Origin of the sequence: Streptomyces sp. AK02-01A (assembly GCF_033795305.1) — a bacterium.
Lineage (GTDB): Bacteria > Actinomycetota > Actinomycetes > Streptomycetales > Streptomycetaceae > Streptomyces.
Genome location: NZ_JARBAE010000042.1, coordinates 1 through 56,745, shown reverse-complemented (window position 1 = coordinate 56,745; position 56,745 = coordinate 1). Strand labels below are relative to the sequence as shown.

At 70.6% G+C, this 56,745-nt stretch carries 51 protein-coding genes and 2 pseudogenes (1 of these 53 only partly in view); 30 read left to right on the top strand and 23 right to left on the bottom strand.

Annotation, left to right across the window (positions count from 1 at the left end; all coding sequences use genetic code 11):
- Positions 1-207, top strand: partial view of an RNA 2',3'-cyclic phosphodiesterase gene (gene thpR, locus PV679_RS29190; protein ID WP_319683496.1) — the final stretch only. It extends 423 nt beyond the left edge of the window; only the last 207 of its 630 coding nucleotides appear in the window; the start codon falls outside the window, past its left edge; it ends in the stop codon at positions 205-207.
- Positions 208-429: 222 nt separating this feature from the next.
- Positions 430-816: a nuclear transport factor 2 family protein gene (locus tag PV679_RS29185; protein ID WP_319683494.1), complete on the top strand. Its 387-nt coding sequence runs from the start codon at positions 430-432 to the stop codon at positions 814-816.
- 232 nt (positions 817-1,048) lie between these two features.
- Here the strand turns inward: PV679_RS29185 and PV679_RS29180 are convergent, their stop codons facing one another.
- Positions 1,049-2,044: an aldo/keto reductase gene (locus PV679_RS29180; protein ID WP_319683492.1), complete on the bottom strand. Its 996-nt coding sequence runs from the start codon at positions 2,042-2,044 to the stop codon at positions 1,049-1,051.
- A 250-nt stretch (positions 2,045-2,294) separates the two neighbouring features.
- On the opposite strand from PV679_RS29180, the gene PV679_RS29175 reads away from it, so the two are divergent.
- Complete coding sequence (locus tag PV679_RS29175; protein WP_319683490.1) at positions 2,295-2,609, top strand: hypothetical protein; 315 nt, start codon at positions 2,295-2,297, stop codon at positions 2,607-2,609.
- Positions 2,610-2,731: 122 nt separating this feature from the next.
- On the opposite strand, the pseudogene PV679_RS29170 reads toward PV679_RS29175, so the two are convergent.
- Both PV679_RS29170 and PV679_RS29165 read right to left on the bottom strand, forming a co-directional pair.
- Positions 2,732-2,893 (bottom strand): annotated as a pseudogene (locus PV679_RS29170) (prolyl aminopeptidase); the annotation flags it as partial.
- Positions 2,894-2,952: 59 nt separating this feature from the next.
- Complete coding sequence (locus PV679_RS29165) at positions 2,953-3,543, bottom strand: GNAT family N-acetyltransferase (RefSeq protein WP_319683489.1); 591 nt, start codon at positions 3,541-3,543, stop codon at positions 2,953-2,955.
- Between the two features lie 177 nt (positions 3,544-3,720).
- Here PV679_RS29165 and PV679_RS29160 point away from each other — a divergent pair, with 177 nt between their 5' ends.
- Positions 3,721-4,782 carry a WD40 repeat domain-containing protein gene (locus PV679_RS29160; RefSeq protein WP_319683488.1) on the top strand — a complete coding sequence of 354 codons (1,062 nt, stop codon included), beginning with the start codon at positions 3,721-3,723 and terminating at the stop codon, positions 4,780-4,782.
- A gap of 119 nt (positions 4,783-4,901) precedes the next feature.
- Here the strand turns inward: PV679_RS29160 and serC are convergent, their stop codons facing one another.
- From serC to PV679_RS29130, 6 genes are all read right to left on the bottom strand, one after another.
- Complete coding sequence (serC, locus tag PV679_RS29155) at positions 4,902-6,020, bottom strand: phosphoserine transaminase (RefSeq protein WP_319683487.1); 1,119 nt, start codon at positions 6,018-6,020, stop codon at positions 4,902-4,904.
- Between the two features lie 261 nt (positions 6,021-6,281).
- Positions 6,282-7,643: a cytochrome P450 gene (locus tag PV679_RS29150; RefSeq protein WP_319683485.1), complete on the bottom strand. Its 1,362-nt coding sequence runs from the start codon at positions 7,641-7,643 to the stop codon at positions 6,282-6,284.
- Positions 7,640-8,344, bottom strand: coding sequence for a GTP-binding protein (locus PV679_RS29145; protein ID WP_416069828.1), 705 nt, complete (start codon positions 8,342-8,344; stop codon positions 7,640-7,642). Before PV679_RS29145 ends, PV679_RS29150 begins: the two co-directional genes overlap by 4 nt.
- The gene (locus PV679_RS29140) at positions 8,325-8,681 is read right to left on the bottom strand and encodes a DUF742 domain-containing protein (protein ID WP_319683483.1); all 357 of its coding nucleotides are present in this window, start codon (positions 8,679-8,681) and stop codon (positions 8,325-8,327) included. Before PV679_RS29140 ends, PV679_RS29145 begins: the two co-directional genes overlap by 20 nt.
- On the bottom strand, positions 8,678-9,109 hold the full coding sequence (locus PV679_RS29135) for a roadblock/LC7 domain-containing protein (RefSeq protein WP_319683481.1): 432 nt from the start codon (positions 9,107-9,109) through the stop codon (positions 8,678-8,680). Before PV679_RS29135 ends, PV679_RS29140 begins: the two co-directional genes overlap by 4 nt.
- Positions 9,106-10,506: an ATP-binding protein gene (locus PV679_RS29130; RefSeq protein ID WP_319683480.1), complete on the bottom strand. Its 1,401-nt coding sequence runs from the start codon at positions 10,504-10,506 to the stop codon at positions 9,106-9,108. Before PV679_RS29130 ends, PV679_RS29135 begins: the two co-directional genes overlap by 4 nt.
- A 250-nt stretch (positions 10,507-10,756) precedes the next feature.
- On the opposite strand from PV679_RS29130, the gene PV679_RS29125 reads away from it, so the two are divergent.
- From PV679_RS29125 to PV679_RS29105, 5 genes are all read left to right on the top strand, one after another.
- Positions 10,757-13,657: an FAD-binding and (Fe-S)-binding domain-containing protein gene (locus PV679_RS29125; RefSeq protein ID WP_319683479.1), complete on the top strand. Its 2,901-nt coding sequence runs from the start codon at positions 10,757-10,759 to the stop codon at positions 13,655-13,657.
- Positions 13,658-13,922: 265 nt separating this feature from the next.
- Entirely contained in the window at positions 13,923-14,351 is a 429-nt protein-coding gene (locus PV679_RS29120) for a hypothetical protein (RefSeq protein WP_319683478.1), read from the top strand.
- A 311-nt stretch (positions 14,352-14,662) separates the two neighbouring features.
- The gene (locus PV679_RS29115; protein ID WP_319683477.1) at positions 14,663-15,430 is read left to right on the top strand and encodes a hypothetical protein; all 768 of its coding nucleotides are present in this window, start codon (positions 14,663-14,665) and stop codon (positions 15,428-15,430) included.
- 354 nt (positions 15,431-15,784) lie between these two features.
- Positions 15,785-16,636 carry a Scr1 family TA system antitoxin-like transcriptional regulator gene (locus PV679_RS29110; RefSeq protein ID WP_319683476.1) on the top strand — a complete coding sequence of 284 codons (852 nt, stop codon included), beginning with the start codon at positions 15,785-15,787 and terminating at the stop codon, positions 16,634-16,636.
- A 12-nt stretch (positions 16,637-16,648) separates the two neighbouring features.
- A complete protein-coding gene (locus tag PV679_RS29105; protein WP_319683475.1) occupies positions 16,649-16,843 on the top strand; it encodes a DUF397 domain-containing protein in 195 nt (64 codons plus the stop codon).
- Between the two features lie 187 nt (positions 16,844-17,030).
- Here the strand turns inward: PV679_RS29105 and PV679_RS29100 are convergent, their stop codons facing one another.
- The 4 genes from PV679_RS29100 to PV679_RS29085 form a co-directional block, all read right to left on the bottom strand.
- Positions 17,031-18,536, bottom strand: coding sequence for a phosphoesterase (locus PV679_RS29100; RefSeq protein WP_319683473.1), 1,506 nt, complete (start codon positions 18,534-18,536; stop codon positions 17,031-17,033).
- A 285-nt stretch (positions 18,537-18,821) separates the two neighbouring features.
- Positions 18,822-19,028, bottom strand: coding sequence for a hypothetical protein (locus tag PV679_RS29095; RefSeq protein WP_319683471.1), 207 nt, complete (start codon positions 19,026-19,028; stop codon positions 18,822-18,824).
- A 138-nt stretch (positions 19,029-19,166) separates the two neighbouring features.
- Positions 19,167-19,703, bottom strand: a complete 537-nt coding sequence (locus tag PV679_RS29090) for a DUF6879 family protein (protein WP_319683470.1) — start codon at positions 19,701-19,703, stop codon at positions 19,167-19,169.
- Positions 19,704-19,706: 3 nt separating this feature from the next.
- On the bottom strand, positions 19,707-19,832 hold the full coding sequence (locus tag PV679_RS29085) for a hypothetical protein (RefSeq protein WP_319683514.1): 126 nt from the start codon (positions 19,830-19,832) through the stop codon (positions 19,707-19,709).
- Between the two features lie 318 nt (positions 19,833-20,150).
- Between PV679_RS29085 and PV679_RS29080 the strand changes: the two genes are divergently transcribed.
- The 9 genes from PV679_RS29080 (at position 20,151) to PV679_RS29040 (ending at position 31,719) form a co-directional block, all read left to right on the top strand.
- Positions 20,151-21,176 carry an EamA family transporter gene (locus PV679_RS29080; RefSeq protein WP_319683469.1) on the top strand — a complete coding sequence of 342 codons (1,026 nt, stop codon included), beginning with the start codon at positions 20,151-20,153 and terminating at the stop codon, positions 21,174-21,176.
- Positions 21,177-21,256: 80 nt separating this feature from the next.
- Positions 21,257-22,045, top strand: a complete 789-nt coding sequence (locus PV679_RS29075) for a TIGR03084 family metal-binding protein (protein WP_319683468.1) — start codon at positions 21,257-21,259, stop codon at positions 22,043-22,045.
- The gene (locus tag PV679_RS29070; protein WP_319683467.1) at positions 22,045-23,952 is read left to right on the top strand and encodes an acyclic terpene utilization AtuA family protein; all 1,908 of its coding nucleotides are present in this window, start codon (positions 22,045-22,047) and stop codon (positions 23,950-23,952) included. Before PV679_RS29075 ends, PV679_RS29070 begins: the two co-directional genes overlap by 1 nt.
- Positions 23,949-25,556 carry an acyl-CoA carboxylase subunit beta gene (locus PV679_RS29065; RefSeq protein WP_319683466.1) on the top strand — a complete coding sequence of 536 codons (1,608 nt, stop codon included), beginning with the start codon at positions 23,949-23,951 and terminating at the stop codon, positions 25,554-25,556. The genes PV679_RS29070 and PV679_RS29065 overlap by 4 nt, the downstream gene beginning before the upstream one ends.
- Before the next feature lie 18 nt (positions 25,557-25,574).
- Positions 25,575-27,638, top strand: a complete 2,064-nt coding sequence (locus tag PV679_RS29060; RefSeq protein ID WP_319683511.1) for an acetyl/propionyl/methylcrotonyl-CoA carboxylase subunit alpha — start codon at positions 25,575-25,577, stop codon at positions 27,636-27,638.
- Complete coding sequence (locus tag PV679_RS29055) at positions 27,635-28,774, top strand: acyl-CoA dehydrogenase family protein (RefSeq protein ID WP_319683464.1); 1,140 nt, start codon at positions 27,635-27,637, stop codon at positions 28,772-28,774. The genes PV679_RS29060 and PV679_RS29055 overlap by 4 nt, the downstream gene beginning before the upstream one ends.
- 43 nt (positions 28,775-28,817) lie before the next feature.
- Positions 28,818-30,413 (top strand): 4-coumarate--CoA ligase family protein, encoded by a 1,596-nt coding sequence (locus PV679_RS29050; protein WP_319683463.1) that lies wholly within the window; start codon positions 28,818-28,820, stop codon positions 30,411-30,413.
- Positions 30,410-31,144 carry an enoyl-CoA hydratase family protein gene (locus tag PV679_RS29045; protein WP_319683462.1) on the top strand — a complete coding sequence of 245 codons (735 nt, stop codon included), beginning with the start codon at positions 30,410-30,412 and terminating at the stop codon, positions 31,142-31,144. The genes PV679_RS29050 and PV679_RS29045 overlap by 4 nt, the downstream gene beginning before the upstream one ends.
- The gene (locus PV679_RS29040) at positions 31,132-31,719 is read left to right on the top strand and encodes a TetR/AcrR family transcriptional regulator (protein ID WP_319683461.1); all 588 of its coding nucleotides are present in this window, start codon (positions 31,132-31,134) and stop codon (positions 31,717-31,719) included. The genes PV679_RS29045 and PV679_RS29040 overlap by 13 nt, the downstream gene beginning before the upstream one ends.
- Positions 31,720-31,785: 66 nt before the next feature.
- Here the strand turns inward: PV679_RS29040 and PV679_RS29035 are convergent, their stop codons facing one another.
- Positions 31,786-32,898: a citrate synthase 2 gene (locus PV679_RS29035; protein ID WP_319683460.1), complete on the bottom strand. Its 1,113-nt coding sequence runs from the start codon at positions 32,896-32,898 to the stop codon at positions 31,786-31,788.
- Positions 32,899-33,191: 293 nt separating this feature from the next.
- Here PV679_RS29035 and pdxH point away from each other — a divergent pair, with 293 nt between their 5' ends.
- Positions 33,192-33,860, top strand: coding sequence for a pyridoxamine 5'-phosphate oxidase (pdxH, locus tag PV679_RS29030; protein ID WP_319683510.1), 669 nt, complete (start codon positions 33,192-33,194; stop codon positions 33,858-33,860).
- 601 nt (positions 33,861-34,461) lie between these two features.
- Positions 34,462-35,895, top strand: a complete 1,434-nt coding sequence (locus tag PV679_RS29025; RefSeq protein WP_319683458.1) for a PAS domain-containing protein — start codon at positions 34,462-34,464, stop codon at positions 35,893-35,895.
- 93 nt (positions 35,896-35,988) lie between these two features.
- On the opposite strand, the gene PV679_RS29020 is transcribed toward PV679_RS29025, so the two are convergent.
- The 3 genes from PV679_RS29020 to PV679_RS29010 form a co-directional block, all read right to left on the bottom strand.
- On the bottom strand, positions 35,989-37,512 hold the full coding sequence (locus PV679_RS29020; protein WP_319683457.1) for a SulP family inorganic anion transporter: 1,524 nt from the start codon (positions 37,510-37,512) through the stop codon (positions 35,989-35,991).
- Positions 37,513-37,582: 70 nt separating this feature from the next.
- Positions 37,583-38,167 carry a carbonic anhydrase gene (locus tag PV679_RS29015; RefSeq protein WP_319683456.1) on the bottom strand — a complete coding sequence of 195 codons (585 nt, stop codon included), beginning with the start codon at positions 38,165-38,167 and terminating at the stop codon, positions 37,583-37,585.
- Positions 38,168-38,855: 688 nt separating this feature from the next.
- A complete protein-coding gene (locus tag PV679_RS29010; protein WP_319683455.1) occupies positions 38,856-39,611 on the bottom strand; it encodes an SIS domain-containing protein in 756 nt (251 codons plus the stop codon).
- 204 nt (positions 39,612-39,815) lie between these two features.
- Between PV679_RS29010 and PV679_RS29005 the strand changes: the two genes are divergently transcribed.
- Together PV679_RS29005 and PV679_RS29000 are read left to right on the top strand one after the other, a co-directional pair.
- Positions 39,816-40,508 carry a metal-dependent transcriptional regulator gene (locus PV679_RS29005; protein WP_319683453.1) on the top strand — a complete coding sequence of 231 codons (693 nt, stop codon included), beginning with the start codon at positions 39,816-39,818 and terminating at the stop codon, positions 40,506-40,508.
- Between the two features lie 776 nt (positions 40,509-41,284).
- Positions 41,285-42,148, top strand: coding sequence for an alpha/beta hydrolase (locus tag PV679_RS29000; protein ID WP_319683452.1), 864 nt, complete (start codon positions 41,285-41,287; stop codon positions 42,146-42,148).
- A 20-nt stretch (positions 42,149-42,168) separates the two neighbouring features.
- On the opposite strand, the gene PV679_RS28995 is transcribed toward PV679_RS29000, so the two are convergent.
- From PV679_RS28995 to PV679_RS28985, 3 genes are all read right to left on the bottom strand, one after another.
- On the bottom strand, positions 42,169-43,773 hold the full coding sequence (locus tag PV679_RS28995) for a transporter (RefSeq protein ID WP_319683509.1): 1,605 nt from the start codon (positions 43,771-43,773) through the stop codon (positions 42,169-42,171).
- 65 nt (positions 43,774-43,838) lie between these two features.
- Positions 43,839-44,681, bottom strand: a complete 843-nt coding sequence (locus PV679_RS28990; protein ID WP_319683450.1) for an ABC transporter ATP-binding protein — start codon at positions 44,679-44,681, stop codon at positions 43,839-43,841.
- Between the two features lie 110 nt (positions 44,682-44,791).
- On the bottom strand, positions 44,792-45,505 hold the full coding sequence (locus tag PV679_RS28985) for a bifunctional DNA primase/polymerase (protein WP_319683508.1): 714 nt from the start codon (positions 45,503-45,505) through the stop codon (positions 44,792-44,794).
- Between the two features lie 296 nt (positions 45,506-45,801).
- Between PV679_RS28985 and PV679_RS28980 the strand changes: the two genes are divergently transcribed.
- Positions 45,802-47,184 (top strand): transcriptional regulator, encoded by a 1,383-nt coding sequence (locus tag PV679_RS28980; RefSeq protein ID WP_319683449.1) that lies wholly within the window; start codon positions 45,802-45,804, stop codon positions 47,182-47,184.
- Between the two features lie 284 nt (positions 47,185-47,468).
- Positions 47,469-49,028: a hypothetical protein gene (locus tag PV679_RS28975; protein WP_319683448.1), complete on the top strand. Its 1,560-nt coding sequence runs from the start codon at positions 47,469-47,471 to the stop codon at positions 49,026-49,028.
- A gap of 149 nt (positions 49,029-49,177) precedes the next feature.
- Here PV679_RS28975 and PV679_RS28970 read toward each other — a convergent pair whose 3' ends face one another.
- A complete protein-coding gene (locus PV679_RS28970) occupies positions 49,178-50,455 on the bottom strand; it encodes an ABC transporter substrate-binding protein (RefSeq protein WP_319683507.1) in 1,278 nt (425 codons plus the stop codon).
- A 172-nt stretch (positions 50,456-50,627) separates the two neighbouring features.
- On the opposite strand from PV679_RS28970, the gene PV679_RS28965 reads away from it, so the two are divergent.
- Positions 50,628-51,074 carry an SCO4402 family protein gene (locus PV679_RS28965; protein WP_319683506.1) on the top strand — a complete coding sequence of 149 codons (447 nt, stop codon included), beginning with the start codon at positions 50,628-50,630 and terminating at the stop codon, positions 51,072-51,074.
- A 140-nt stretch (positions 51,075-51,214) separates the two neighbouring features.
- Positions 51,215-52,102 carry a formyltetrahydrofolate deformylase gene (gene purU, locus PV679_RS28960; RefSeq protein WP_319683505.1) on the top strand — a complete coding sequence of 296 codons (888 nt, stop codon included), beginning with the start codon at positions 51,215-51,217 and terminating at the stop codon, positions 52,100-52,102.
- Between the two features lie 48 nt (positions 52,103-52,150).
- On the opposite strand, the gene PV679_RS28955 is transcribed toward purU, so the two are convergent.
- Together PV679_RS28955 and PV679_RS28950 are read right to left on the bottom strand one after the other, a co-directional pair.
- Positions 52,151-53,473 (bottom strand): maleylpyruvate isomerase N-terminal domain-containing protein, encoded by a 1,323-nt coding sequence (locus PV679_RS28955; protein ID WP_416069830.1) that lies wholly within the window; start codon positions 53,471-53,473, stop codon positions 52,151-52,153.
- Positions 53,443-54,024, bottom strand: a complete 582-nt coding sequence (locus PV679_RS28950; RefSeq protein WP_319683445.1) for a sigma-70 family RNA polymerase sigma factor — start codon at positions 54,022-54,024, stop codon at positions 53,443-53,445. Before PV679_RS28950 ends, PV679_RS28955 begins: the two co-directional genes overlap by 31 nt.
- Positions 54,025-54,295: 271 nt before the next feature.
- Between PV679_RS28950 and PV679_RS28945 the strand changes: the two genes are divergently transcribed.
- From PV679_RS28945 to PV679_RS28930, 4 genes and pseudogenes are all read left to right on the top strand, one after another.
- Complete coding sequence (locus tag PV679_RS28945) at positions 54,296-54,667, top strand: STAS domain-containing protein (RefSeq protein ID WP_416069829.1); 372 nt, start codon at positions 54,296-54,298, stop codon at positions 54,665-54,667.
- 86 nt (positions 54,668-54,753) lie between these two features.
- Entirely contained in the window at positions 54,754-55,266 is a 513-nt protein-coding gene (locus PV679_RS28940; protein ID WP_319683442.1) for an EF-hand domain-containing protein, read from the top strand.
- A gap of 589 nt (positions 55,267-55,855) precedes the next feature.
- Positions 55,856-56,329 carry an ATP-binding protein gene (locus tag PV679_RS28935; RefSeq protein WP_319683441.1) on the top strand — a complete coding sequence of 158 codons (474 nt, stop codon included), beginning with the start codon at positions 55,856-55,858 and terminating at the stop codon, positions 56,327-56,329.
- Positions 56,330-56,351: 22 nt separating this feature from the next.
- Positions 56,352-56,525 (top strand): annotated as a pseudogene (locus tag PV679_RS28930) (ABC transporter ATP-binding protein); the annotation flags it as partial.
- Between the last annotated feature and the right edge of the window lie 220 nt (positions 56,526-56,745).

The following is a 56,745-nucleotide window of genomic DNA, read 5'->3' as shown; positions in this document are numbered from 1 at the left end:
GCCAAGGCGCTGGACGGCTTCGACGGGACTCGGTGGGAGGTGGCCGAGCTGGTACTCGTACGGAGCCGGCTGCCGGTCGGCGGCGTGTCCGGTGAGCAGCCGCGGTACGAGGCGGTCTCGCGTTGGCCGCTGGGCCCTGTCGGACAGGGCCCAGGGAAGGGCCGCCGGGACGACCCGGCCGACGGGCCGGGCGGCTCCGGCGGTTAACCTCGACGTGTGGACCCGAAAACCCGGAACCGGATCATGGCCGGTGTTCTTGTGCTGATGTTCGTGATCGTCGCGGTCGCGGCCGCGGTCGGCTGACGGCCCGGCGGGCCCGGGCCCCGGCCCGTCCGGCCCTGAAGGACTCGGCCGACGGGCGATACCCGGGAGATACTTTTCGACAGACACGTATCGTTGGGACGCGCTGCCGAAAGGCCGGGCCGGGCTATGGACTCGTACGACGAAAGTTACGCGCTCGGCAGGGCCTTCCACGAGGCGCTGGCGGCGGGCGACTGGGACTTGATCCGGTCCTTGCTGCACGACGAGGCGGTATGGGTCCTGCCGGGCGACAACGCGGTCTCCGGTGAGGCGCGGGGCGCGGACGCGGTGGTCGAACGGGCGCGGACGATCGCCGGTTACGGACTGGATTTCGGGCTGCTGCACATCTTGGTGAGCAGGGACAACATGGCGCTGTCGCTGCACAACACCGCGCGGCGGGAGGATCGCGTGCTGGACGAGTACGTGATCACGGTGTGTGCCGTGCACGAGGGCAAGATCTCGGACATCGAGACCTATCTCTCCGACGTGGCGATGATGGACGCCTTCTTCGTCTGAGCACCGCCTCCGTACGTCCAAGGACGGCCTCCGTACGTCCAAGGACGGCCTCCGTACGTCCAAGGACGGCCTCCGTACGTCCAAGGACGGCCTCCGTACGTCCAAGGACGGCCGGACGAAGACGGATAGGGACGGCCGGACGCGGCCGGAGCCGCGCTCGGACCGTCCTCCTCGTACGTGAGCCGGCCGACCGGCCGGCTCACGCTCGTCTTCAGGCCTGCCAGGCGAAGACCTACCAGGCGAAGGCCTCCGGCGAGGGACCGGGGCCCGGGAAGATCTCGTCCAGCGAGGACAGGACCTCCTCCGACAGCTCCACATCCACCGCCCTGATGGCGGACTCCAACTGCTCGATCGTCCGCGGGCCGACGATCGGGCCGGTCACTCCGGGACGGGTGAGCAGCCAGGCCAGAGCGGCCTCGCCCGGCTCGATGCCGTGCTTGTCGAGCAGATCCTCGTACGACTGGATCTGTGCCCGGATCTTCGTGTTGGCGAGCCCGCTGCCCGAGCGGCCCTCGCTCGTGCGGGCGCCGCCGCCCTCGCGCTCCTTGCGGATCGCGCCGCCCAGCAGACCGCCGCTCAGCGGCGACCAGGGGATGACACCGAGGCCGTACTCCTGCGCGGCCGGGATGACCTCCATCTCGGCGCGGCGCTCGGCGAGGTTGTACAGGCACTGCTCGCTGACCAGGCCGTACGAGCCGAGGCGGCGGGCGGTCTCATTGGTCTGGGCGATCTTCCAGCCCGGGAAGTTGGACGATCCCGCGTAGAGGATCTTGCCCTGCTGGATCAGGGTGTCGATGGCCTGCCAGATCTCCTCGACCGGCGTGACACGGTCGATGTGGTGGAACTGGTAGAGATCGATGTGGTCGGTCTGCAGCCGCTTGAGGCTGGCGTCCACCGCGCGGCGGATGTTGAGGGCGGAGAGCTTGTCGTGGTTGGGCCACGCGTCGCCGTCCGCTGCCATGTTGCCGTAGACCTTGGTGGCGAGGACGACCTTGTCCCGGCGGTCGCCGCCCTTGGCGAACCAGGTGCCGAGGATCTCCTCGGTGCGGCCCTTGTTCTCGCCCCAGCCGTAGACATTGGCGGTGTCGAAGAAATTGACTCCCGCGTCGAGGGCGGAGTCCATGATGGTGTGACTGTCGGCCTCATTGGTGAGAGGCCCGAAGTTCATCGTCCCGAGGACGAGTCGGCTGACCTTGAGTCCGGTGCGTCCGAGCTGCGTGTACTTCATGACTCCACAGCCAACGCGTTCGAGCGCACTCGAAGCAAGTCCGGGTCCGCCCTGTGGGCGTCGGCCGGCGGTGCGAATAGCGTGAAATGCCCGTTCGGCGCAAGAGATCACTACTGGACGCTGAAGTGGTACTTCCTGTGGTTTCCGGCCAAGTTGTCCGGACCGCGCATGATGATGCCGATCTGTGATCATGCAGTTCCTGTGAGTGACTGGACATGTCTTGTGTCCGGCTTCTATCAGGAGGTTCACCATGCGCTCCATACGCACGTTCACCGCTCTCGCCGCGGCGCTCGCCCTCGCGGCGGGTGGTCAGCTCACCGCGGCCGCACCGGCTTCGGCCGCCGCCCCGCTGAGCTGCGACCAGCCAAGTGACGTGACGGACAACGGCGGCCACCGAGGAGTGGCCATCACCTGTCGCGGCGACTCGTTCACGGGCTGGGTCAGATGCCAGAAGGGCGAGCTGACCTACAAGCAGTACGGCAACCGCGCTCTGTCCGGCGGCTTGTCGACCACGTGGTGCGATCAGGACGGCGTCCCGGTCGCCGCGGGTGGCGACCCGGCCTGAGATCCGGAGCGCCGGGCTCCGCTGTCCGCCGGAGGCTGTCTCGCAGCCGACCTGCGGCAGCCACGTCCGTCTGGGGACGGACGTGTCCGGCCGGCGCGGGCGGGCTGACGGCCGGCGGGCCGTCAGCCCGCGAACGCGTCGAGAGCCGCGCGCACTTCGCGTCTCTCGGTGCGACTGCCCTTGTGGCCCGCGTCCTCGACGACGATCAGCCGGGCGTCCGGCCAGGCGCGCGCCAGCTCCCACGCCGTGCCCAGTGTGGAGCCCAGATCGAACCGGGCGGATACAGCGGGTCCTCGTCCATGGCGGCGCTTCCCGGAGTTCGGCTGCGAGTCGTCGGCCGACCCTACCGATCCAACGGCGCGGCGCCGCACGGTTTTTCGAGGACGCGGGCTCGCCGGATGTGCAGATGACCGGCCACGGGGAACGGCGGCCGGGCGGCGAGGGTCTCCGCGTACTCGTAGCCCGTCTTCTCGGCGACTCGGCAGGAGGCGGGGTTGTCGATCTGATGCAGCAGCCGCAGCTCGCCGAGACCGCCGCCCCCGACAGCGTTGAAGGCCCAGACCGAGACCGCCTCCAGGGCGCGCGGAGCAACTCCCCGGCCGCGGGCGGCGGCCGCCGTCCAGTAGCCGACCTCGGCGGTGCGGCCGGCGGGATCGGACGCTTTGACCACGATGTTGGCGACCAGGCTGCCGCCGGCGGCCGGTATCTCCTCGTACACGGCGAAGCTGAGTCGTGTGCCGTCCGCCCAGCCCTCGGACTGGATTCTCAGCCATCTGACGGCGTCCTCGTGGTGGGAGACGGGGATACGTGTCCACCGTTGGATGACGGGGTCGCGGTACACCTCGATCAGCGGCTCGATGTCGCGTTCCTCCCAGGGACGCAGAACCATCGCGGGAGTGGTCGCCGTGGCATCCACACGGAGGAGGACGGTCATATGCGGCTCATATTCCTCTCGGTGCCCGTACGTGTCGCGGCGGAAGGCCATGGAAGCGCCGCCGGACGGAAAACGTGTCCGGTCATCCTCGCCGATCACCGCCGCGACCGTGACGTGAGTCGTGACGTGAGTGGGGACATGGGGATGCGGAGGCGGCCGGGATGGCAGGCTGGGGGCATGCGTTCGCTTCCGTCCCGTCCCGGCCTGCGTCTTTCCGGTGCCGTCGCCGCTGCCGCCGTCGGCGCCGTGCTGCTGATCCCGTCCGCGTCGGCGTACGCGTCCGCCTCCGCCGTGTCGTCCCGCGCCGCCTCGGCGGCCGGTGACGGCTCGCCCGACCAGAGCTTCACCATCGAGGATCCGCGGATCACCGAGTCCAGCGGACTCGCCGCCAGCCGCGCCCATCCCGGTATCTACTGGACCCACAACGACAGCGACGACGGGCCGTACATCTACGCCGTCGACTCCAGGACCGGCGAGACGGTCGCGACGATCACCTTGCGGGGCATCGGCGATCCACGGGACGTGGAGGCCATCTCCATCGGCCCGGACGGAGACGTCTATGTCGGCGACATCGGCGACAACCTGGGCGGTAGCTGGGACCACGTGTGGATCTACCGGTTCCCGGAGCCCAAGCGGCTCAAGGACGCGACGGTGAACGCGACGCAATTCACGGTCAGGTACGCCGACGGGCCGCGCGACGCCGAGGCGATGATGGTCGATCCCACGACCGGGCGGGTCTACATCGCCTCGAAGAACGAGAACGGCGGCGGGCTGTACGAGGGTCCGGCCCGGCTCAGCTCCTCCGGGACGAACACCTTCCGGCGGATCGGCGAGGTGCCCTGGGTGACGGACGGAGCGTTCTCGCCGGACGGCAGGGAACTGCTGCTGCGCTCGTACTTCAGCGCGCGCGCGTATGTGTGGAAGAACGGCCGGATCGGCGCGGACCACTCGGTACGCGCTCCGTTCCAGGGACAGGCCGAGTCGGTGACCTACACGGCCGACGGCAAGGCGCTGATGTTCGGCTCCGAGGGCACGGAGAGCGGAGTGGTGCGGGTGGACCTGGGCAAGGACACCGACGGCGGCTCGTCCTCGAAGAAGGGCGGTTCCTCGTCCGGCGGAGGCGGCGGAGACACGGGCGCGGGCGCCGGACGGCCCGGGAACACCACGCTCGGTGCGGTCCTTCTGGCGGGCGTGGCCGCGCTGTTCTTCGGTATCAGGCGGATGCGCCGGAAGAACTGAAGCGGCCGGGACCGGCCGCGACACGGCGGACCCCGGCGCGATGTGCGCCGGGGTCCGCGAGTGTAAACGTGACTCCGTCAGTGGTGCACGGGGCGTGGAGCCGGGGAACCGTACGGCGGTCAGAGACGCTCGATCACATAGTCGACGCACGCCGTCAGCGCGGCCACGTCCGCCGGGTCGATCGCCGGGAACATCGCCACGCGGAGCTGGTTGCGGCCCAGCTTGCGGTAGGGCTCCGTGTCGACGATGCCGTTGGCGCGCAGCGCCTTGGCGACGGCCGTCGCGTCGACCTCGTCCGCGAAGTCGATGGTGCCGATGACCTGCGAGCGCTTCGCCGGGTCGATGACGAACGGCGTCGCGTACTTGGACGCCTCGGCCCAGCCGTACAGCGTCCGCGCGGAGGTGGCCGTGCGGCGGACCGACCAGTCCAGGCCGCCCTGCGAGTTGAGCCAGTCGAGCTGCTCGTTCAGCAGGAAGAGCGTGGCCAGCGCCGGTGTGTTGTACGTCTGGTTCTTCAGCGAGTTGTCGATCGCGGTCGGCAGCGAGAAGAACTCCGGGACATGGCGCCCGGAGCCGTGCACACGCGCGGCACGCTCCAGCGCGGCCGGCGAGAAGACACCGATCCACAGGCCGCCGTCGGAGGCGAAGGATTTCTGCGGAGCGAAGTAGTAGACGTCCGTCTCGGTGATGTCGACGGGCAGGCCGCCCGCGCCGGAGGTCGCGTCGACCAGGACGAGTGCGCCCTCGTCGGCGCCCGCGATCCGGTTGACCGGAGCCGCGACACCCGTGGAGGTCTCGTTGTGGGTGAGGGCGTAGACATCGACGCCCGCCTCCGCCTCCGGGTCCGGATGCGAGCCGGGGTCGGCGGAGATGACGGTCGGCTCGGCCAGCCACGGTGCGAGCTTGGACGCCTTCGCGAACTTGGACGAGAACTCGCCGAAGGACAGGTGCTGGGACTTGTTCTCGATCAGTCCGTGCGTCGCGATGTCCCAGAAGGCGGTGGAGCCGCCGTTGCCCAGGATCACCTCATAGCCTTCGGGCAGCGCGAAGAGGTTCCGTACTCCGTCGCGCACCGCGCCGACCAGGTTCTTTACCGGCGCCTGGCGGTGAGATGTGCCGAGGAGCGATGCACCGGTGGCGGCCAGCGCGTCCACCGCCTCCGTCCGCACCTTGGAGGGGCCTGCGCCGAAACGGCCGTCGGCGGGCTTGATGTCAGCGGGAATCTGAATGTCGGCCACGGGCCCGGAGCCTAGTCCCTCCCGCCGCACGGTCGGCAACAGTGTCCGTCGGATGAGACACACACTCCGGTCCGTGGGACGGCTCCGCGCGGACCGCCGACGGGCGCGCGGGACCGCCGGACGCGGGCCGCGTGCTGCCGCCCGGCGCGGCCGGTCGCGCCGGAGGACACGACCGGAGCTTCACTCGCAGGGAGTACGGCGCGGACCGGCCGCGCCGTACTTACGGGTCCGCGGAGTCCGCCGGATTCGCGAGCGGACAGGTCATCCCGTGCCTTCGGAAGCGGGTCCGACGGCGGGAGCGGGAGTGAACCGGACCGGCAGCTCCGAGAGCCCGCGCAGCCACGGCGACGGCCGCGGGGACAGCGCCTCGGCGGGCACGGAGAGGTCGATGTCGGGGAGCCGGTCGAGCAGCACCTCGATGGCCGTACGCGCGACGACCTCGGCGATCTCCTGGGCGGGAAACGGACAGCGGTGCTCGCCGTGGCCGAAGGAGAAGAAGGCGTTGTTCCCACCGGTGAGCGCCGAGCCGTCGGTACGGACCTGCGGGTCGCGGTTGGCGGCGGCCAGACCGAGGAGGAGCAGGTCGCCGGCCTTGATGTGGCGGTTGCCGAGACGCGTGTCGCGGGCGGCCCAGCGGCCGGCGACGTTCTGAGTGGGTGTGTCCTCCCAGAGGACCTCGTTCATGGCCTGGGCGACGCTGTGCCGGCCGCCGGACAGGGACGCGGCGAACCGGTCGTCGGTCAGCATCAGCCACAGCGAGTTCCCGATCCAGTCGGCGGTCGGCCGGTGGCCCGCGGCCATCATCACCACCAGGTCCTGAGCGATCTCCTCGTCCGTGAAGCCGCTGGTGTCGTCGAGCATCCGGGAGGCGACATCCGGTCCGGGACCGGCGGGCTCCTCGGCGTGCCGCTCGGCGTGCTTTTCCACGAGGAGCGCCGCCATCGACTCGGTGAGACGGCGCCGGCCTGCCAGGGCCCGCTCGCGGCCGTCGATCATGTCGTTCAGCGCGGAGACCAGTTCCGGGCCCTGCTCGTCCGGAAAGCCGTAGATCTTCGCGAGGACACGTACCGGGAGCAGCATCGCGTACCGGGCGATGATGTCCGTACCGCCGTCGGCGCAGAAGCCGTCGATCAGCTCGTCGGCGATCTGCTCCGCGTACTGCCTGAGGGCGAAGGGATCGGCCGCCTCCAGCGCGTCACTGATCATCGCGGCGCGCTCGCGGTGCCGTTCGCCGACGGTGTGGAGGATCGAGGGCTGCTCGCGGCCGATCATCGGCAGCAGCGGCCAGTCGGCCGGGAGGCGGTCCCACTGGTTCCACAGCCCGGAGTCGCGGCTGAAGAGCACCGGGTCACTGGTGACCTGGTGCAGCTCGCGGTAGCCGAGGACCAGCCAGGCCGGGACATCGCCTTCGAGGACGACGGGAGCTATCGCGCCGTGGTCGCGCCTCATCTCCCGGTAGAGCTGGGCGGGTTCGGTCTGGAAGCGGGGTCCGCCGAGCGGGGCCGCGCCGGAGACGCCGTGCGCGGGACAGCCGGGTGGCGGGGCGGGCGTGGCGGCCGGTTCCGGCTCGTGGGCCGGTGAGTCGGCCGGTGCGGTCGGCGGCGGTGTGGTCGGCGTGGTCACGGTGCGGTCTCCGGGGTCGTGTCCGCGGCCGGGCCGGCCGCTCTCAGGTCCGCCTCTCTGCTCGCGGACAGGGTGTGCAGATGCTCGACCAGTGTGATCAGTACGTACTTGCTGGACGAGCGGTCCCGTGCGTCGCACTCCACCAGCGGCACGTCCGGCGCCAGGTCGAGCGCCTCCCGGATCTGCTCCTCGGTGTGGACGGGACCGCCGAAGTCGTTGCAGGCCACGATGAAGGGCGTGCCGTGGTGCTCCAGGCGGTCGATGGCGTACCAGGAGTCCGAGAGCCGTCGGGTGTCGACGAGTACGACCGCGCCGAGCGTCCCTGAGAAGAGGCGGTCCCAGAGGAACCAGAAACGTTCCTGCCCGGGAGCGCCGAAGAGATAGAGCACCGAGCGTTCGTCCAGGGAGATCCGGCCGAAGTCGAAGGCGACGGTGGTCGAGCCCTTGGTGCGGAGTCCGTCGAGACCGCCGAGTTCGTCGATGCCCTCGCCCGCGCGGGTCATCGTCTCCTCGGTGTTCAGCGGACGGATCTCGCTGACGGACCGGACCATGGTCGTCTTGCCGACACCGAATCCGCCGACGATGACGATCTTCAGGCCGTTGTCCGCGGTGCCGGCCAGGGCCGGCCGGTCTCCGGAGGCGGCGGTGGTCCCGTCGGGTCCGGTGGGACCGGTGGGCCGTTCAGAGGTTACGGAGTCCAACGAGCACCTGCTCCAGGATGTCGGGATCGGGAAGTCTGTGGGTCGCGCGGGCCGGCCGGGGATGGCGGGCGCTGATCCGGCCGGTGCCGAGCAGATCGGAGAGCATGATCCGGACGATGCCGCCGGGCAGACCGAGTTCGGCCGCTATCTCCACGACGGCCGTCGGTCGCCGGCACATCCGCAGGATCGCCACGTGTTCCGACTGCATGCCCGGCGCCGGATCGCTCTCCGCGACCACCAGCGTCACCAGGTCGAAGAGGCCCGGGTCGGACCGGCTGCGCCCTCCGGTGAGGGTGTACAGCCGGTCGGGAGAGTCGTCCCGGCCCGGCCGGCTCATACCCGTACGCCGCCGTGGTCCTGGGCGGTGGTGCGCGGCGGCGAGGTGAGGTGTTCTCCGAGCTGCTCGACGAGTTCGCTCATGTTGTGGCCGACGAGGCCGACATCGGAGTCCTCGGTGGCGACGACGGCGAGATGAGCGCCGTCCCCGGCCTCGACGATCAGCAGGACACCGCCGTAGAACTCGGTCATGGCGGACCGCACGCCGCCCGCGCCGTCGCCGAACTCGACGGACGCGCCGTGCGACAGGCTCTGGATACCGGCCGCGATGGCGGCGAGTTGATCGGCCTGGTCGACGGAGAGCTCGGGCGTACGGGACAGCTTGAGGCCGTCCCGGGACAGGACGAGTGCGTGGCGTGTGCCGGGCGTGCGCTGGAGCAGGTTCTCCAGCAGCCAGTTCAGCTTCTCGTTGGTGGAGGTGCCGGTCATCGGGGACTGCCTTCCGGGTGAGGGGGGATCGCCGGGTGCGGTGGGACGCGTCGTACGGCCTTGCGGAAGCTGCTGAACCGGGCTGCCGGCGTGACAACGGCCGCTGTGGCGGGCTTCGGAGCCGTGGAGCCGGTGGATCGCGTGGACTCAGCGGCGCCGCGTGAGCGCGGTGTGGACTCGCCGGTGCGGAGCAGCGCGGCGGCGAGGGTGCGGCCGCGGCGGCGCTTGGGCAGGCCGCTCTCGCCGAGCTCGGCGGAGGCGGAGGCGGAGGCGGAGGCCGGTTCAGGAGCCGGTTCGGGAGCCGCCGCGGCGGCCGGACCAGGAGCCGGTGCGGGCTCCCGCGCCGTGCCGGACTCCGGAGCGGGAGCCGGTGTCCGTACGGCCGGCGGCGCCGTGCGCACCTCCGTGACCAGCCCGTGCGGCAGCATCATCACCACTCCCGTACCACCTCGCGCGGACGGCCGGAAAGAGACCGTCAGCCCGTGCTTACGGGCCAGCCGGCCGACGACCGCGAGCCCGAGCCGGGTGCCGGACAGACCGCTGAGATCCGACTGCTCCGTGGAGACGGCGCGCTCGGCGCGGCGGAGCTGGACCTCGCTCATCACCAGTCCGCTGTCCTCGACGGTGATGACGACTCCGGCCGGCACCTCTTCCACATACACATGGACCTCGGCGGTCGGCGGCGAGAAGTTGGCGGCGTTGTCGAGCAGCTCGGCGAGAGCGTGCATGACGCCCTCGGCGGCGTGGCCCGCGATGGCCACCTCGCTCGTCGAGTGCAGCCGCACCCGCTGGTAGCCGCTGATCCGGCCCATCGCGCCGCGCAGGATGGATTCCATGACGATGGGCCTCGCCCAGCGCCGCCCGGAGCGCGCGCCGGTCAGCACGGCGATGGAGTCGGCGAGGCGGCCGGCCTGAGCGGTGCGGTGGTCGAGATGCAGCAGATCGCCGAGGACCTCTTCGTCCGTGTGCCGGTGTTCCATCTCGCGCAGGTCGGCGAGCATGCTCGTGGCGAGGGCCTGCATACGTCCCGCCGCGTTGGCGCAGGCGGAGACGGCGGCCGCGCGGTCGCTCTCGCTGCGGGCGGCGTCGGCCGCCACGCGCCGCGCGTCCGCGACGGTACGCCGGACGTCTTCCGTGGCCCGGCCGGCCTTGGCGGCGAGCTGGTCGAGGCGCGCCGTGAGGACGGCGTTCCGCTCGCGGAGCTGTCTGCCGGCCCACAGAGCGTGGGCGGCGACGGTGACGGCGGCGGTCAGCAGTACGGCGCTCGCGCCCGCGCCCCAGCCCAGCGCGGTCCGTGCCGAGGCGGGTGCGGCGGACACCGCCCAGACGCAGAGAAGGCCGCTGATGGCAGCCGATATCAGCAGGGCCGGTGCGGTCGACCGGAGTGAGGGGCGCAAATCGGCAACCTTGTACACAGGGAGACGGAAGACGGGGTCGGGCGTCGGGACTGCTGTCGGAACAGACGCTCAGGCAGATGCGGGACGGCCCCTGAGACGCGCGGATCTGTTGAATCCTGCTCAAACGGTGGCCACTATATGAGAATTGACGATCAGTTTGGGAGTTTCCTGTTCGCTTTCTTCTGTGTGTGAGGTGTGGCGACCATGGAAGATACGGGAGGCCCCGCCGCGTCGGAGGCATCCTGGGCTTATGGCTGAGCGGGAGACGAAGGCAGCGGCAACAGCGCTCGCGACGGCGCTGAAGGCGGCGGTGCGCGGTGAGGTGGACTTCGGCGCGGCGGCGCGGGCGCTGACGACCATGGACGCGTCCAACTACCGGCGGGTGCCGGTCGGCGTGGTCGCACCGCGCGACGCGGCGGATGTGGCGGCGGCGATGGCGGTCTGCCGGGAACACGGCGTGCCCGTGCTGCCACGCGGCGCCGGGACCTCGATCGCCGGCCAGGCCACCGGCGTCGGTGTGGTGCTCGACCTCACACGCCATCTGCGGTCCGTGCTGTCGGTCGACGCGCGGGCGCGTACGGCGGTCGTCCAGCCCGGCGTCGTACTGGACGATCTGCGGGACGCCGTACGGCCGCACGGCCTGACCTTCGGGCCCGATCCGTCCACACACAACCGCTGCACGCTCGGCGGCATGATCGGCAACAACTCCTGCGGCGCGCACTCGGTGGCGTGGGGCACGACCGCCGACAATGTCCGCGAGCTGTCGGTCACCACCTACGGCGGCGCCGCACTCCGCCTCGGCCAGGGCTGGGACGGCGCGCCGGCCGGACTGCGCGAGCTGGTCGGCCGCGATCTCGCGCTGCTGCGCACCGGCTTTCCCGCCGGACTGCCCCGGCGGATCTCCGGATACGCGCTGGACGCGCTGCTTCCCGAGGCCGGTACGGATCTCGCCCGCGCCTTCTGCGGCAGCGAGGGCACGCTGGGTGTGGTCACCGAGGCGACCGTCCGGCTCGTCGAGTCACCACCGGCGCGGGCGCTCGCCGTCCTCGGCTATCCGGACGAGAGCGCCGCCGCGGAAGCCGCGGCCGGTCTGCTGTCGTACGGTCCGCTGACGGTCGAGGGAATGGCCGAGGATCTGGTGCCGGCCGGACACCGGCTGCCGCGCGGTGGCGCCTGGCTGTTCGTGGAGACCGGTGGTGCCTCTTCCGCCGAGGCGCGGGCCGCCGCCGAGCGGATCGTCCGGGCGGCCGACGCACTGGACGGCACGGTCGTCGCCGATCCGGCCGGACAGCGCGCGCTGTGGCGGGTACGGGAGGACGCGGCCGGTACCGCCACCCGGATGCCGGACGGCAGCGAGGCCTGGCCCGGCTGGGAGGACTGCGCGGTGCCACCGGCCAGGCTCGGTGCCTATCTGCGCGACTTCCGCGCGCTGCTGGCCCAGCACGAGCTGCGCGGCACGCCGTACGGACACTTCGGGGACGGCTGCATCCATGTGCGTATCGACTTCGATCTGCTGAGCGAGGCCGGTGTGCGGCGCTTCCGGCGCTTCTCGGAGGAGACCGCCGAACTCGTCGTCGCGCACGGCGGCTCGCTGTCCGGCGAGCACGGCGACGGACTGGCGCGCGCGGAGCTGCTGCCGAAGATGTACGGAGACGAACTGGTCGCGCTGTTCGGCCGGTTCAAGGACCTGTGGGATCCGGCGGGCGGGATGAATCCGGGCGCGCTGGCCCGGCCGGCCCGCCTGGACGAGAACCTGCGCTTCGCCGTACTGCCGCGCGAACGGGTCGATGTCGCCTTCGGCTATCCGCACGACGGGCCGGCCGGCGGAGACTTCTCCGCGGCCGTACGCCGGTGTGTCGGCGTCGCCAAGTGCCGTGTCGCCGGGCCCGGTTCGGGAGCGGACGTGATGTGTCCTTCGTACCGCGCGACGGGCGAGGAACAGCACTCCACGCGTGGACGCGCACGGCTGCTGCACGAAATGCTCGCGGGCGAGATCGTGACGGACGGCTGGCGTTCGGCGGAGGTGAAGGACGCGCTGGACCTGTGTCTGTCCTGCAAGGGCTGCCGCGGTGACTGCCCGGTGGGCGTGGACATGGCCACATACAAGGCGGAGTTCCTGCACCACCACTACGCGGGACGGCTGCGGCCGGCGGAGCACTACGCGATGGGATGGCTGCCGGTGTGGCTGCGGGCGGCGGCGCCGTTCGCCGGAGTGCTGAACGCGGCGGCGCGGCTGAAGCCGTCGGCGGCGCTCGCCAAGCGGCTGGCGGGCATCGCTCCGGAGCGTACGATCCCGCGGCTGGCTCCGGAGACTTTCGGACAGTGGCTGCGACGGCACCTGGGAAACCGGACGGGTGTCTTCCAGCAGGGCCGCTCGGCCGTCCTGTGGCCCGACACCTTCACGGAGCATCTCTCGCCGTCGGTGGGACAGGCGGCGGTACGGGTGATGGAGGCGGCCGGTATCGGCATCGTGGCGCCGCCGGCCGGCCGGGCCGGCCGGCTCTGCTGCGGGCTGACGTATGTCTCCACGGGCCAGCTCGACCGGGCGCGTACGGTCATGCGCCGGACGCTGGACCGGATGGAACCGCTGCTGGACCTGGGCCTGCCGGTCGTCGTCCTGGAACCGAGCTGCGCGGCGGCGCTCACCACCGACCTGCCGGAACTGCTCGGCGACGACCCGCGCGCGGCGCGCCTGGCCGCGTCCGTACGGACCTTCGCCCAGACCCTGGAGGAGTGCGCGCCGGACTGGCGGCCGCCGCGCCTCGACCGTCCGGTGGCCGGCCAGACACACTGCCATCAGCACGCCGTCCTGGGCGACGCGGCCGACCGCCGGCTGCGTGAACGTGCGGGACTGACCGGCGAGTTGAGCGGCGGCTGCTGCGGCCTCGCGGGCAACTTCGGCTTCGAACGCGGCCATTACGACGTATCGGTGGCCTGCGCTGAGGACCAGCTTCTGCCGTCGGTGCGCGCGGCGGTGCGCGGACCGGTGCCCGCCGAGCTGTTGGCGGACGGCTTCTCCTGCCGTACGCAACTGGACCAGCTCGGTGGCCACCGGGCCCGGCATCTGGCGGAGGTACTCGCGGAAGGGCTGACGGATGGGCCGGAGGAAGAGCCGGCGGATGGGCCGGCGGGGCGGCGCGAAAAGCACTGAATCCGGCGGCCGGCCGGTGACGCCGGCCCGGTCCGACGAGAGACCACATAATCTGCCCACCGCCGAGAACCGCCCAAACCTCGATTTCATTCTTTTCCGATCCTCCGCCTCAGGAATAGGAAGAAATTTCTGGTTATGTTGGTTATGTCTCCTTTTGTATTTCGCTGTGGAGCCGCGCCGCGCCGGGCCGATAAAAGCTGTTGTCGTCTCGCGTTCTGATCGTTATGATAATTTCGCGATTTCCTACCACAGCTAGGGGATAATCATGGGTTTCCTGCGCAAAATCGTCACCGCCGCGGTTTCTTTGCCGCTGGCCGCCACCGCTGTCATCGCAATGGCTCCCCAGGCGAGCGCCGCCTCCGGTCCCGCTTGTGGTGGTAACTGTCTTGTCTTCACCTACAACAGCAATATCGCGGGCTCGCGGACTTATTTCTGGGGCAGCGATGTGCCCGATCTGGCGTCGTACACCTTCCTGACCTCGGGTGCCGGTCAGGGGCAGGCGCTCAAGAACAACGCGGCCGCCGCGCTGAATGATTCTCCGGACCCGTCGACCATCTTCTTCAACAGCAATTATGGCGGATCCTGTGACACTCTCGGCTGGTACACGATAGCCGACCAGTTGCACAACACGTACAACAACAACGCGTCCTTCAGGCTCGGCTACAGCAATTCGAAGTGCTACCAGTTCAACTGACAGACAAGCCGCGGCCATGCCGAATCGACATTGTCGTGCAGGCATGGCCGCGCGCGTCCCTATTCTCGCGTGGTAGGCACTGGAGCAGCACACAGGTGAAACAGCACAGAATCCCGGCCGTCCCGCGGCGACGCCGGTGGCCGCTCGCGGTGTACGCGCTCGCTCTGGTCGCCCTCGCGGGCTGCACCGCCGAGTCAGATGTCCGCGCCGCCACCACCGCCACCGGCGAAGCCAGGCCAGAAGCGTCCACCGGCGAAGCCAGGCCAGAAGCGTCCACCGGCGCGGCCTCGCCGGCGGAGTCCGGCGGCGCGGTGGACTACACATTCCGTCTTCCCATCGCGAAATATTCCTACTCCGACGCGCAGAGCGCCGCGATCGCGGCCGCCGAGAATGTGCTGACGGAGCGATGCCTGCGGAAGTACGGCATAGAGTTCCGGGTCCCTCCGGTGCCGCAGCGGACCGGAATATCCGATCGGCGGTACGGGCTGTCGAGCGCCGCCGACGCGGCCCAATACGGCTACCATCTGCCGCCGGACCTTCCGCCGTACAATCCCACGCAGGGTCTCGCCGCCGAAGAAGCCGCCGTAATGAACGGTGCACCGGGCGGTCCCACGGCCGGTAAAACTCTCACCTATCGCGGAATGAAAGTCCCCGCAGGCGGCTGCCGATGGGAAGCCGCTCGCTCACTCGCGGCAGGACATGAGGACAGAAAAGCGGCCGCGGTGGCGGGCAACATCGCCAATGAAAGCTATCAGGTGTCCATCAAGGACAAGAGAGTCCAGGATGTCACACGCGAGTGGTCGGCCTGTATGAAGAGTCGCGGCTTCACTTACTCAAGCCCCATGACCGCGCTGGGCGACTCGAAATTCCTTGAGCAAGAGATGGCCGACCACGAGACCGCCACCGCCGAGGCGGACATCCGGTGCAAGAAGGAATCGGACCTGCTGAACGTCTGGTTCTCCGTCGAGTCGGAGATCCAGAAAGCGATGATCGCCAAACAGTCGAAAACACTGGACAGGCTGAGCGACCTTCATCTGGCGAAAGTGGCCGCGGCCCGGAAAATCACGGCCGGTCATTAATCACGGCCGGTCATTGGAGACACCGCCGATCGCGAGACCTGTCCTTTCCGCTCCTTTCCGCCTCTCGCCTGTCCGGGGCCGTCGAAGGCTGGTCTCGCCGGTTGTGCCGCACACGATCCCGGCCCGTACAGGCTCTTCGCCGATCGCTCCCGTCCCGGAGCCACACCGGCGCCGCTTCCGGCCGGGCCCGGACACAGGACCGCGCGCCGGGCGGCCGAGGCGCCGGACGCCGCGCCGAACCGGGCCGCTGTATGCAATCGCCGCGCCAACTCTCCGTCCTCGGCCGGCGTATCGCGGTCCGAACTCGCGCCACCGCCGCGCGCGCCACACTGAGACCCGACAGAAGGAGACGCGATGCCACCGAGGAAGGCGCCCACGGCGCGGCAGCGCCGATTGGGCGCTGAGCTACGCAAGATGCGGGAGCATGCCGGCTTCGCGCTCGCGGAGGCCGCGGCGTTGCTCGGCACGGACCGCACCACTGTCAGCAATACCGAATCCGGGCGGTTCGGTGTGAGCGGCGGACGGGTACGCGCCTGGGCCGACCAGTACGCGTGCGCCGACACGGCCTATGTCGACGCGCTGGTCCGGATGGCCGAGGAACGCGGCAGCGGATGGTGGGAGGAATTCCGTGGCGACCTCTCCAGCGGCGCGCTCGACCTCGCCGAACTGGAGCATCACGCCGTCGCGATCCGGGCGGTGCAGATCATGCATATGCCTGGTCTGCTCCAGACCGAGGATTACGCGCGCGCCGTCTTCGCCGAAGCCGTACCGCCGCCGAACGCCGCGTATCTGCGGCGGCTGCTCGCCCACCGGCTGAAGCGCCGCGAGGTACTCGACCGGCCGGATCCGCCCGCCTGCACATTCCTGATCCATGAGGCCGCGCTGCGGATGGAGTACGGCGGCCGAGACGTGGCCCGTGGACAACTCAACCATCTTGTACGGGAGTCGGACCGAGACGGTGTGACGGTCCGGGTCATCCCGTTCGCGGCGGGCGGTTTCCCGAACGCCAGCAGTTCGACACATTATGTCTACGGACCCGTGCCGCAGCTTGACACAGCACAGATGGAGACTGCGAACGGGTCAGCGCTCCTGGATGCTGAAACGCGCCTCATGAACTATCGGGCAGTGCTGGACCGCACCGAAGAACGGTCTCTTGATCCGCGGAGTTCACGAGACTTCATTCATGAAATCGCCCAACAAGTATGAAGGCGTGGGAAAATGGAAATTCAGTGGCGGAAGTCCTCCCGGTCCTCGGACTCCGACGGCAGTAACTGTCTGGAGCTTGCGGAGCAGGGGGGCGAGATCCTGATACGCGAGAGCGACAACCCGGATGTGATCATCCGTACGACCCGGGTCAAACTGCGCGCCTTCCTCGGTGGTGCGAAGCAAGGCGAGTTCGACGATCTGGCCTGAGTCGCCTCGCTCGCTTCGGGCGGTCCCGTCGGCGCGGGACGGGGCCGCCACGGGCGCCGCCACACGGCTGGTGGCCGTGTGACGCGCTCAGTGGCATCCGTTCAGTCGTTCTGAGAAACGCTCAACGTCTTGGGCGCTGCTGTCCGACTCCGGACAGGGCGACCGGACAGGGCCTGGCGGACAGCCCCTAGCGGACGTGGACGAAAACGGGGTTCGAGTAGAACCACAGGTCGTCCCAGGGGCTCTCCAGGCCGTCGGCGAGCGGCTCGGCCTCGTCGGTGTTCGTGCCGCGCACGCGGGCGTAGAGGTCACCCTCCACATCGCGCAGGGTGTGCCGGATGACGTACTCGTTCTTCTGCTTGTGCCAGTCGCGCGGGCCGAACCGCGCCACCACCTTCGTGGTCGGGTTGGTGTCGCTGTCGAGGTTCGCGCTCGGGCCGGTGATCTGGCCGACGATCAGGTCGACGCGGCGCACCTGCGGACGGTCGCCGTTGGCGTTCTTGCCCTCCAGCGGCTTGAACCGGATCTCGATCTCGACGTCGGTACGGTTGCGACGGCTCACGGTCAGCGTCTCGCCGACGGCGGCGTCGTGGCCCTGGTTGCTCGCCGTGAGGTCGAGGCTGGTGATCAGATCGCCGGTCCCGACCCAGATCCGCCCGTTGCGCAGCCCGTCCATGATGTCGGCGTAGTCCTGCCTGGCATGCACATACGTCTTGCTGTACTCGCCCGGCCAGAAGTCGGAGCCGCCACGCGTCCAGTGGACGTGTGAGTCCGAGGTCGCGGTGATCCACCAGCGCCGGCCCTCGCCGAGCAGCGAGTCCCAGAGCCCGCCGACGCGAGCCGTCATCTGGTCGAAGCCGCCGTGGGTCGGGTAGTTGCCGTATCCGCCACGGTCGCCACCGTTGAGCGGGCCCGCCTGATGGCCGGGAGCACCTTCGAAACCGACGTAGATCTCCGGCGCCGCATTGTTGCCGTTGCGGAACTCCCGGGGAGTGTCCTGCCCGTAGACGCCGAGACCGGGCGCCGACCGCGAGGCGTGGTGGGCGATCACCAGCGGCTTCTGCCGCATGTCCTTCGCCGCCTTCAGGAACTCGATCATCTTGGCCTCGGTGTCGCGGCCGGGATCGGCGGGGAAGGGGTCGTTCTTGGCGAAGCGCCTCTCCAGCTCATAGAGCTGCTGCGCCTCGTCACGGTGGTGCGGAATCATCAGTGTGTGATGGTCCAGAGCCGGAGCGTCGAACTCCATGCCCCAGAACTGGAGGACCTCGGGCACGAGCGTGCGCGAGCGCAGGAGGTCGGGATATGCCTGCTCAAGGTTCACCTTGGAGTGCGTCGGCCCGCCGTGGTCCGTGCACATCGCCCAGGTGAGGCCGAAGTTCTTGGCCATGATCGCGTTGGTGACGATCGGATAGACGGCGTCGCCGCCCTTCTGGAACGTCGGCGGGTTCGTCGACGTGTCGAACGAGCCGCTGTACTCCGAGTGCACGTGGTGGTCACCGGCACGCCACACGCGGTTGCGGGACTCGCCCGGCTTCGCCTGCTTGCGGTCGTCCTCGTCGTGGGCCCACGCCGTGCCGCCGCCCACCAGCGGGCTCGCCGCGGCCAGCGTCGCGCCCACACCCGCGTACTTGACCAGCCGGCGCCGCGAGATCGCCGACTGCTCAGGATCTTCGCTCGTCTTGTCCTTCTTCACGGTGAAGCCTCTCTGCCAACTGCTGACCGGGGGGTGACCGCCGAGTCTCGAAGGACAACCGGAACGGGACGTGAACAGAGACCGGGACGACAGAGAACAACGCACTGCGGCGCCCGGATCCGCCTGCCTGGTCTGGCGCTCCGCCGGAATCTGTGGCAGCGAACAGGACCGGCCGCCCGCCGGCGTGAACCACCCGGACGGGCGCCGCGCTCCCCGCGCCTGCGGGGCTGCTACGACGCGGAAGTTTCCGGGGCGTTGTGATGGCGCCCGGAGCTCCGGGCGATGTCAGAGGAGGTGCGCGGCCCGGGAAGCCGGCAGGCTCACCGTGGGCATGACCTCGCGGGCCTGGTCCATCAGCGTCCCGTCGGCCAGGGTGAACCGGCCGACGTGCAGACGTTCGTGCCCGTACATCGTTTTGCCCAACTCGCTTGTACCGTCCAGCTCCAGCGACCACGCCGCGTCAGGCAGCTCCAGCCGGCCGGGTTTCGGCACGCTGCGCCCGCTCCAGCCCACACAGATCAACCAGCACGCTTCGGCGAACCCGGCGCCGCCGGCTGATCCGTACAGCCGCGTCGGCTGGTGCCGGGCGGCGATTTCTCGCAGCTCACGGGGCCGTGTGGAAGTCAGTGCTCACCCTGTGGAACGTACCGTTCTGGCGACGTCAGCGGCCGGGACCGTGTGGTGCCACGCGGCGTCCCGTACCTGGCAGGCCGCAACGACGGTGGCTGGGTCGTCGTTGAGGATCACGCCAAGGGTGGTGTTGGCCTCGTCGAACACGAATCGCATGACGATACGTGAGTCGAACAGCCAGAAGTCGAAGTCAGGCAGGCCGCGTTGTGCCGCGTTCGTACGGTAGAGGATGCGGATGTCCTCGCCTGCGGCGATGTTCCCGGGTGCTCGCGCGAGCAGGAACCGCTGCCCTTCCGTGGGCGGCTCGTCGACGACGCGGACCCGCTCGAACCGCTTTCCGGCCGCGGTCTGCACCGCTACGTTCTGCCTCCATGAATCCGGCGGGTCGTGGCTGACGTCCTCACCGTTCTGCCAGCGTGCCCAGTTTGGGCTGCGGCGGTCGGAGGCGTAGCCGCTGCGGGTCTCCAAGCGCCACGCGGTGTGCTCGAACTCGCTGAAGAGCCGGGCCGCCTCGGCAAAAGGGATCAGTCCGGGCACGTGCTACTCCTTGGGTGCGAAACGGGTGAGCAGTTCACGCGGAATGCGGACGAACGTCTCGCGTTCCTTGACGTCTCGCAACTGCGCGAGGGTCTGGGCATGTGGATCCAGGATGCGACGGACGGCCAATCCGCGACCGAGGATTGCGGATGATCGCGGAAGTAATGACAACGCCTTTAGTCGCGCGCAGTAGTGGCGAGGCGGGCGTCGACGCTCGTGCGCGTGGAGCATCGCGGGGGCCCAGGCGGTGTTTCACGGCGTGCGGCCGGAGCCGTAGCGTAGGCGCGGAAGCGGGTCGTCCAGGTGCAGTATGTTGGATTGTCTGTCCAATAAACTGTACTGGTCTGGCGAAGTGGCCAGTCCGTCGAATGGACCTGTTCAATGAGGTGGACCGCACCAGTCCGGTGCGGTTGACCAGTCCAGTGGGATGAACCAGGGGAGTCTTCGGTGGAAGAGCCGCGCACCACTACCGCCGCGGCCGCCGTCTCGCTGCCGGAAGCCGCCGGGACCGCGGAGGGCGGTGCCGTTGGTGTCGCCGGTGCCGCCGGTGCCGTCGCTCCCAAGCGCGCTCTCGGCCCCGTCGCCCTCGTCGTCGCCGGCGCGCTCTCCGTACAGTTCGGCGCGGCCGTCGCGGTCATGCTGATGCCGCGTACCGGAGCGCTCGGTGTGGTGTCCGTGCGGCTGGCGCTCGCGGCGCTCGTGCTGCTCGCGGTCTGCCGGCCGACCCTGCGCGGATACTCACGCGCCGACTGGGGGACGGTGGTCGCCTTCGGTGCGACCCTCGCCGCCATGAACGGCCTCTTCTACCAGGCGGCCGACCGTATCCCGCTGGGCGTGGCCGTCACTCTGGAGGTCCTCGGCCCGCTGGCGCTCTCCGTGATCGTCTCGCGCCGGCTGGTCAATCTCCTGTGGGCCGGTCTCGCGCTCGGTGGTGTGCTGCTGCTCAGTGGTGGCGGCTTCGACCGGCTCGACCCGGTGGGTGCGGCGTTCGCGCTCGGAGCGGGCGCCATGTGGGCGGCGTACATCGTCTTCAGCGCCCGTACCGGCAGGCGTTTTCCGCAGGCGGACGGTCTGGCGCTGGCGATGGCCGTCGGCGCGCTGCTCGCTCTGCCGCTGGGCATCGTGGAATCCGGGTCCAAGCTGGTGGTGCCGTCCACGCTGGGGCTGGGCCTGGCGGTCGCGGTGATGTCGTCCGTCCTGCCGTACACGCTCGAACTGCTCGCGCTGCGGCGGCTGCCCGCCTCGACCTTCGCCGTCCTGATGAGTCTGGAACCGGCCATCGCGGCGACCGCCGGATTCCTCCTGCTGGACCAGGCGCTCTCCGCCACCGACGCGCTGGCGATCACGCTCGTCATCATGGCGAGCATGGGAGCCGTACGGACCCAGGTGGGCAGGCGGACCGGCGGCCGGACGGGCACGCGCACGCGCGGCTGGACGGCCCGGCGCACAGGCGCGCGGACGGCGAAAAAGTAAAGCAAGCATGCTTGCTTGTTTCTCCGGGCGCTGCCATGCTCCGGGACACGCACACCGCCGTGTCCCGAGGGGAGCGCACCGTGTCCGACCCTGCCGCAGTGCTCGACGATCTGCGCGGCGAGAGCGAGGAACTCGACCGGTTGGTGGGCCCGCTCCCGCCCGCTCGCTGGACCCTCGCCACGCCGGCTCCCGGTTGGTCGGTCGCTCATCAGATCGCTCATCTCGCCTGGACCGACGCTGCCGCGCTGCTCGCCGTGATCGACGCGGAGGCGTTCGCGCCGCTGGCCGGAAGGGCCCTCGCGGCCGCTGACTCCTTTGTCGACGAGGGCGCGGCGGCCGGCGCCGTGCTTGCGCCGACCGAGCTGCTCGACCGCTGGCGGGACGGCCGCGAGCGGCTCCAGCGCGCGCTGCGCGAGGCACCGCCCGGCGCGCGCTTTCCCTGGTTCGGGCCACCGATGAGCGCCGCCTCGATGGCGACCGCGCGGCTGATGGAGACCTGGGCGCACGGCCAGGACATCACCGACGCGCTCGGTGCCCGGCGCGAGCCGACCGCGCGGCTGCGGCATGTCGCGTGGATCGGCGTACGGGCCCGTGACTACGCGTATCTCGTACGCGGCGAACAGGCGCCGGCCGAGCGGTTCCGCGTCGAACTGGCAGGCCCGGCAGGCGAGTTATGGGTGTACGGCCCCGAGGACGCGGCCCAGCGAGTGACCGGTCCCGCACTCGACTTCTGTCTGCTGGTGACCCAGCGGGCGCACCGCGCGGACCTCGCCGTACGGGCCGAGGGCGCCGACGCCGACCACTGGCTGGACATCGCGCAGGCCTTCGCCGGGCCGGCGGGCGCGGGCCGGCCGGCCAAGGGCGCCTGATGGCCGCCGACCGGGCCGGAGTGCTGCGGATCGGTAATGCCTCCGGTTTTTACGGCGACCGCTTCGACGCGCTTCGGTCCATGCTCACCGGCGGGCCGCTGGACGTCCTGACCGGGGACTATCTCGCCGAACTGACCATGCTCATCCTGGGCCGGGACCGGTTGAAGGACCCGGGCGCCGGCTACGCCAAGACATTCCTGCGGCAGTTGGAGGAAGGGCTCGGGCTCGCGCGGGAGCGAGGTGTCAGGATCGTCGCCAATGCCGGCGGGCTGAACCCGGCCGGACTCGCCGCCGCCGTGCGCGCGCTGGCCGAGCGGGTGGGTGTGCCGGTACGGGTCGCGCATGTCGAAGGCGACGATCTGCTGGCGCGCGGCGGCTGGCGGGACGGTGTTCTCACGGCCAACGCCTATCTCGGCGGCGCCGGAATCGCCGCGTGTCTGCGCGCGGGCGCCGATGTCGTCGTGACCGGACGCGTCACGGACGCCGCGCTGGTGACGGGCCCGGCCGCCGCCCACTTCGGATGGGGCCCGGACGATCTCGACGCGCTCGCGGGCGCGGTCGTCGCCGGGCACGTACTGGAATGCGGCACGCAGGCGACCGGCGGGAATTACTCCTTCTTCGGCGAGCACCTCGACACGCGTGACTTACGGCGGCCCGGTTTTCCGCTCGCCGAGATCCACGCGGACGGCTCGGCGGTCATCACCAAACACGACGGTACGGGCGGGGTCGTCGATGTCGGCACGGTCACCGCGCAGCTTCTGTACGAGACGGCGGGCGCCCGGTACGCCGGGCCGGACGTGACGGCCCGCCTCGACACCGTACGACTGGCGCAGGACGGTCCCGACCGGGTCAGGATCTCGGGCGTACGCGGCGAGCCGCCGCCCGCCTCGCTCAAGGTCGGGCTGACCCGGATCGGCGGCTGGCGCAACGAGGTCGTCTTCGTCCTCACCGGTCTCGACATCGACGCCAAGGCCCGGCTGGTGCGCGACCAGGTGGAGGACGCGCTGAGCGCGCGGCGCCCGGCCGAGGTCCGCTGGGAGCTGGCGCGTACGGACCGGCCGGACGCCCACACCGAGGAGACCGCCTCCGCGCTGCTGCGGCTCGTGGTGCGCGACAGTGATCCGGAGGCGGTGGGACGGGCGGTCAGTGGCGCGGCGATCGAGCTGGCGCTCGGCAGCTATCCGGGCTTTCATGTGACGGCTCCGCCGGGAAAGGGCGCGCCGTACGGGGTCTTCGAGGCGGTGTTCGTCGACGCGTCGGAGGTGGCCCATACGGCGGTGCTGCCGGACGGGCGGCGGATGGCGGTGGTGTCCTCGCCGTGTACGCGAGACCTCGAAGCCGTCCCGGTGCCTCCGCTGCCGGAACCGCTGCCTCTCGGGTCCTCGACCAGGACCGCTCCGCTGGGACTGATCGCGGGCGCCCGCAGTGGCGACAAGGGCGGAGACGCGAATGTCGGAGTGTGGGCCAGGAGCGAGGACGCCTGGCGATGGCTGGCCCATGAACTGACGGCCGCCAGATTCCAGCAGTTGATTCCCGAGAGCCGGGATCTGACCGTAGTCCGTCATCTCCTGCCGAACCTCCGCGCGCTCAACTTCACCGTCGAAGGGCTGCTCGGCGAGGGCGTCGCCGCCCGGGCCCGGTTCGACCCGGGGGCCAAGGCGCTCGGCGAGTGGCTGCGCGCCCGTCATGTGCCGCTGCCGAAAACGCTGTTGCTGGAAAACCGGCGCCAGGTCCCGGTGCCCACAGTCCCGTTGCCCGAAGCCCCTTTGTCCAAAGACCCGTTGAGCAAAGCCCCCCGGTCCAACGGACCGTTGGCCAATGCCCCGTTGACCACAGCACCGGCGGACCCGTTGTCCAAAGCCTCGCTCTCCGAAACCGGCGCAGATATCCCGGAGGTCCCGCTGTGACCGTGCTGTCCTCGGCCCTCGATGTCACCTCCTCCGACTACACCGACCACCGCGAGGCCATGCTCGCCAAGCTCGCGGCGCTCGACACGGAGCATGCCAAGGCCCTCGCCGGCGGCGGCGAGAAGTATGTCGACCGCCATCGCGCGCGCGGCAAGCTCCTCGCCCGTGAGCGCGTCGAGCTGCTGCTCGACCCCGACACGCCGTTTCTCGAACTGTCGCCGCTCGCCGCCTGGGGCAGTGACTGTCCCGTCGGCGCGTCGATCGTCACCGGCATCGGTGTGGTCGAGGGCGTGGAGTGCCTGATCACCGCCAACGATCCGACCGTGCGCGGCGGCGCGTCCAATCCCTGGACGCTGAAGAAGGCCCTGCGCGCCCATGAGATCGCGTACGCCAACCGCCTGCCGGTCATCAGCCTCGTCGAGTCCGGCGGCGCCGATCTCCCGTCCCAGAAGGAGATATTCATCCCGGGCGGCGCGCTCTTCCGGGACCTCACACGGCTCTCCGCCGCCGGAATCCCGACCGTCGCGGTCGTCTTCGGCAACTCCACGGCCGGCGGCGCGTATGTGCCGGGCATGTCCGACCACACCGTCATGATCGAGGAGCGGTCGAAGGTCTTCCTCGGCGGACCGCCGCTGGTCAAGATGGCCACGGGCGAGGAGAGCGACGACGAGTCCCTCGGCGGCGCCGGGATGCACGCCCGTACGTCGGGTCTCGCCGACCACTTCGCGCTGGACGAGCAGGACGCGCTCCACCAGGCGCGCCGGATCGTCGCTCGCCTCAACTGGCGCAAGGCGCACGCCGATCCGGGCCCGGCCGAGCCGCCGAAGTACGACGAGGACGAGCTGCTCGGTATCGTCCCCGGAGATCTCAAGATCCCTTTCGACCCGCGCGAGGTCATCGCCAGGATCGTGGACGGCTCGGACTTCGACGAGTTCAAACCGCTGTACGGACCGAGTCTGGTGACCGGCTGGGCCGAGCTGCACGGATATCCGGTGGGCGTGCTGGCCAACGCCCAGGGCGTGCTGTTCTCGGCCGAGTCGCAGAAGGCCGCGCAGTTCATCCAGCTCGCCAACCAGCGCGACATCCCGCTGCTCTTCCTGCACAACACCACCGGCTACATGGTCGGCAAGGAGTACGAACAGGGCGGCATCATCAAGCACGGCGCGATGATGATCAACGCGGTGTCGAACTCCAAGGTCCCTCATCTGTCGGTGCTGATGGGCGCGTCGTACGGCGCCGGGCACTATGGCATGTGCGGCCGCGCCTACGATCCGCGCTTCCTCTTCGCCTGGCCGAGCGCCAAGTCGGCGGTGATGGGAGCGCAGCAGCTCGCCGGTGTGCTGTCGATCGTGGCGCGGGCCTCGGCGGCGGCGAAGGGACGGCCGTACGACGACAAGGCGGCCGAGGACGACGCGGCGCTGCGCGCGATGGTGGAGCGGCAGATCGAGTCGGAGTCCCTGCCGGTGTTCCTGTCCGGGCGGCTGTACGACGACGGTGTCATCGACCCGCGCGACACCCGTACCGTCCTCGGCCTGTGCCTGTCCGCCATCCACACCGCCCCGGTCGAAGGCGTGCGGGGCGGCTTCGGCGTCTTCCGGATGTGAGGTCACCAGATGCCACGGATGATCGAGTCGCTGCTTGTCGCCAACCGGGGCGAAATCGCCTGCCGGGTGTTCCGTACGTGCCGTGAGCTCGGTGTCGCCACGGTCGCGGTGTTCTCCGACGCCGACGCGGGCGCGCTGCATGTGCGGGAGGCGGACACCGCCGTACGGCTGCCGGGAGCCGCGCCCGCCGACACCTATCTGCGCGGCGATCTGATCGTGCAGGCGGCGCTCGCGGCGGGCGCGGACGCCGTGCATCCCGGATACGGCTTTCTGTCGGAGAACGCGGAGTTCGCGCGGGCGGTGCTGGACGCGGGTCTGGTGTGGATCGGGCCGCCGCCGGAGGCGATCGAGGCGATGGCGTCGAAGACGCGCGCCAAGAAGCTGATGGGCGCGGCGGGTGTGCCGCTGCTGGCGCCGGTGGACCCGGCGACCGCCGGCGCGGCGGATCTGCCGCTGCTGCTGAAGGCGGCGGCGGGCGGCGGCGGCCGTGGCATGCGGGTCGTGCGTGAACTCCGCTTCCTGGCGGCCGAGATGACGGAGGCCACGGCGGAGGCGCGGTCCGCGTTTGGTGACGGTGAGGTCTTCGCGGAGCCGTATGTGGAGCACGGCCGCCATGTGGAGGTGCAGATCCTCGCGGACGCGCACGGCACGGTCTGGGCGCTCGGCACGCGCGACTGCTCGCTGCAACGACGCCACCAGAAGGTGATCGAGGAGTCACCGGCTCCGGGCCTGCCGGACGAGTCGCGTGCCGCGCTGCGTGACGCGGCGGTGGCCGTGGCCCGCGTGGTCGGCTACCGGGGCGCGGGCACGGTCGAGTTCCTGATCGACGCCGACGGCCGTCCGTACTTCCTGGAGATGAACACCCGCCTCCAGGTCGAACACCCCGTCACGGAAGAGGTGTTCGGCCTGGATCTGGTGGCCCTGCAACTGTCCGTCGCGGAGGGCGCCGCGCTTCCGGCGCGGCCACCGGCCGCGCACGGCCACGCGGTGGAGGCCCGTCTCTACGCGGAGGATCCAGCACGGGACTGGGCACCTCAGACCGGCACGCTGCACACTCTGGAGGTCCCGGCCGGCCGCCAGGACCACCGCGCCGGGCCACGTCTGCGCGTCGACACCGGTTACACCGGCGGCGACACCATCGGTGTGCACTACGACCCGATGCTGGCCAAGGTCATCGCCTGGGCTCCGACCCGCGCCGAGGCCATCCGCCGGCTCCGGTCCGCGCTGCTGCGGGCCCGGCTGCACGGACCGGTCACCAACCGCGAGCTGCTCGTACGGTCGCTGTCCCATCCGGACTTCCTGAGCGGCCGGGCCGACACCGGGTTCTACGAGCGGCACCTCGGCGCGCTCACCGCGCCCGCGCCCGGTGAGCGGTTCGCCGCCATCGCCGCCGCCATCGCCGACGCGGCCTCCCGGAGCCGCCGCGCGAGCGTCCCGGCGCGGCTCGGTGGCTGGCGCAATATGGCGTCGGCGGCGCACAGCAAGACCTACGGCGAACACGAGGTCCGTTACCGGCTCACCCGGGACGGATTCGATGTCGAGGCGGACGGTGTACGTGTCATCGGCGCCGCCGCCGGAAACGCCGCCGGCACCGCCGCCGCTCCGGGCCGGATCGGCCTCGACATCGACGGTGTCGTACGGCACTTCGAGGTCACCGTCCATGGCGGTGAGGTGTATGTGGACAGCGCCGCCGGCTCGTACCGGCTCGTCGCCCGGCCCCGCTTCACCGACCCGCGCCGGAGGACCGAGCCGGGCTCGCTGCTCGCGCCGATGCCGGGGACGGTCGTACGGATCGCCGACGGACTGGCCGAAGGCGTCGCGGTCACGGCCGGGCAGCCGCTCTTCTGGCTGGAGGCGATGAAGATGGAGCACCGCGTCACCGCGCCGGCCTCCGGCACGCTCACCGCGCTCCACGCCGTCCTCGGCCGCCAGGTCGACGTCGGCACCCTGCTCGCCGTCGTCACCGGCACCACCGCTGTCACCGGCACCGCCGCTGTCACCGGCACCGCCGCTGTCACCGGCACCGCCGCTGTCACCGACGCCGCCGTCGTCACCGATGCCCAGGAGGAACCGCAGCCATGAGCAGCAGCACCCTCATCGACACCGAAGAGCACCAGGCACTGCGTGCCGCCGTCGCCGCACTCGGCCGGCGGCACGGGCGCGGTTACGACCGGGAGACTCTCTGGCGCGAGGCCGGGACGCTCGGCTACCTCGGAGTGAATCTTCCCGAGGCGTATGGCGGCGGAGGCGGCGGTATCACCGAACTCTCCATCGTGCTGGAGGAGTTGGGAGCGCAGGGCTGCCCGCTGCTGCTGCTGATCGTGTCGCCCGCCATCTGCGGCACCGTGATCGCGCGCTTCGGCACGGAGGTCCAGAAGCGCCGCTGGCTGCCCGGGCTCTCCGACGGCTCACTCAGCATGGCCTTCGGCATCACCGAGCCCGACGCCGGCTCCAACTCGCACCGGATCACCACCACCGCCCGGCGCGACGGCGACGGCTGGACACTGAACGGCCGCAAGGTCTTTGTGTCCGGCGTCGACATCGCCGATGCCACGCTCATCGTCGGCCGCACCGAGGACACGAAGACCGGCCGGCTCAAACCCTGTCTCTTCATCGTCCCGCGCGACACCGAAGGCTTTCTGCGGTCGCGGATCGACATGGAACTGAACGCCGTGGAGAAGCAGTTCGAGCTGGTCCTCGACGATGTACGACTGCCTTCGGAGGCGCTCGTCGGCGACGAGGACGCCGGACTGCTCCAGCTCTTCGCCGGCCTCAATCCCGAACGCGTCATGACGGCCGCCTTCGCTCTCGGCATGGGCCGGTACGCGCTCGGCAAGGCCGTCGAGTACGCCAGGACCCGGCAGGTGTGGCAGCAGCCCATCGGCGCTCACCAGGCCATCGCGCATCCGCTCGCCCAGGCCCATATCGAGCTGGAACTCGCCGGCCTGATGATGCGCAAGGCCGCGCATCTCTACGACGCGGGTGACGACACCGGCGCCGGTGAGGCCGCCAACATGGCCAAATACGCGGCGGCCGAGGCCTGTGTACGGGCCGTCGACCAGGCCGTACACACGCTGGGCGGCAACGGCCTCACGCGTGAGTACGGCCTGGCGTCCCTCGTCACCGCCGCCCGAGTGGCCCGGATCGCGCCCGTCAGCCGCGAAATGATCCTGAACTACATATCCCACCAGTCCCTGGGTCTCCCCAAGTCGTACTGAGACAGGCGATTCTGACCGTCCACATCGCGTCGAAGGGATCGTCATGGTGTTCCACAGTGAGTACGCGGATGTCCCAGCCGTCGACCTGCCCATCCACGAGGCCGTGCTCGGCCGCGCCGCCGATCACGGCGACGCCGTCGCGCTCGTCGACGGTACGAACGGCACCGGTGTCACCTACGCCCAGCTCGACACCTTCCACCGCCGTGTCGCCGCCGCCTTCGCCGAGGCGGGCGTGCGCAAAGGCGACGTCCTGGCCCTGCACAGCCCGAACACCGTCGCGTATCCGGCCGTCTTCTACGCGGCCACCCGCGCCGGGGCCTCGGTCACCACTGTCCATCCGCTGTGCACGGCGGACGAACTGGCGACCCAGCTCCGTGACTCCCGGGCCCGCTGGATCGTCACCGTCTCGGCGCTGCTCGACGTGGCCCGCCGCTCCGCCGAACTGGTCGGCGGCATCGAGGAGATCTTCGTCTGCGACCGGGCGGAGGGACACCGCTCGATCCTCGACATGGCCGGCTCCACCGCTCCCGACCCGGACATCACCATCGACCCGGGCGAGGACATCGCGGCCCTGCCGTACTCCTCCGGCACCACCGGCGTCCCGAAGGGCGTCATGCTCACGCACCGCTCGATAGCCACCAATCTGGCGCAGCTCGAACCGGTCATGCCGATGGGTCCCGGCGACCGGATCCTCGCGGTTCTGCCGTTTTTTCATATCTACGGCCTGACCGCGCTGATGAACGCGCCGCTGAGCCATGGCGCGACCGTGGTCGTCCTGCCGCGCTTCGACCTCGACCAGTTCCTCGGTGCCATCGAGAAGTACCGCGTCAACGGCCTCTATGTCGCGCCGCCCATCGTGCTGGCCCTCGCCAAACATCCGGCCGTCGCGCAGCACGACCTGTCCTCGCTCACCTATGTGCTCAGCGCCGCCGCGCCGCTCGACGCCCGGCTGGGCGCGGCCTGTTCGGCCCGGCTGAACCTGCCGCCGATACGGCAGGCGTACGGCATGACGGAACTGTCACCCGGCACCCATGTCGTGCCGCTGGCCGCCGCCGATCCGCCACCGGGCGCCGTCGGCAAGCTCCTGCCCAGCACCGAGATGCGCATCGTCTCCCTCGACGACCCGGACCAGGATCTGGCACCAGGAGCGGACGGTGAGATCCTCATCCGAGGCCCGCAGGTCATGAAGGGCTATCTCGGCCGTCCCGACGCCACCGCCGACATGATCGACGCCGAGGGCTGGGTGCACACCGGCGATGTCGGCCGGGTCGACGACGACGGATGGCTCTTCGTCGTGGACCGCGTCAAGGAACTGATCAAGTACAAGGGCTTCCAGGTCGCTCCGGCCGAGCTGGAGGCACTGCTGCTCACGCATGAGTCCGTCGTGGACGCGGCGGTGATCGGCGTCCACGACGACGACGGCAACGAAGTGCCGAAGGCCTACATTGTTCGACGGCCCGGTGCCGGAACACTCGGCGAGAGCGACATCATGGCGTTCGTCGCCGAGCGCGTCGCTCCGTACAAGAAGGTCCGCCGGGTCGAATTCATCGGAGGCGTGCCGCGCGCCGCCTCCGGCAAGATCCTCAGACGTGAGCTGAGGGACCGTGAACAGAGGCACCGCGAGAGGGAGAACACGTGACGCTGGTCGCCACCGCACACGAGCGGGGCATCACCACTCTGACCCTGGACTCGCCGGCGAACCGCAACGCTCTGTCGGCGCGGCTCGTCGGCGCACTCGGCGACGCTCTCGCCGGCTGCGGCAAGGCTCCCTCCGTACGGGCCGTGCTGCTCGCTCACACGGGCGGCACCTTCTGCGCGGGCGCCGATCTCAGGGAACCGGCGAGCCCGTACACCTTCGTCGCTCTGATGCGGCAGATCGTCGAACTGCCCAAGCCGGTCGTCGCGCGCGTCAGCGGCCATGTCCGGGCCGGCGGCCTCGGGCTGCTCGGGGCCTGTGACATCGCGGTCGCCGACCGCGCCTCGGACTTCGCCTTCACGGAGGTACGGATCGGAGTCGCGCCCGCCGTGATCTCGATGCCGCTCCTGCCGCGCGTCGAGCCGCGCGCGGCGGCCCGGTACTGCCTCACCGGCGAGCGGTTCGACGCGGACCGCGCGGCGGCCGCCGGACTGATCACCGAGGCCGCCGACGATGTGGACACCGCGCTCGCGCCGGTACTGGACGGACTGCGCAGAGCCTCTCCGCAAGGGCTGGCCGAGTCGAAGAAGCTGCTCACGGCCGGTGTGCTGGACGCTTTCGACCAGCACGCCGAGGAGCTTGTCCAGCGCTCCGCGTCGCTCTTCGTGACGGCGGAGGCGCGCGAGGGCATCACGGCGTTCATGGAACGGCGGGACGCCTCATGGGTGCGGTAGCCGCGCCCAAGCAGGACCGCAGCCGCGCCACCCGCCGGCGGCTGCTGGAGGCCGCCGTGGCCTGCCTCGCCGAACACGGCTGGGCGGGCTCCACGGTCTCCGTCGTCGCCGAGCGGGCCGGTGTCTCGCGCGGCGCGGCCCAGCACCACTTCCGGACCCGCGAGGACCTGTTCACCGCCGCTGTCGAGCATGTGGCGGAGGAGCGGTCCTCCGCTCTGCGCGCTCTGGTCCCGGCCGGACCCGCGCACCGCCGGGAGGCGGTGGAGGGCATCGTCGGCCTCTACACAGGACCGCTGTTCCGGGCCGCGCTGCACCTCTGGGTCGCGGCCTCCGACGAGGAACAGCTTCGGCCCCGTGTCACCGAGCTGGAAGCCCGGGTCGGCCGCGAGTCGCACCGGACAGCGGTGGCGCTGCTGGGCGCGGACGAGTCCGTCCCCGGCGTACGCGAGACGGTGCAGGGTCTGCTGGACATGGCGCGCGGCCTGGGGCTGGCGACGCTGCTGACGGACGACACGCAGCGGCGCGAGCGGGTGGTGGCGCAGTGGTCCCGTGTCCTGGAAGAGGTGCTGGGCTGACACCGGCGCCGCCTCCGGTCACGCCGGACGCGGCGCCGCGCCACGCGGTTCGGTGCGAGACGCGGATCAGTGCGAGATCTCGCCGTATCCGTCGACCTCACGCGGATCCCGCGTCCCGGGACCGACATAACGGGCCGACGGACGCACCAGACGGCCCGTGCGCTTCTGCTCCAGGATGTGCGCCGACCAGCCTGCCGTACGGGCACAGGTGAACATCGAGGTGAACATGTGCGCCGGGATCTCCGCGAAGTCCAGCACGATGGCCGCCCAGAACTCCACATTGGTCGCCAGCACCCGGTCGGGCCTGCGCGCGTGCAGCTCCTCCAGCGCGGCCTTCTCCAGGGCCTCCGCCACCTCGTACCGCGGCGCGCCCAGCTCGCGCGCCGTGCGGCGCAGCACTCTGGCCCGCGGGTCCTCGGCCCGGTACACGCGGTGTCCGAAGCCCATCAGCCGCTCATTGCTGTCCAGGGCCTGCTTGACGTACGCCACGGCGTCTCCGGTGCGCTCAATCTCCTCGATCATGCCGAGGACCCGCGAGGGCGCGCCGCCGTGCAGCGGCCCCGACATCGCGCCGACGGCGCCCGAGAGCGCGGCGGCCACATCGGCGCCGGTCGAGGCGATCACCCGGGCCGTGAACGTCGACGCGTTCATGCCGTGCTCCGCGGCCGACGTCCAGTAGGCGTCGACGGCCTTCACATGCTTCGGGTCGGGCTCACCGCGCCAGCGGATCATAAAGCGCTCGACGACCGTCCGCGCCTTGTCGATCTCCCGCTGCGGGACCATCGGCAGTCCCTGGCCGCGGGCCGACTGCGCGACATACGACAGGGCCATCACGGCGGCGCGCGCGAGATCGTCGCGGGCCGTCGCCTCGTCGATGTCGAGGAGCGGTTTCAGGCCCCACACGGGAGCGAGCATCGCCAGCGCGGACTGCACATCGACACGGATGTCGCCGGAGTGGACCGGGATCGGAAACGGCTCGGCCGGCGGCAGACCGGGATTGAACGCGCCGTCGACCAGCAGTCCCCACACATTGCCGAAGGAGACCTGTCCCACCAGGTCCTCGATGTCGACACCCCGGTAGCGGAGCGAACCGCCTTCCTTGTCGGGTTCGGCGATCTCCGTCTCGAATGCGACGACACCTTCGAGGCCTGGCACGAAGGAGGGGTCGAAGTCGGACATCAGGCGGCTCCTCATGATGTGTGCGACGGGTCTTGCCGGTCTGGTCTCCCCGGTGATGCCCCGAACGGCGACTGGTCACCCAACCGCCCGGAGGCAGGAACGATATCCGCCGGTGTACGAAGGCCACAGTGGTCAGGCCATAGATTTTGGCGGGTTCCTCTGATGCGGGGAAGCGTGATGTCCGGCACACTGCCGGACTTCATCGGTGCGGGATTAGCGGCACTCAGTGCCGGGCAAACTCGGCCCTACGGCAGGATGGGCCCGTGCCTCACAAGATCCCGGACCCCGCCGCCATGCGCGAGCAGTACCGTGCGACTCCGCTGCTGGAGTCGGACCTCGCCGCCACTCCCATGGGCCAGTTCGCCCGCTGGTTCGCGGACACCACGGTCTCGGGCCTGCACGAGCCGAACGCGATGGTCGTCTCGACGGCCACCGCGGACGGCCGCCCGTCCTCCCGCACGGTCCTGCTGAAGCGGTACGACGAGCGCGGCTTCGTCTTCTTCACGAACTACACCTCCCGCAAGGGCCGCGAGATCGAGTCGAACCCGTTCGTCTCGCTGCTCTTCCCGTGGCACCCGCTGGCCCGCCAGGTCATCGTCACGGGCACGGCGGCCCGCGTCGGCCGCGACGAGACGGCCGCGTACTTCCGCACCCGTCCGCACGGCTCCCAGCTCGGCGCCTGGGCCAGCGACCAGTCCGCGCCGATCGCCTCCCGTGAGGACCTGCTCCACCGCTACGACGAACTGGCGGCGCGCTATCCGGAGGCGGAGCAGGTGCCGGTGCCGCCGCGGTGGGGCGGCTTCCGCGTCACTCCGGAAACGGTCGAGTTCTGGCAGGGCAACGAGAACAGGCTGCACGACCGGCTGCGCTATGTCCGCGAGGACGGCCCGGACGACGAGCCCGGCGAAGGACCTGAAGGACCTGAAGGACAGGCCTGGCGGGTGGAGCGGCTCAGCCCGTAAGGCCGCCGCTGCCGGCGCGGTACGGGACCGGCGCGGTACGGGACCGGCGCGGAACGCGGACGACCCGCGGGCCATGGTCCCTCCGGAGAGGGAGCCGGCCGGACATACCGGCGGCCCGCGGGTCGGGTGACTGCTTGGGATTTCGGCCTTCGACCGGCCGAGCACTGCGAAGAGTGCGACAGCGAGCCGTTAGCCCGCAGCCACCTCACTTGTCCGGACTGAATACATCTTCCGGATCACCTCCTTTCGGTGTGCGTCACACGTTAGGCGCCGCTCCGGCACCGCTCAAGTCAATTTCGGAAGATATTAACGATCCTCTTCCGCGCCTCCTCCGGACCGGCTCCCGGCTTCCTCCGAGCCCTCCGACCGGCCTCCGACCGGCCGCTGACCGGCACCAAAGGTGTTCCGACGAGGTCCGGAACGGGGTCGCACTCAGCCGCTCCCCGGCGCACTCGCCCGCCCCCGGTGCGGCATGTGCGCGCTGGGCAGAGAATTGTTCGAGGCAACGATTTCGGGGAATCTTGTGTGTGCCGTGTCACGTTCAAGTTCAATGACCGGACGTGCGTGAGCACAGGCGGAGACGTCCTGCAGGGGGTGCCAGATGAGTGCTTCTCGGAGCAAGACCACCAATGCTCCCGGGCCGGACAAGCCGGGACCAGAAGCCGGTTCCGAGGCTGTTTCCGGGGCCGAGCGGGACGGCGCCGGGGCCGATCTGCTGGCGGCTCTGCTCGACGGTATGGACGCCGCGCTCTGCGCGTTCGACGCGGACGGCGTGATCACACACTGGAACCGCGAGGCGGAACACGTCCTCGGCTGGTCGGCCGAGGAGGCCGTCGGACGCCACGGCTTCGCGGGCTGGGCCGCGCGCAGCGCCGACGCCGACGAGGTGCAGGCGCGGCTGATGGGCGCCATGGACACGCCGGGCCGGCAGGTGGACGAGTTCGCGCTGCTGCGCAAGGACGGCGGCCGGGTGCTCGTACGGACCCAGTCGGCCGGGATGCGCGGCACGGACGGCAAGCCCGCCGGTGTCTACAGCGCGTTCAGCGAGGTGCACGCGCAGATCGATCTGGAGCGGACCATCGCGCTCAGCGAGGCGCTGTTCGAGGAAGCGTCCTGGGGTGTCGTCCTCGTCGATGTCGATCTGCGGCCGACCGTAGTCAACGGGCACGCGGCGCGGGCGTTCGGCGCCGGACGCACCTCGGTGCTGGGACGGCCGCTCGGTGAGCTGCTGGCCGGAGGCGTCGAGGAGCTGGAGGCCGCGCTCCACCATGTGCTCGCGGAAGGCGCTCCGAGGTCGCCGGCCGAGCTGTGGGTGACGGTCCGCACGGCGGACGGTGACAAGCGGCGCTGCTGGCGCAGCGGCTTTCTGCGGCTGGCCTCGCCGCTGGCGGAGGAGCCCGTGCCGCTGGGTGTCGGCTGGATGTTCCAGGACGTGACGGAGTCGAAGCTGGCGACGCAGGAGGCGGACCGGCTGCGGTTCCGCTCCAGGCAGCTCCACCGGGCCGGACGGACCGCCGCGGAGTGCGAGGACCCGATGGAGGCGGCGACGGTCTATCTGGACTTCGCGCTGGCGGGCTTCGCGGACCACGCGGTGATCGATCTGGTGGCGGGAGAGGGTCCGGCGGGTTCGTTCGGATCGGGAAGAGAGACGCCGGTACGGCTGATCCGCGCCGTGGCCACGCCCTCCGGCGGCGGATCGGGCCCGAGCGCGCAGATCCAGGGCGGCGGTATACCGGTGGGATATTCGGCCGGGCATCCGGCGCTGCAGGCGATGGACCGTATCGGCTCGGTCCGCGCGAGCGCACCGGGCTCGGCACCGTCTCCGCCGTGGGCGTCGGCCCGTCAGTGGCCGCAGGACTCGGTGCACGCGCTGTGTACGGTGCTGCGCTGCCGGGGCCGTTCGCTGGGTGTGGTGACCTTTCTGCGCGGAGCGAGCAGGGCCGCGTTCGAACGGCCCGACGCGGTGTACGCGGAGGATGTGACCATTCGCATGGCCGCGTCCCTGGACCTCTTCCGGGCCCTGCCGAACGGCTGAGGCGACGGCTGATTGAGCGCCTGGCCGGGCCGGCGGCGGCGGAGCCGAGGCCCCGCCACCGCCGGCCTGTGGTGACCATGGTCACCGGGACCGTCAGGGCGCTCCCGCCGTGTTCCGTCCGGCCTTCGGAGGCTCCGGGAGACGCACCGCCGCCGGCGGCAGCAGCCTGACCGGTTCCGTTTCCGCGTCGTTGTGGCGCAGCGCCCAGTTCTCCAGCGCGATACGGCACGCGTGGTCGAGGTGGCGCAGGCCCGACAGATCCAGTTCGATGGGACGGTCCTTCGGCAGGTCCTCCAGTTGTTCCATGAGACGGGGCAGGCGCAGGAATGTCGCGTTGCCGGTGATGGACACCACCAGCCGGCCGCCGGTCAGTTCACGCACGTCGAGGTGGGAGTGCGAGATATCCCAGGCCGTCTTGACCACCGCGAGCAGCAGTCCCAGGACCACTCCCTCGAAGAGATTCGTGACCAGGACCGCCAGCGCCGTGACACAGAGGACCACCGCCTCGCCCCGGTGCTCCCGCCACAGCGGAACCAGGTCCTTGACGGGAACCAGCTTGCAGCCTGCGTGCACCAGGACGCCCGCGAGCGCCGCGAGCGGGATGATCCCGATCGCGGCGGGCAGCAGGGCCGCGAACAGCAGCAGCCACAGACCGTGCAGGATCCGGGACGCCTTGGTACGCGCTCCGGCCTGGACATTGGCGGCGCTGCGGACGATGACGGCGGTCATCGGCAGTGCGCCGAGCGCACCGCAGACCGTGTTTCCGACGCCTTGCGCCACGAGTTCCTTGTTGTAGTCGGTGCGCGGTCCGTCGTGCATCCGGTCGACGGCGGCGGCGCTGAACAGACTCTCCGCCGAGGCGATCAGGGCGAAGGCCAGCACACTGCCGACGGCGGCCACGCCCGCGAGCTGTCCGAAGTCCTCCAGGCCCGGCGGCCTGATCGATTCCAGCAGCCCGCGCACCTCGACCTTGGCGACGGGCAGATCCAGCAGCACGGTGGCGCCGGTGGCCAGGGCCACCGCGGCCAGCGGTCCCGGGACCACGCGAAGCCGGGCCGGCAGCCTGGGCCAGAGCACCAGTACGGCCACCGTCCCGGCGCCGATGACGAACGCGGTCAGCGTCGTACCGTCCGAGACGATCCCGCCGGCCAGGTCCGGCAGTCCGGCGATCTTGCCGATTCCGCCGGAGGGCTGCGCGGTGTCCGCCATCGCGTACACCTGGCCGAGTACGAGGACGAGGCCGATGCCGGCCAGCATTCCCTGGACCACGGCGACCGAGATCGCCCGGAACCAGCGGCCGAAACGCAGTGCTCCGAGAATGAGTTGCAGCAGTCCCGCCGCGAGCACGATGGCGCCGAGCGCGCCGGCGCCGAACTCGTTGACGGCTTCGTACACCAGCACCGTCAGACCCGCGGCCGGTCCGCTGACCTGAAGCGAGCTGCCGGGCAGGAAGCCCACGACGAGTCCGCCGACGATACCGGTGACCAGGCCCAGTTCGGCGGGGACTCCGGAGGCGACCGCCACTCCCACACAGAGCGGCAGAGCGACGAGAAAGACGACGAGTGACGCGAGCAGGTCGCGCCGCAGGACACGTTTGTCCTTCAACAGGGAGAGCATGAAGGGAGTTCCTAGCTGTGCGGTCCGCGAGCGGACGAGGGGTGAGGAGTGTTCGGTGCCGAGGCCGCTGTCACAGCGGTCTGAACTCCCCGCCCAGCTCGGGCCGGTGGACGCTGATCGCGCCGGTGTCGACTTCGTAGTACCAGGCGTGCAGAGAGAGCCGCCCGTCGGCGAGGCGCTCCCTTACGGCGGGATATCCGCGGAGTGTGTCGAGCTGCGCCGCGGCGTGGTGCCGGACCGCGTGGGCGAGGCCGCGGGACGCGGGCAGCGCGGAGACACCGAGATCGAGCCAGCCGCGCACGGCGGGCACGGCTGACAGGTCGTCACCGCGGACCAGGGCGCCCACGGCACCGCAGTGGGAATGCCCGCATACGACGAGGTCGCGGACGTTGAGCACACGCAGCGCGTACTCGATGGTGGCGGCCTCACCGCTGGGCCGTTCCGCGTCGTAACGCGGGACGATGTTGCCCGCCGTGCGCAGCTCGAACAGCTCGCCGGGACGGGCGCCGGTGATGAGGGACGGGATGACTCGGGAGTCCGAGCAGGTGATGAAGAGGGCTTCCGGTGTCTGGCCGGCCGCGAGCTCGCGGAACTCCTCGGGGCGTTCCGCCACTTGGACGGAGAAGGAACGGGCGTTGTCGATGAGTGACTTCATGATGGCCTGCCTCCTGCACTCCCGGGCTCGCCGGGGCGCGGTGTGGTCGGGTCAGTGGGGGATGAACGACGCTGCGAGAGCTGTGAGAACTGCGAGGACTGTGAGGATTGCGGAAAGCGGGATGCGGACATCGCGGGATGTCCATGGGCGCCGTGCGGGCATCACGTCCTGCCGGGTCGCGGCAGTCGAGGGAGGCCGGCGGGCGGCTGCTGTGCGGTCGTCCGTGCGGACCGGTCAGACGGCGGACGTCCGCCGTCTTGCGCCGGACTCGCGGTTCGGTCGGAATCTCACTGCTCGCCCTTTCCGTCTTTTCCGGTGCCGCCATCCGCGTGTGATGCCTTTCGGCGCGGACCGGTCACTGTGCGATGCGGCATACGGCGCTTTTGTGGGCGCGGTAAGCCGTCAGCTCCGATGGTGCGGCACCGCAGCTTCCTCTACTTTGCCCGAACATTACCTTCAGGTGAAAGATCAAAATTCCGCCAAGTGGTCCTTTGATGACGCAAAGTAGCGGTTGGAAGGCGTACGTACGGTCGAGGCCCTCGGTAAGGGTTCCCGCAGGCCCCAGCCGTCGCTCCGGCCACTTCCGTCACGTCGGAGGGTTCGGCGGCTTCGGTTGCTACGGCTACGTGGGCCGTCGTGATGTCGTGATTGTTATGGTGCCGCGATTAATACGATTATTTCTTCGAAATTAATGGCGATAGAAGATGCGGTCGCCGTACTCGGTCATCACCCGGCGGTTCCACTCGGGCCCGCCGTCGACATTGCCAGACCGCAGCAGCGGAGGCTCGATGCCGCGCTCGACGAGTTCCTCGGCGGCGGCGGCCATCATCGCCTGCATCAAGGCGCTGGTGACGACCGTGGAGGCCGGCGCGAACGGCGCCTCGATGCCGTCGGCCGTCAGCTCCGCGTCGCCCACCGCGATCCTGCTGTCGAGCACGATGTCGCAGTGGTCCTTGAGATAGGTCCCGGTGAGATGCCGGGAGCTGGTCTCCGTCGCGTACGCCACCGAGGTCACACCGATGACCTTCAGTCCCAGCTCTCGTGCCTTCATCGCCATCTCGACGGGCAGGGCGTTCCGCCCGGAGAGCGAGATGATCACCAGGACGTCTCCCGGTGCGGCGGGGCTGGATTCGAGCACCGCGCTCGCCAGGCCGTCGACCCGCTCCAGCGCGGAGCCGAGTGTGGCCGGCATGACGTCGACGCCCACCACTCCGGGCACGGCGAGCAGATTCATCACGGCGAAACCGCCGGCCCGGTAGACGACGTCCTGCGCGGCGAGCGAGGAGTGCCCGGCGCCGAACGCGAAGAGCCGGCCGCCGGCTGCGACGGCGCCGGCGATCGCCGCACCGGCGGCTGCGACGTTCGCGGACTCCTCGTCGCGCACGCGCTCCAGCAGACTGATCGCGGCATCGAAGAACTGTCCGGCCAGCTTGCTCTCGCTCATCGAGGAGCCTCCAGAGTGGGGGAATGTCGGTGACGCGGATCACGTTGAGGTCTGGACCATTGCTCTGTCAATACAACTACCCGGCGGCTTCCGGCGGCGTCGTTGTCGTCGGGGGAGGGGGCCCCGGCTCCGGCGCGGCACGGTTGTCAGCGCTATGCGTCAGAATTGGTACAGGGCCAGCGCACGATTATTCGAGGGGCACGTATGTCCGGACTGATCGACACGACGGAGATGTACCTCCGCACCATCCTTGAGCTCGAAGAGGAAGGCGTGGTCCCGATGCGCGCCCGGATCGCGGAGCGGCTGGACCAGAGCGGGCCGACCGTCAGCCAGACCGTGGCCCGGATGGAGCGCGACGGTCTGGTGCAGGTCGCGGGCGACCGGCATCTGGAGCTGACAGAGGAAGGGCGCAGGCTGGCGACACGCGTCATGCGCAAGCACCGGCTCGCCGAGTGTCTCCTGGTCGATGTGATCGGCCTGGAGTGGGAGCAGGTGCACGCCGAGGCGTGCCGCTGGGAGCATGTGATGAGCGAGGCGGTGGAGCGGCGGGTGCTGGAGCTGCTGCGCCATCCGACGGAGTCGCCGTACGGCAACCCGATCCCGGGGCTGGAGGAGCTGGGCGAGAAGGCGGAGGCCGACCCGTTCCTCGACGCCGGGCTGGTGAGCCTGTCCGAGCTGGATCCGGGCTCGGAGGGCAAGACGGTGGTGGTGCGGCGGATCGGCGAGCCGATCCAGACCGACGCCCAGCTCATGTACACACTGCGGCGCGCGGGCGTGCAGCCCGGGTCCGTGGTGAGTGTCACGGAGTCGGCCGGCGGGGTGCTGGTCGGAAGCAGCGGCGAGGCGGCGGAGCTGAACGCCGAGGTCGCGTCGCACGTCTTTGTGGCCAAGCGCTGATCCCTGGCTGAGCGCTGATCTCCGGCCGGGCGCCGCTGTCCGGCCGGGCGCTGATTCCTGGTGAATGGTGAAGCGCTGAGCGACGGGCGGTGCGGCTCCGGCGCTGTGCGGGGCCCGGGTCCGGAGGTCAGGACGGGCGGTCCGCGGAGCGTGGGACCACGGAGGAGGCCGCGTCCGGAGTGAGCGTGCCTTCCGGGCGGAACGGCCCCGGCCGGGGTGCGTCGCGTGCCAGGCTGGTGCTGAGGCGTATGACCTGAAACGTCGGCCGGGCTCCCGAGCCCACCGGGGGAGGGGGCCGGCCATGCTCCTGCGCGGCTGTACGCACTGTCTGTCGCTCGCGGGAAACGACCCGCGGTGCCCGAGCGGGCCCTTTCCTCCGTGCGGGCCCGGCCGCTCGCGGCGGGCCGGCTCGCCGCGCCGCCCTCCGCGGCCTCTTCCGCCGCCGTACGCCTCGCACGAGGAAGGCTCCGGTGCCTCGCGGCACCGGAGCCGGTCCTCCCCTTTGCTGACCCGGAGCCCCGAGCTCCCAGGGTCAGTCCCCTCGGACCGTCATCCCCGAGCGGTCCGCCTCCCGGAGAAGATCTCCCCTCGGTCGCGTGTGGCAATCCTTGTGAGTGGTCACTCGAACGAGCGGTGTTACGCGCGGAAAGCAGGTTTTCGAATAAAGGTTCGATAGTCTGGTGTGGCCGGATGCACCGGAACCGACTCCAGCGGAATCCGGCCCGGCCACTCAGGACCGACTCGACCACTCAGGACCGAAGGGGGTGCCGGGACACATGACGCGGTGCGTTGAGGTGACCGGAGCGGACGGCATACGTCTCGCTGCCTGGGAATTCGCCGATCCGTCCAGGCGGAGCGGGCAGACGGAGCGGCCCTCCGGCGTCCTTCTGCTGCACGGGCTCATGGGCCGGGCCTCGCACTGGGCTCCGGTGGCGCACCGGCTCGCCGAGCGGCACCGGGTGGTCGCGCTCGACCAGCGAGGTCATGGCGCCAGCGACAAACCGGCGGAGGGGCCGTACACCCGAGAGGCGTATGTCGCCGACGCGGAGGCCGCGGTCGAACAGCTCGGACTGGCGCCCGTGACACTCGTCGGCCACGCGATGGGCGCGCTCACCGCCTGGCAGCTCGCCGCCAAGCGGCCCGATCTGGTCCGGGCCCTGGTCATCCACGACATGCGGGCGTCGGCGCTGGGCGCGGCGTCCCAGCGCGAGTGGGAGGACTGGTTCCGCACCTGGCCCGTCCCGTTCGCGACGCTCGCCGAGGTGCGGAAGTGGTTCGGCGAGGACGATCCCTGGACCGAGCGGCCCACTCCGGCGCGCGGCGAGTTCTTCGCCGAGGTGATGGAGGAGCACGCGGACGGCTGGCGCCCGGTCTTCTCGCGCCGCCGGATGCTGACGTCCCGGGCGACCTGGGTCCACGACGCGCACTGGGAGGAGCTGGCCCAGGTCGAGTGCCCCACCCTGGTCGTCCGGGGCGTCGACGGAAAGCTGGGCCGCGCGGAGGCCCAGGAAATGGTCAGAGTCCTGCCGCGCGGCCAGTACGCGGAGGTGACCGACGCGGGCCACCTCGCGCACTACGACCAGCCGGAGGCGTGGAGAGCGGCGATCGAGCCGTTCCTGGACGGCGTGCTGACGTCCTGAGCGCGACGGGCTCTCCGGCGTCAGCCCTTGCTGACCGCGGCCAGGATCTCCGGCAGGCGCCGCGCGACCTGCGGCGCCGCCAGCCGCAGACCGGCCGCGGTGAGCAGGGCGCCGTACACCGTGCCGACCGGAAGCAGCAGCCAGGACCAGTCGTCGGCGCCGGAGAGATGGAGCCAGACCGTCAGCACGATCAGCGGCGCGCACAGCAGGGCCGCGCTCACCATGCCGCCGAGGACCGAGATCCAGGCGAGACCGGCCTGTCCCGGTGCGACGTTCTTGTACGCGCTGTCCTGCGGGATCGAGTACGGGAAGCGCGCCGAGGCCACCGCGCCGGTCGCCAGCATCGCGCCGAGCAGCGCGAAGGACAGCCCGAGCCCTTCCGGCAGCGCGCGCCAGCGGCCCAGTACGGCCGCCGTGAGGACGGTGACCAGCGCCGCGTACGGCAGGGTGATCACCAGCAGAGCCGCCGCCCGCGCGCGCAGTTCGAGATGGGCGTCCCGGGTCGTGGAGATCGTCTGGGCCACCATCCAGAAGGCGGAGGTGTCCTGGCCGAACTGGTTGTACATCTGGATGCCGAGCATGCCGGCCGCGAAGCACGCGACGTAGATCGTCCCGTTCCCCTGGAGCGCGTTGAACAGCGGCACGATCAGGCCGACGGCCAGCGAGGTCACCCACGCCGCCTTTGTCTTCGGGTCACGCCACACATAGCGCAGACTGCGCCGCATCACCGTGCCCGTACGTCCCTCGGGCAGCAGCCGGTCCAGGCCCGACGCCGACTCCTTGCGGGTCGGTTCCGCCGCTCCGAGCGTCGAGCCGTCCGGCGCGGTCATCAGCTTCACCAGCGACCGCTGCCACGCGTACAGCAGCGCCGCCAACGCGGCCACGGACAGCAGCAGTTGCAGCACGGCCCGGCCGTACGCGCCCTCGCTCGCCGACTCCACCGCGCCGATCGCCGACGCCGGCGGCAGCCACCGTACGACCCGCGCCGCCGGGACGAGCTCCGCGAGCCCGCCCGCGACGCCGAGCCGCTGCACACCGAAGTTGACGACCTGGACGCCCACCGCGACCACCAGCCCGCTCAGGACGGCCAGATCGCGGCCCTTGCGTGAGCTCAGCAGCCGGACATTGGCCGTCGCGACGGCCCGCGCCAGCGCCACACACACCAGCAGGACCAGCGGTACGGCGATCACCGCGACGATCACGGACGCCACGCCGTGCGCCGTCGCCACCGCGGAACCGACCAGCAGACAGAGCGTGAACAGCGGGCCGATGCCCACCAGCGACGCCACGAGCAGCGCCCCGATCAGCGGGCGCGGCCGCAGCGGCAGCATCACCAGCCGGGTCGGGTCCAGTGTCTCGTCACCGCTGGGAAAGAACAGCGGCATCACGGTCCAGCCCAGCGCGAACACGGCGCTCAGCAGCACGATCAGCGCTCCCGCGTGATCGGTTCCGCGCAGCAGGACCAGACCGAGGAACTGGCCGGCCGCGATGAGCAGTGTGACGGCCACGGACGCGATGTACGCGGCTGTACGGCCCGACGACTGCCGCAGCCCGTTGCGCAGCAGAGAGAGCTTCAGCGATACGAAGACAGGCGTCAGCGTGGCGGTATCGGCGACGGGCGTCAGCGTGGCGGTACCGGCGGCCGTGCCCGCGCCGGGGCCGGTGTCCGCGGAGGTGTCCGGGGCCGTGTTCACCGGGCGCCACCGAGCCAGTCCAGGGATTCGCCGGTGTCGCGGCCCTGAGCGCCGACCAGCTCCAGGAAGGCGTTCTGCAGCGAGGTCGCCTCGCCGCGTACCTCCGCGAGCGTGCCCTGCGCGCGGATACGGCCCGCCGCCATCACCGCGACCCAGTCGCACAGCGACTCGACCAGTTCCATCACATGGCTGGAGAAGACGACGGTCGCGCCGGAGCCCGTATAGCGCTCCAGCACTCCCCGGATCGTCTGCGCGGACACCGGGTCGACTCCCTCGAACGGCTCGTCCAGGAAGAGCACTTCGGGGTTGTGCAGAAGAGCCGCGGCGAGCCCGATCTTCTTCCGCATACCGGTCGAGTAGTCGACGACCAGCTTGTGCTGGGCGCCCGCCAGGTCCAGTACGTCGAGGAGCTGTGTGGCCCGCTTGTCGACCTCGGCGCCGGGCAGCCCCCGCAACCGTCCGGTGTAGCCGAGGAGTTCACGTCCGGAGAGCCGTTCGAAGAGGCGCAGTCCTTCCGGCAGGACACCGATCCGCGCCTTGACCTCGGTGGGGTCCCGCCAGACGTCGTGTCCGGCGACCAGCACCCGCCCGTGGTCGGGCCGCAGCAGGCCGGTCACCATGGACAGAGTGGTCGTCTTGCCCGCGCCGTTCGGCCCGACCAGACCGATGAACTGGCCCGCGGGCAGCTCAAAATCGATGCCGGCGACAGCGATCTGCTCACCGAAGCGCTTCCACAGCCCTTCGACGCGCACGGCGGGCGCGGCCCGCGCCGGCGTGCCGGCCGGTATCCGGCCCACCGTCTCCTGGTCCGGCTTCCTGTCCCCTGCCTGGTCCGGCATGCGCACTGCCTTTCGGTGTCCCGTCGTGTCCCGTTCGGTCAGGCCCTGCCCGGCACGGCGCCGGACAGAACCTACGCGGACCACCTTATGTACGGCGGGTCCGGACGGCCTCAGGTACGGCGGATCCGGGACAGCGCCGAGATGTGCCGGGTCCGCGCCGCGACGGCGTCCCGTCCGCACGCGTACGCCAGCGGGCTGATCAGCTCGTCCGCGCCCGGCAGCCAGCGGTTCGCGGGTGTGGGCCGGCGGACCCACTGCACCGCGCCGCTCTTGCCGATCCGCGTCGGCGGCGCCGCCACATAGTGCCCCTCGCCACGCGCGAACAGATCGAGCGCCATGGGAGTCCAGCCGAGCCGCCGCAGCAGACCGCCGACCTTCGGCGCTCCGCCGGGCAGCACGAAGAACAGCATCCGCCGGTTCGGAGTGCAGGCCACCGGGCCGAGCGCCATCCGCATCCGCTCCATCCGGGCCAGCGCCAGAAAGCCCGCCGACTCCGGTACGTCGAGCGCGTCGAAGGCGCGTCCCGTCGGCAGCAGAATCGACGCCCGGGGATGCCTCGACCAGAGCACGCGCGCCGTGTCGCCGCTGCCGGTCGCGTGCGACGCCCAGTCGGACCTGGCCGCGTGGGCTCCCGGCAGCGCGCAGTCGGACCGGCCGCACGAGCACACCTCTCCGCCCTCCACCGGCTCCAGCCAGGTGCCGGGGAAAACGTCCCAGTGCCGTTCTTCCGTGTACCGCACAGCGCTCTCCAGCAGCAGGGAACCTCGCTGCCTGGGGATGCGCGCGGCCTCCGTGACTCCGATGGTCTCTTCCACGAACAGCACAACTCCCGCCGCCACCACGGGTTACGGGGTCCCGGCGCCGCACGGCGGGCCCGGTTCCGGCATACGGGGCGCACGGATGCATGGACGGGGGCGCGCACGAACGGGTAACGCGGTTAGCGGGTAGCCACCCTCGGGGGTCCGACACGATGTGGACAGCGCGCGGCCCAACCCGGCCGCGCCGAACGTCACTTCCGAAAAAACCTCGAATACTTCAGTTGTCGCCGAACATGCGCATTCTTCGTATATCTGCCGGGCAGTGATCACTGAGCTGATTACTGCGGCCACAGGGGGTTCCATTGGCAGCCAGGCCTCTCGTCGCGCGCCAGCCGAATGAACGGCTCCAGGCGCTCATCCAGGAAGCCGGGTGTTCCAACGCCGGGCTCGCCCGACGAGTCAACATGGTGGGGGCGGAGCGAGGGCTCGACCTGCGCTACGACAAGACATCGGTGGCGCGCTGGCTGCGCGGACAGCAGCCGCGCGGCCGCGCTCCGGGCATCATCGCCGAGGCGCTGGGCCGAAAACTGAGCCGTACGGTCACGATCGACGAGATCGGTATGGCCAATGGCAAGAATCTGGCCTCGGGCGTCGGCCTGCAGTTCTCGCCGACCGTCGTCGGCGCGATCGAGCAGGTCTGCGAGTTGTGGCGCAGCGACGTGGGCCGCCGGGACTTCCTGTCCGGCTCCGCGGTGGCGTCCTCCGCGCTGGTCGAACCCAGCAGGGACTGGCTGATCACGGGCACCGATCCGGCCGTCGCGCGCAACTCCGGCGCCAAGGTGGGTGATTCGGACGTCGAGGCGGTCCGGGCCATGACACAGGCGCTCATCGAGCTGGACCACCGCTTCGGCAGCGGCCATGTCCGGCCCGTCGTCGTCCACTATCTGAACAGCGTGGTGGCGGGGCTCCTTTCGGGCTCCTACCGCGAATCGGTCGGCCGGCGGCTCTTCGCCGCCGTCTCCCGGCTGACCGAGCTGGCCGGCTACATGGCGGTCGACACCGGCCAGCCCGGTCTCGCCCAGCGCTACTACATCCAGGCGCTCCGGCTGGCCCAGGCGGCGGGCGACCGCGGCTACGGCGGTTATGTGCTGGCCGCGTCCATGAGCCATCTCGCGGCGCAGCTCGGAAACCCGCGCGAGATCGCCCAGTTGGCCCGCGCGGCGCAGGAAGGAGCGCGCGGACAGGTGCCGCCGCGCGCGCAGTCCATGTTCTACGCGGCGGAGGCCCGAGGACACGCGCTGCTGGGCGACACACGTACCTGCGAGGCGGTGGTGGGCAACGCGATCACCGCTCTGGAGCAGGCGGGTGACGACTCGGACGGCGACCCGGACTGGATCGCTCACTTCGACCACGCGTATCTCTACGACGAACTGGCCCATTGCTACCGGGATCTGGGACGGGCCGAGGAGGCGGGCCGGTATGCCGCCGAGTCTCTGGAGGGCCATCCCGAGTCCCGGGCGCGGCGGCGGGCGATCGGTCTGGTCCTGCTGGCCACGGCCCAGGTCCAGCAGCGCGAGGTGGAGCAGGCCTGCCACACCGGCACGCGCGCGCTGGAGCTGCTCGGTACGCTGCGCTCCAGCCGTGGCGCGGAGTATCTCGACGATTTCCAGCACCGGCTTGAGCCCTATGCCGACGAGCCCGCGGTGCGCGAGTTCGGCGCGCGGCTGGAGATCCAGGCGGCGTGACGGAAGCGCGGCGGGAGAGTGTCGGACGGGTGGCCGCCGGGTGACGGGTGTGTGGCGGGTGCGGGCGGCCGGGTGAGAGCTCCGTGTCGGCACCGTGGCAGCTCCGTGTGGACCCTGCGGACGGTGACCGAGTACGGCCTGGAAAGGGCGAATTCGGGCCCTATGGCAGCGTCTTGAGAGGGCGGGCAGTCACTGGATCGACGCGCGTGGCAGAGGCCGCGATTCACCCGGTAGCGTGAGCCGATGATTCCGTAGGTCCACACGTTCCACACGTAGGAGTCCCGGTGACGCACAGCGGACAAGGGGATGAGCGGCGGCACGCCGCTCGGCCCGCGCACGAAGGCGTCGTGCTGCCCGGCGACGGCAGCGAGCCCTGGATCCCGGGCGCGGCCGCGGACCAGGCCGCGCCGACGGGCGGGCAGCCGTGGGGACAGCCCTGGGGCCCGCAGGACGGCCATCAGGAGCGGGCCGGGTACGACGCCTCCCAGGGCGGCGCTCCGGGGTCGTACGGCTCCCAGAGCGGCGGTCAGTCGTACGGACAGCCGGAGGCCGGTCCGTCGTACGGGCAGCCGGAGGGCGGTCAGTCGTACGGCGCTCCGCTTCCGCCGGCACAGGGTCAGCCGTACCAGCACGGCGGGCAGTTCCACCAGAGCGACCAGTTCTCACAGGGGCAGCCGCTGCCGGCGGAGGCGCCGCTGCCGGGCAGCGCGGACGCCACGCAGTATCTGCCGCCCGTGCCCGCCATGGGAGACGCGGACGCCACGCAGTACATCGCGCCGGTCCCGCACGGCCCCGGCCAGGGACACGGCCCCGGCATGCCGCCGCCGGAGAGCGCCGCGGAGGCCACGCAGTTCCTGCCGTCGGCCCTGTCGGCACCGCAGGGCACGGACGCGGACGCCACGCAGTACATCGCCCCGATCCCCGCCCAGGACGCCCCGGCCGCGCCTCCCGGCGCGCCGTTCGGCATCAGGCCCGGCGCGCCGGGCGAGCGTCAGCCACCGGCGGAGTTCGACAGCCTCTTCCGTACGGACGGGCCCGGCGGGCCGGGCCAGGGCGGGGCCTCGACGCAGCAGCTCCCTCAGTTCGACGCGGGCCGCGCTCCGCAGCCGTACCGGCAGCAGCCCGCCGCGCCGTACGAACCGCAGCAGCGTGCCGCGTACGCTCCGCCGGGACGGGCGCCTCAGGAGCCGCAGGGCCGGGCCGGCGGCCGCCGCAAGTCCTCGCGCCTGCCGCTGATCGCCGGTGTCGTCGTCGGCTGCGCCGTCCTCGGCCTGGGCGCCGGAGCGCTGATGAGCGGTGGTGACGACACCTCGCCGGCAGACGACAGCGCGGCGGTGGCGTCGGCGAGTTCCCAGGCCGCTGAGCCTCCGGCGGACGGCGCGGCCGATCCGGCGAAGCCGCAGGCCGAGGCGCTCGACAAGCTGCTCGCCGACAGCAACAGCAGCCGCGCGGCCGTCATCCGCGCGGTGAACGACATCAAGACCTGCCAGAACCTGGACCAGGCGGCCACCGATCTGCGAGGCGCCGCCGAGCAGCGGCGCGGACTGGTGACCAAGCTGAAGGACCTGACCATCGATCAACTGCCGGGCAACGGTGAGCTGGCGTCCTCGCTCACCGACGCGTGGCAGGCGTCCGCGTCGGCGGACGATCACTACGCGCAGTGGGCGGACCAGGCCAAGAGCCGCAAGGTCTGCAAGGACGGCCACGTGCGGCGGACCCAGCAGGCGGCCCAGGGCGACCGGGCGAGCGGTGAGGCCACGGCGGCGAAGAAGAAGGCGTCGGGGCTGTGGAACGGCATCGCGACGAAGTACGGGCTGTCGCAGCGGGACCAGACGCAGCTCTAGCGCCTGTTGCGAAAGTCCTGCCCGGCCCGCCGGGCGGACGGCGCTGCTTTCGCGACACGCTCCGGTCCGGTGGAGCAGTGGCGGCGCCTGCCCGGAGAGCCGGGCAGGCGTACGGGCAGGGGCCGGCCGCGGCGTGGCCGTGTCGTCCGTCAAGAGGCGGAAGGAGAGCTTCCCAGGGTCTGGCCCACGTCGACGAACCCCTCCTTCTGCGCCACCAGCCGTCCTTCGCGGACCACCTGGAACGTCACATCGCGGTTGATGATCCGCGGGAATCCCGGCGCACCGAGCATGTCCTCGTAGCGCCAGCGCAGCGGCGGTGTGAGGCCGCCGGTGTCCACCTGGACACCGCGGTCGAGGGCGTCCGCGATCTTTCCGGGCGTGATCACGTCGTCGTTGAGCGCCTCGACGACCGCCTTGAGCGCGGTGTAGGCGATCCAGGTCGTCTGCACTCCGGGGTCGGCCGGATCGATGTTGTTGTCTCCGAAGGCATGCCCCTTGATCACGTTGCGCATGGGCTGCCACGCCGGGTCGGTCGCCACCGGATACCAGCCGGTGAGATACGCGCCTTCGAACGGGCCTTCCTTGCCGCCCGTGCGGTCGATCAGCGGCTGGCCGACGCTGCCGAGCACCGAGGAGACCCTGATGTCCCGGTCGTCCTCGGGCAGGCGGCGGTAGGAGTCGAAGAAGGTCTCCGTGCGGTCGCCGAGCACCGCCGTGACACAGCCGCCGTCCTCGGCGTGCTCGCGCGCCTGTTCGGCCGCGCTGGTGTAGTCCGTGGCGTCCTCCGCCGCGCGGATGTCGGCGGCGTCTGCGCGGCGGCCCTGCTTCAGGCCGGAGTCCAGCAGCTCGGGAAGGTCGTCGCCGGTGACGGTGTCGGGCCGGACCAGCGAGGTCCGGTCGCAGTCGCGCGCGAGCTGTCTGCCGTTGCCCGCGAGGAGAGTCGCCTGACCGCCGTTGACGGGATACGAGAGAAAGCTGGTGAACTCCTCCTCCGTGACGCCGTAGCCGCCCAGATAAGGGACGGACGCGGCCTCCAGCGGCGCCATGAACTGCCGGCCGTGCTGGCTGTACGACCCGACGACGGCGACGGCGTGCTCCTTGACGGCCCGGCGCGCACAGGCGGCGGCGCCCGCGGACTCATTGCGCTCGTCACAGGTCAGGACGCGCAGCTCATGGCCGTCGATACCGCCGGACTCGTTGACCCAGCGCGCGTACGTCTTCGCCATGGCCGGCATCCCGGGCATGTTCGTGGCATTGGTGCCGACCGGCGCCCAGGTCATGACGGTGATGGGCTCCCTGCCTCCCGGAGTGCCGGGAAGGACGCCGCAGCCGGCGAGGAGCGAGACTCCGGTCACCGCCGCACCCAGGGCGCGCGCCGCACCGGCGTGGAAGGGGCGGGAAGAGGGGTTGCGTCGCCAACCGGTCATAGCCATGCAGACTTCCGTGTCCCGGTAACGAAAGAGGGGGCACGATTCAACAGTCAGTGATGCCGAGGTGAATTCCGGGGGCACGAAGGGGCGCGGCGGAGCGGACCGTAGAGTCGGGACTGTGCAGCAAGGTTCCGAGAACTCTTCCCGTCGTGCCCGTCGCTCCTCCACCATGGGCGGCATGCCGCTCAATGACATGCCGTGGTGGCGCTGGCGCAGCAATGTGCGCTCGGCGCTGCACATGCTTTCCGATCCCGTCTTCCACCAGGAGTACTGGCTGGCCGGCCGCGAGGGGTACGGCGACGTCACCGACGCCGTGTACCGGCTGGTCGAGGACACCTGGCTGGACAACTGGTCCGCCGAGAAGTACGTCGGCACGATATTCCGCGACTCCGGTGAGGCCGCGCTCGTCGACCTCGCCGTGCTGCGGGTGCTGCGGATCATGCACCAGGTCGGCGCGGACGCGCCCGTCTCGGCCTATCTGGAGCACCATGGCTGGCCGGAGGCGGTGCGGGCGACCCGCGAGGCGCACGTACGGCTGGCGACGAGCGACGGCGACGACCCCGATGCGGTGCCGCAGTCGCTGGACGTCCTGCGGATCGTGACGCGCTCCGCCTGACGCCGGCGGCCGGTGCGCATGACGGCCTGGGCGCCTGACGGCCGGGACGAATGACGGCGAATGTCCGCGTGCCGGCGGAATCCGGACCTCGCGTGACGGATGTGGGATCCTCTGGGGTCATGAGCACCGCCTCGCGGCCGATGCCGCAGCCGACCTCGCAGGGGCCTTCCGCCGTCCCGTCCGACCAGTACGTCCTGACGCTGTCCTGCCCGGACAAGCAGGGGATCGTGCACGCCGTGTCGAGCTATCTCTTCATGACCGGCTGCAATATCGAGGACAGTCAGCAGTTCGGAGACCATGACACCGGTCTCTTCTTCATGCGTGTGCACTTCTCGGCGGACGCTCCGGTGACCGTGGAGAAGCTGCGGGCGAGCTTCGCCGCCATCGGTGACGCCTTCCGGATGGACTGGGAGATCCACCGCGCGGAGCAGCGGATGCGGATCGTCCTGATGGTCAGCAAGTTCGGCCACTGCCTGAACGATCTGCTGTTCCGGGCCTCCACCGGCGCGCTGCCGGTGGACATCGTGGCGGTCGTCTCGAACCACACGGACTTCGCCGAGCTGGTCGACTCGTACGGCATTCCCTTCCACCACATCCCGGTGACCAGGGACACCAAGGCCGCCGCGGAGGCGGAGCTGCTGGAACTGGTCCGCGCGGAGCAGGTCGAGCTGGTGGTGCTGGCCCGCTACATGCAGGTCATCTCGGACGATCTGTGCAAGCAGCTCAACGGCCGGATCATCAATATCCACCACTCCTTCCTGCCGAGCTTCAAGGGCGCCAAGCCGTACCACCAGGCGCATGCGCGCGGAGTGAAGCTCATCGGTGCGACGGCGCACTATGTGACGGCCGAACTCGACGAGGGCCCGATCATCGAGCAGGAGGTCGAGCGCGTCGGCCATCACGTCACACCGGAGGGGCTGGTGGCGATCGGCCGGGACGTGGAGTGCCGGGCGCTGGCGCGCGCGGTGAAGTGGCACGCGGAGCACCGGATTCTGCTCAACGGCCACCGCACGGTGGTCTTCGGCTGACTCTGCCGGGCCGGATCCGCGTCTTTCCGTGCGGCCGGGAGGCACCGCTCAGAGTCTGCTCATCGCCGCCGCCGCGAACAGGACGTCCCTGATCGCCTCCCGGTCGCCGTCCTGGCCCGCCGCCGCTTCCTCCGGCGAGACATGGCCGGCCACGAGCCGGCAGAACTCGACGCCGTCCAGAGCGACCAGGGCCACGGAACGCTCGGGAGAGCCGATCGCCGCCGGTGAGTCCAGAGCGATGTACCAGTCGCCGCCGCCCGGCCCCTCGACCTCCAGATGCAGGGAGCGGCCGGGAGAGCCCGCCGTCACCAGATCCCTGGCCGGAGCGGCGAGGCCACTGCGGCGGCGGGCGGCGAGGGTGCCGGGAAGCAGCCGGGCCGCCAGACCGATCATCTGGTGCAGATGGGCGCCGGTGGGCGGGACATACGGATAGGCGACCGCCTCCGCGATGTCCGTGCCGTGCACCCAGCACTCGAAGGCGCGGTCGAGCAGCGCGTCGCGCAGCGGCAGGCCGAAGCCTCCGTACGAGACGGAGAGTTCGGCGACGCCGCGGCCGGCGAAGGACACCGTGCGGATGAGGTCATGGCTCTGCTCGCGCCAGGGCTCGCGGACGGTGCCGGTGGGCGGGACGGCCGCGGCGCGCCAGCAGTCCTCGGTCCGGTCGGCCGGCGCGGCCGGTGCGTCGGCGCCCAGCGGGTCGTCCCGACCGAGAGCGGCGCTGACCAGACCGTCGACCACCATGAGATGGGCGATGACGCCGGCGACCGTCGTCTTGCGGGACGTGGTCCGCTCGTCCTCGAACCACTTGAGCCGTACGGGCGCGTGCCACTCCGCGTCGCCGATGTCCCGCAGCAGCGCGTCGAGACGCGCGGTCTCGGCGTCGTACGGAGCGGCCCACTCGGGCAGCGGAATCCGCGGCGGTCGACGGCCGAGACAGTTCTCCAGGACCCGGGAACGCAGCGCCGGATCCAGATCCAGGGTCCGGTCGGCGTGCAGCAGTCCGACGGCGTCCCGCAGCCGGAGCGCCTCGTCCGCGCAGGCGGCGCATTCGGTGAGATGGGCCTCGACGAGAGCGGTCTCCTCCCTCGAACAGGCGGCGAGCGCCCAGGCGCCGAGCAGCGACGTGAGCACGGTGTGTGTCAGCGCCTCGCGGCCCGGGCCTGCGGCGTCCGTTCCGTTTGGGTCCGGACGCGTGTCCGGACGCGCGGCTGCCGCGGCTTCGTCGGCGCGCGGCGGCGGAGCCATGTCGTCGGGTGCCGACCTCGGTCCCGGTATGCGTGGAAAAGGCCGGTAATCATCGGGTTCGCGGCCGTCGTTGGGGCCGCTGCCGAAAGGACCGGTCACAGGGAGCGTCCGTTTCCCGGCGGCCAGGAGCCGTCCGGAGCTTGAGTGTTGGCCGTCGCGAGAAGCTGGAGCCCGAGCCGCAGCCGGCGTCGCGCCTCGTCCTCCGTGACGCCCAGGTCCGCCGCGGTCTGCCGGTAGTCCCGGCGCTGGAAGTACGCCAGCTCCAGTGCGTCCCACAGCGGTGTCGGCATCGACCGCACTATGTAGTCCGCGCGGGCCGCGGCCGATGCCTGACGCATCTTCTGGTCCAGTTCCTCCGCGGTGCCCTCGCCGCTCGTCTCGTACGCCTCCGACTCCGTCTGCCGGAGCCGCCGCACGGCCAGCCGGCGGGTGAGCCTGGCCAGCCAGGACCGCATCGAGCCCTCTTTGGGTTCGTACGCGTCCGGGTTCTCCCAGACATGGCCGAAGACTTCACGGGTGACGCGGTCCGCCTCCGCGTCGTCGTCGAGCACGCGGTGGGCCAGGCTGTGCACGAGCGACGCGAACCGGTCGTACAGCTCACCGAGCGCGGCCGCCTCGCCCCGCGCGAGCCGCTGCTGCATCCTGCGGTCCCAGCGAGGCGGTGCCTCCTTCGCCATGCGACCCCCAGCCCCTGTTCCGCCGCCTGTGCTGCCTGTCCGCCTTTGTCCACTGTCGTGTCGAAGCCTGCCGTCTTTCGAATGTAGTGGCAGGCGTCGACAACGCACGCCCCTTTGCCCAAGTGCGCCCCTGCCCACGCCGGACACGGTAAAGGAGCCGTCGCGGCGCGTACATATCGAGTTTGGTGTGAGCGGGCCTGGGCAGTCGCGACAACAAGGAAGGACACCTTCCGGATTCACGTCGGCACAAGAGAGGTCCGGGCGCGTGACGTTGCTGAAGCTGGACGAGTCCGAGCTGGGCCCGTGGACCGTGCTGCATGTCACCGGGGAACTGGACGTGATGACCTCGCCGGAGGTCCGGCAACGGGTCCACGACGCCGTCGCGGCCGGCCGTCACGAGATCGTGCTGGACCTCTCCGAGGTGTTCTTCTGCGACTCCAGCGGCGTCGGTGTGCTGATCGCCGCGCGCCGGCTGCTCCATTCCTGCCACGGCAGATTCCGGCTCGTCCTGCCGGCCCGGGGCGCTGAGGCGGGCTCACATGTCAACCGCGTCCTCGCGGCCCTCGGCGTGCGGCGGCTCTTCGAGGTCTATCCGGATGTTCTCGCGGCCGTGGACGACGAGGCTCAGCCTCTCTCCGCGTAACGCTGTCTCCGCGTCACGCGACCCCGCGCAGAGGAACTCCGTGTAACGGAACACGCATCGGGCCCCGGCCGTCGTACGCTCCCGGCATGGACAGCGCAGAGTACGAGGGCAAGATCGCCTCCCGGTTCGCGGCCTTCGACCAGGACGGCAGCGGCTATATCGACCGGGAGGACTTCAGCGGGGCGGCGGCGGCACTGCTCGCCGAGTTCGGTACGACCGCCCGTTCCGACAAGGGGCAGGCGCTTTACAGCGGGGCCGAGGCGTTCTGGCAGGGCATGGCCGGGATCGCGGATGTGGACGGCGACCAGCGGGTCAGCCGGCAGGAATTCGTCACGGGCGCCGTCAAGCGGCTGCGCGACAATCCGCAGCGCTTCGCGGAGATCGCCCGGCCCTTTCTGCGTGCGGCGATCGCCATCGCGGACGAGGACGGAGCCGGTGTGACGGCCGCGGCGGCCGAACGCGCCCTGCGTGTGCTGGGTGTCGGAGCGGAGGCGGCGGCCAAGGCCGCCGGAGATCTGGACACGGACGGCGACGGCAGGATCCACGAGGAAGAGATCCTGGCCGGTTTCGCCGCGTACTACGTGACACCCGAGCCCTGATCGCACCCGGGGCCGGAGGAGATCCGGCCCCGCACGCGTCTTTCCCCGCACCAGGAGGAGGTGCCGGCCCGGCACCTGGGCGATATATGAGGTAAGTCCGTTTGGTGGCGCGCATAGGCGCTCCTCCATGCTCCGCCGTGAGTGTCCCGGCGGGCAAGCTCTGGCCTTGGCGCTCTGATGCGTCACTGTGTGTGGTGAGAGTGTGACGTCGAGGCCGATACCGGGTTGTGTCCATACTGTGCGTCGTCACAGGCCGGAGTCGTCACTTTGCTCCGGTACGCTCCGTGGGGTGCGAGATGTTCCGATGCGCGACGGTCGCGGTGCTGCCAATGTGGCGGCTCCGGGAGCGAGAATGTGCGCCGCTCGCCCGGTACAACGGCGTCTTGTGCGCCTATGTTCGACTCCCCGCAGCGTGCGTCGCACAGTATGCACCACGCGTACTCCTTCGCGCTGGAATATGCCCGAAGCGCTTGTTGCGGTGACTGTACGTCAACCATGCTGTCTCGCAAGGACATCACGTTCTGTGATCCTGTTGAGGACCCTGTCGAGGCGCGAGGCGATGTGTCCGCCGGTTCGGATGGTGTGAGCGGTGCAGGTGCTTCAGGTTCAGTTGGAGGTCGGGCCCGACCCGGCGGAGGTGGGGCGAGCGCGGCGATGGGCCAGGTCGCGGCTGGCCGGTTCCGGTATAAACGACGACGAGCCGGTCGCCGAGACGCTGATCCTGCTCATCTCCGAGCTGGTCACCAATGCCGTGGTGCACACCGGCTGTCCGGCCGTGCTGCGGATGCTCTTCGGACTGGGAGCGGCCGAGGCCGGCACCGTACGGGTGGAGGTCGCCGACGCCAGCGCCTGTCCGCCGCGCCCGCGCCACGCTGACGGTCAGGACACCAACGGCCGCGGCCTGGAGCTGGTCGACGGGCTCGCCGACCGGTGGGGATGGCAGCCCGAGGGTGCGGGCAAACGCATCTGGTGCGAGGTCGACAGAGGTGCGCCGGGGGTCGCGCCGGGGGCGTATGAACCGACCTCCTACGAGCCCTCATGCGCTGTTCCGCGTCCGGCGTAGTGCGGATTGCGGCTCGGCGTCGGTCCTGGACGAGCCGACCAACCACCTCGACCTGCCGGCCATCGAACAGCTTGAGTCGGCGCTGGACTCCTACGACGGCACGCTGCTGCTGGTCACGCACGACCGCCGGATGCTGGACGCGGTCCGGACGACGCGCAGCCTGGACGTATCGGCGGGCAAGGGAACGGAGCTCTGACGGTGCGGGTCGCCTCCGGCGGGGGTTGCGGGCCTGTGCGGTCCGTTGCGGGCGCGGGCCGGTGGTGCGGGTCGCCTCCGGCGGGGGTTGCGGGCCTGTTTGGGCGGGGCCCGGTGGTGTGGTGCGGGTTGTCGCCGGGTGTCGTTCCGCGGTGGTGTCCTGGACTGCATGATTTACGGCGCGTGCGGCCCGGCAATCCAGTGACAGGCTGTCGAGCGCC

Excerpts from the sequence above, each read along its gene's own strand:
- PV679_RS29185 (WP_319683494.1), top strand. The coding sequence starts at position 430 with ATGGACTCGTACGACGAAAGTTACGCGCTCGGCAGGGCCTTCCACGAG.
- PV679_RS29180 (WP_319683492.1), bottom strand. The coding sequence starts at position 2,044 with ATGAAGTACACGCAGCTCGGACGCACCGGACTCAAGGTCAGCCGACTC.
- PV679_RS29175 (WP_319683490.1), top strand. The coding sequence starts at position 2,295 with ATGCGCTCCATACGCACGTTCACCGCTCTCGCCGCGGCGCTCGCCCTC.
- PV679_RS29165 (WP_319683489.1), bottom strand. The coding sequence starts at position 3,543 with ATGACCGTCCTCCTCCGTGTGGATGCCACGGCGACCACTCCCGCGATG.
- PV679_RS29160 (WP_319683488.1), top strand. The coding sequence starts at position 3,721 with ATGCGTTCGCTTCCGTCCCGTCCCGGCCTGCGTCTTTCCGGTGCCGTC.
- PV679_RS29140 (WP_319683483.1), bottom strand. The coding sequence starts at position 8,681 with ATGAGCCGGCCGGGCCGGGACGACTCTCCCGACCGGCTGTACACCCTC.
- PV679_RS29135 (WP_319683481.1), bottom strand. The coding sequence starts at position 9,109 with ATGACCGGCACCTCCACCAACGAGAAGCTGAACTGGCTGCTGGAGAAC.
- PV679_RS29125 (WP_319683479.1), top strand. The coding sequence starts at position 10,757 with ATGGCTGAGCGGGAGACGAAGGCAGCGGCAACAGCGCTCGCGACGGCG.
- PV679_RS29120 (WP_319683478.1), top strand. The coding sequence starts at position 13,923 with ATGGGTTTCCTGCGCAAAATCGTCACCGCCGCGGTTTCTTTGCCGCTG.
- PV679_RS29110 (WP_319683476.1), top strand. The coding sequence starts at position 15,785 with ATGCCACCGAGGAAGGCGCCCACGGCGCGGCAGCGCCGATTGGGCGCT.
- PV679_RS29105 (WP_319683475.1), top strand. The coding sequence starts at position 16,649 with ATGGAAATTCAGTGGCGGAAGTCCTCCCGGTCCTCGGACTCCGACGGC.
- PV679_RS29070 (WP_319683467.1), top strand. The coding sequence starts at position 22,045 with ATGGCCGCCGACCGGGCCGGAGTGCTGCGGATCGGTAATGCCTCCGGT.
- PV679_RS29060 (WP_319683511.1), top strand. The coding sequence starts at position 25,575 with ATGATCGAGTCGCTGCTTGTCGCCAACCGGGGCGAAATCGCCTGCCGG.
- PV679_RS29055 (WP_319683464.1), top strand. The coding sequence starts at position 27,635 with ATGAGCAGCAGCACCCTCATCGACACCGAAGAGCACCAGGCACTGCGT.
- PV679_RS29050 (WP_319683463.1), top strand. The coding sequence starts at position 28,818 with ATGGTGTTCCACAGTGAGTACGCGGATGTCCCAGCCGTCGACCTGCCC.
- PV679_RS29040 (WP_319683461.1), top strand. The coding sequence starts at position 31,132 with ATGGGTGCGGTAGCCGCGCCCAAGCAGGACCGCAGCCGCGCCACCCGC.
- PV679_RS29035 (WP_319683460.1), bottom strand. The coding sequence starts at position 32,898 with ATGTCCGACTTCGACCCCTCCTTCGTGCCAGGCCTCGAAGGTGTCGTC.
- pdxH (WP_319683510.1), top strand. The coding sequence starts at position 33,192 with ATGCGCGAGCAGTACCGTGCGACTCCGCTGCTGGAGTCGGACCTCGCC.
- PV679_RS29025 (WP_319683458.1), top strand. The coding sequence starts at position 34,462 with ATGAGTGCTTCTCGGAGCAAGACCACCAATGCTCCCGGGCCGGACAAG.
- PV679_RS29020 (WP_319683457.1), bottom strand. The coding sequence starts at position 37,512 with ATGCTCTCCCTGTTGAAGGACAAACGTGTCCTGCGGCGCGACCTGCTC.
- PV679_RS29015 (WP_319683456.1), bottom strand. The coding sequence starts at position 38,167 with ATGAAGTCACTCATCGACAACGCCCGTTCCTTCTCCGTCCAAGTGGCG.
- PV679_RS29010 (WP_319683455.1), bottom strand. The coding sequence starts at position 39,611 with ATGAGCGAGAGCAAGCTGGCCGGACAGTTCTTCGATGCCGCGATCAGT.
- PV679_RS29005 (WP_319683453.1), top strand. The coding sequence starts at position 39,816 with ATGTCCGGACTGATCGACACGACGGAGATGTACCTCCGCACCATCCTT.
- PV679_RS29000 (WP_319683452.1), top strand. The coding sequence starts at position 41,285 with ATGACGCGGTGCGTTGAGGTGACCGGAGCGGACGGCATACGTCTCGCT.
- PV679_RS28990 (WP_319683450.1), bottom strand. The coding sequence starts at position 44,681 with ATGCCGGACCAGGCAGGGGACAGGAAGCCGGACCAGGAGACGGTGGGC.
- PV679_RS28970 (WP_319683507.1), bottom strand. The coding sequence starts at position 50,455 with ATGACCGGTTGGCGACGCAACCCCTCTTCCCGCCCCTTCCACGCCGGT.
- PV679_RS28965 (WP_319683506.1), top strand. The coding sequence starts at position 50,628 with ATGGGCGGCATGCCGCTCAATGACATGCCGTGGTGGCGCTGGCGCAGC.
- purU (WP_319683505.1), top strand. The coding sequence starts at position 51,215 with ATGCCGCAGCCGACCTCGCAGGGGCCTTCCGCCGTCCCGTCCGACCAG.
- PV679_RS28950 (WP_319683445.1), bottom strand. The coding sequence starts at position 54,024 with ATGGCGAAGGAGGCACCGCCTCGCTGGGACCGCAGGATGCAGCAGCGG.
- PV679_RS28940 (WP_319683442.1), top strand. The coding sequence starts at position 54,754 with ATGGACAGCGCAGAGTACGAGGGCAAGATCGCCTCCCGGTTCGCGGCC.